The organism is Vibrio sp. Isolate34, assembly GCF_022397915.1.
Lineage (GTDB): Bacteria > Pseudomonadota > Gammaproteobacteria > Enterobacterales > Vibrionaceae > Vibrio.
On sequence record NZ_JAKEUO010000006.1, the window covers coordinates 114,014 to 171,684 of the forward strand.

54 protein-coding genes and 3 pseudogenes (2 of these 57 running past the window's edge) are annotated in these 57,671 nt (G+C 43.8%); 31 read left to right on the forward strand and 26 right to left on the reverse strand.

Annotated elements, in window-relative coordinates; genetic code table 11:
* A pseudogene (locus tag L1D22_RS08820) lies at positions 1-323 on the forward strand (GTP-binding protein); its annotated part reaches 304 nt to the left of the window's first position; the annotation flags it as partial.
* A 95-nt stretch (positions 324-418) separates the two neighbouring features.
* Here the strand turns inward: L1D22_RS08820 and L1D22_RS08825 are convergent.
* Complete coding sequence (locus L1D22_RS08825) at positions 419-1,291, reverse strand: aspartoacylase (protein ID WP_239829454.1); 873 nt, start codon at positions 1,289-1,291, stop codon at positions 419-421.
* A gap of 431 nt (positions 1,292-1,722) precedes the next feature.
* On the opposite strand from L1D22_RS08825, the gene cqsA reads away from it, so the two are divergent.
* Entirely contained in the window at positions 1,723-2,904 is a 1,182-nt protein-coding gene (gene cqsA / locus L1D22_RS08830; protein WP_239829455.1) for an alpha-hydroxyketone-type quorum-sensing autoinducer synthase, read from the forward strand.
* A 148-nt stretch (positions 2,905-3,052) separates the two neighbouring features.
* On the opposite strand, the gene L1D22_RS08835 is transcribed toward cqsA, so the two are convergent.
* The 3 genes from L1D22_RS08835 to L1D22_RS08845 form a co-directional block, all read right to left on the reverse strand.
* A complete protein-coding gene (locus tag L1D22_RS08835) occupies positions 3,053-5,101 on the reverse strand; it encodes a hybrid sensor histidine kinase/response regulator (protein WP_239829456.1) in 2,049 nt (682 codons plus the stop codon).
* Between the two features lie 333 nt (positions 5,102-5,434).
* Positions 5,435-6,250: a TauD/TfdA family dioxygenase gene (locus L1D22_RS08840; RefSeq protein ID WP_239829457.1), complete on the reverse strand. Its 816-nt coding sequence runs from the start codon at positions 6,248-6,250 to the stop codon at positions 5,435-5,437.
* 278 nt (positions 6,251-6,528) lie between these two features.
* Positions 6,529-7,431 carry a Vmh family MBL fold metallo-hydrolase gene (locus L1D22_RS08845; RefSeq protein WP_239829458.1) on the reverse strand — a complete coding sequence of 301 codons (903 nt, stop codon included), beginning with the start codon at positions 7,429-7,431 and terminating at the stop codon, positions 6,529-6,531.
* A gap of 177 nt (positions 7,432-7,608) precedes the next feature.
* On the opposite strand from L1D22_RS08845, the gene L1D22_RS08850 reads away from it, so the two are divergent.
* Together L1D22_RS08850 and L1D22_RS08855 are read left to right on the forward strand one after the other, a co-directional pair.
* A complete protein-coding gene (locus tag L1D22_RS08850) occupies positions 7,609-8,502 on the forward strand; it encodes a LysR family transcriptional regulator (RefSeq protein WP_239829459.1) in 894 nt (297 codons plus the stop codon).
* A 132-nt stretch (positions 8,503-8,634) separates the two neighbouring features.
* Positions 8,635-9,036, forward strand: coding sequence for an ACT domain-containing protein (locus L1D22_RS08855; protein WP_176681415.1), 402 nt, complete (start codon positions 8,635-8,637; stop codon positions 9,034-9,036).
* 102 nt (positions 9,037-9,138) lie between these two features.
* Here the strand turns inward: L1D22_RS08855 and L1D22_RS08860 are convergent, their stop codons facing one another.
* Positions 9,139-11,025, reverse strand: coding sequence for a methyl-accepting chemotaxis protein (locus L1D22_RS08860; RefSeq protein ID WP_239829460.1), 1,887 nt, complete (start codon positions 11,023-11,025; stop codon positions 9,139-9,141).
* A gap of 442 nt (positions 11,026-11,467) precedes the next feature.
* Between L1D22_RS08860 and L1D22_RS08865 the strand changes: the two genes are divergently transcribed.
* The 5 genes from L1D22_RS08865 (at position 11,468) to L1D22_RS08885 (ending at position 16,239) form a co-directional block, all read left to right on the forward strand.
* Positions 11,468-12,163, forward strand: a complete 696-nt coding sequence (locus L1D22_RS08865) for a VC0807 family protein (protein WP_239829461.1) — start codon at positions 11,468-11,470, stop codon at positions 12,161-12,163.
* A gap of 353 nt (positions 12,164-12,516) precedes the next feature.
* Positions 12,517-12,792 (forward strand): HU family DNA-binding protein, encoded by a 276-nt coding sequence (locus tag L1D22_RS08870; protein ID WP_017632873.1) that lies wholly within the window; start codon positions 12,517-12,519, stop codon positions 12,790-12,792.
* Positions 12,793-12,819: 27 nt separating this feature from the next.
* A complete protein-coding gene (locus L1D22_RS08875; RefSeq protein WP_017632874.1) occupies positions 12,820-12,966 on the forward strand; it encodes a hypothetical protein in 147 nt (48 codons plus the stop codon).
* A 333-nt stretch (positions 12,967-13,299) separates the two neighbouring features.
* Positions 13,300-14,202, forward strand: coding sequence for a VirK/YbjX family protein (locus L1D22_RS08880; RefSeq protein ID WP_239829462.1), 903 nt, complete (start codon positions 13,300-13,302; stop codon positions 14,200-14,202).
* Between the two features lie 333 nt (positions 14,203-14,535).
* A complete protein-coding gene (locus tag L1D22_RS08885; RefSeq protein WP_239829463.1) occupies positions 14,536-16,239 on the forward strand; it encodes an FAD-dependent oxidoreductase in 1,704 nt (567 codons plus the stop codon).
* 85 nt (positions 16,240-16,324) lie between these two features.
* On the opposite strand, the gene L1D22_RS08890 is transcribed toward L1D22_RS08885, so the two are convergent.
* The 4 genes from L1D22_RS08890 to L1D22_RS08905 all read right to left on the reverse strand — a co-directional run bounded on the left by L1D22_RS08890 (position 16,325) and on the right by L1D22_RS08905 (position 20,433).
* On the reverse strand, positions 16,325-17,005 hold the full coding sequence (locus tag L1D22_RS08890; RefSeq protein ID WP_239829464.1) for a Crp/Fnr family transcriptional regulator: 681 nt from the start codon (positions 17,003-17,005) through the stop codon (positions 16,325-16,327).
* Between the two features lie 128 nt (positions 17,006-17,133).
* On the reverse strand, positions 17,134-17,862 hold the full coding sequence (locus L1D22_RS08895; RefSeq protein WP_239829465.1) for a nucleoside phosphorylase: 729 nt from the start codon (positions 17,860-17,862) through the stop codon (positions 17,134-17,136).
* 8 nt (positions 17,863-17,870) lie between these two features.
* The gene (gene pnuC / locus L1D22_RS08900; protein WP_102535855.1) at positions 17,871-18,605 is read right to left on the reverse strand and encodes a nicotinamide riboside transporter PnuC; all 735 of its coding nucleotides are present in this window, start codon (positions 18,603-18,605) and stop codon (positions 17,871-17,873) included.
* Positions 18,606-18,882: 277 nt separating this feature from the next.
* Positions 18,883-20,433, reverse strand: a complete 1,551-nt coding sequence (locus L1D22_RS08905; RefSeq protein WP_239829466.1) for a PAS domain-containing methyl-accepting chemotaxis protein — start codon at positions 20,431-20,433, stop codon at positions 18,883-18,885.
* A 1,243-nt stretch (positions 20,434-21,676) separates the two neighbouring features.
* On the opposite strand from L1D22_RS08905, the gene L1D22_RS08910 reads away from it, so the two are divergent.
* Complete coding sequence (locus tag L1D22_RS08910; protein WP_239829468.1) at positions 21,677-21,892, forward strand: hypothetical protein; 216 nt, start codon at positions 21,677-21,679, stop codon at positions 21,890-21,892.
* Between the two features lie 28 nt (positions 21,893-21,920).
* On the opposite strand, the pseudogene L1D22_RS08915 reads toward L1D22_RS08910, so the two are convergent.
* Both L1D22_RS08915 and L1D22_RS08920 read right to left on the reverse strand, forming a co-directional pair.
* A pseudogene (locus L1D22_RS08915) lies at positions 21,921-22,076 on the reverse strand (ABC transporter substrate-binding protein); the annotation flags it as partial.
* Positions 22,077-22,083: 7 nt separating this feature from the next.
* Positions 22,084-22,569 (reverse strand): PaaI family thioesterase, encoded by a 486-nt coding sequence (locus L1D22_RS08920; RefSeq protein WP_239829469.1) that lies wholly within the window; start codon positions 22,567-22,569, stop codon positions 22,084-22,086.
* Positions 22,570-22,613: 44 nt separating this feature from the next.
* On the opposite strand from L1D22_RS08920, the gene L1D22_RS08925 reads away from it, so the two are divergent.
* Complete coding sequence (locus L1D22_RS08925) at positions 22,614-22,892, forward strand: DUF134 domain-containing protein (protein WP_017096978.1); 279 nt, start codon at positions 22,614-22,616, stop codon at positions 22,890-22,892.
* A 43-nt stretch (positions 22,893-22,935) separates the two neighbouring features.
* Here L1D22_RS08925 and nqrM read toward each other — a convergent pair whose 3' ends face one another.
* Positions 22,936-23,133, reverse strand: a complete 198-nt coding sequence (nqrM, locus tag L1D22_RS08930; protein ID WP_048658472.1) for a (Na+)-NQR maturation NqrM — start codon at positions 23,131-23,133, stop codon at positions 22,936-22,938.
* Positions 23,130-23,576, reverse strand: coding sequence for a NifB/NifX family molybdenum-iron cluster-binding protein (locus tag L1D22_RS08935; protein WP_239829470.1), 447 nt, complete (start codon positions 23,574-23,576; stop codon positions 23,130-23,132). Before L1D22_RS08935 ends, nqrM begins: the two co-directional genes overlap by 4 nt.
* A gap of 237 nt (positions 23,577-23,813) precedes the next feature.
* Between L1D22_RS08935 and L1D22_RS08940 the strand changes: the two genes are divergently transcribed.
* The 8 genes from L1D22_RS08940 to L1D22_RS08975 all read left to right on the forward strand — a co-directional run bounded on the left by L1D22_RS08940 (position 23,814) and on the right by L1D22_RS08975 (position 33,418).
* The gene (locus tag L1D22_RS08940) at positions 23,814-24,536 is read left to right on the forward strand and encodes a DUF1007 family protein (protein ID WP_239829471.1); all 723 of its coding nucleotides are present in this window, start codon (positions 23,814-23,816) and stop codon (positions 24,534-24,536) included.
* An 88-nt stretch (positions 24,537-24,624) separates the two neighbouring features.
* Positions 24,625-25,740, forward strand: a complete 1,116-nt coding sequence (locus L1D22_RS08945) for a nickel/cobalt transporter (RefSeq protein ID WP_239829472.1) — start codon at positions 24,625-24,627, stop codon at positions 25,738-25,740.
* A gap of 489 nt (positions 25,741-26,229) precedes the next feature.
* Complete coding sequence (locus tag L1D22_RS08950; protein WP_239829473.1) at positions 26,230-27,747, forward strand: alpha/beta hydrolase; 1,518 nt, start codon at positions 26,230-26,232, stop codon at positions 27,745-27,747.
* Positions 27,748-27,759: 12 nt separating this feature from the next.
* A complete protein-coding gene (locus L1D22_RS08955; protein ID WP_239829474.1) occupies positions 27,760-29,754 on the forward strand; it encodes a choice-of-anchor X domain-containing protein in 1,995 nt (664 codons plus the stop codon).
* Between the two features lie 335 nt (positions 29,755-30,089).
* The gene (locus L1D22_RS08960; protein ID WP_239829475.1) at positions 30,090-30,593 is read left to right on the forward strand and encodes a YcxB family protein; all 504 of its coding nucleotides are present in this window, start codon (positions 30,090-30,092) and stop codon (positions 30,591-30,593) included.
* An 86-nt stretch (positions 30,594-30,679) separates the two neighbouring features.
* Complete coding sequence (locus L1D22_RS08965) at positions 30,680-31,405, forward strand: metallophosphoesterase (RefSeq protein ID WP_239829476.1); 726 nt, start codon at positions 30,680-30,682, stop codon at positions 31,403-31,405.
* 166 nt (positions 31,406-31,571) lie between these two features.
* Positions 31,572-32,774: a YbfB/YjiJ family MFS transporter gene (locus tag L1D22_RS08970; RefSeq protein ID WP_239829477.1), complete on the forward strand. Its 1,203-nt coding sequence runs from the start codon at positions 31,572-31,574 to the stop codon at positions 32,772-32,774.
* Positions 32,775-32,788: 14 nt separating this feature from the next.
* Positions 32,789-33,418, forward strand: a complete 630-nt coding sequence (locus tag L1D22_RS08975; protein ID WP_239829478.1) for a glutathione S-transferase N-terminal domain-containing protein — start codon at positions 32,789-32,791, stop codon at positions 33,416-33,418.
* Positions 33,419-33,435: 17 nt separating this feature from the next.
* Here the strand turns inward: L1D22_RS08975 and L1D22_RS22300 are convergent, their stop codons facing one another.
* Positions 33,436-33,567: a hypothetical protein gene (locus tag L1D22_RS22300; protein ID WP_275665029.1), complete on the reverse strand. Its 132-nt coding sequence runs from the start codon at positions 33,565-33,567 to the stop codon at positions 33,436-33,438.
* Positions 33,568-33,823: 256 nt separating this feature from the next.
* Between L1D22_RS22300 and L1D22_RS08980 the strand changes: the two genes are divergently transcribed.
* The 5 genes and pseudogenes from L1D22_RS08980 (at position 33,824) to L1D22_RS09000 (ending at position 37,978) form a co-directional block, all read left to right on the forward strand.
* Positions 33,824-34,066 carry a hypothetical protein gene (locus L1D22_RS08980; RefSeq protein WP_239829480.1) on the forward strand — a complete coding sequence of 81 codons (243 nt, stop codon included), beginning with the start codon at positions 33,824-33,826 and terminating at the stop codon, positions 34,064-34,066.
* Positions 34,067-34,151: 85 nt separating this feature from the next.
* Positions 34,152-34,235: pseudogene (locus L1D22_RS08985) on the forward strand (Lrp/AsnC family transcriptional regulator); the annotation flags it as partial.
* Between the two features lie 927 nt (positions 34,236-35,162).
* On the forward strand, positions 35,163-36,071 hold the full coding sequence (locus L1D22_RS08990; protein WP_239829481.1) for a dienelactone hydrolase family protein: 909 nt from the start codon (positions 35,163-35,165) through the stop codon (positions 36,069-36,071).
* 203 nt (positions 36,072-36,274) lie between these two features.
* Positions 36,275-37,078 carry a MetQ/NlpA family ABC transporter substrate-binding protein gene (locus tag L1D22_RS08995; RefSeq protein WP_239829482.1) on the forward strand — a complete coding sequence of 268 codons (804 nt, stop codon included), beginning with the start codon at positions 36,275-36,277 and terminating at the stop codon, positions 37,076-37,078.
* A 219-nt stretch (positions 37,079-37,297) separates the two neighbouring features.
* A complete protein-coding gene (locus tag L1D22_RS09000; protein WP_239829483.1) occupies positions 37,298-37,978 on the forward strand; it encodes a haloacid dehalogenase type II in 681 nt (226 codons plus the stop codon).
* A 126-nt stretch (positions 37,979-38,104) separates the two neighbouring features.
* Here the strand turns inward: L1D22_RS09000 and L1D22_RS09005 are convergent, their stop codons facing one another.
* Complete coding sequence (locus tag L1D22_RS09005) at positions 38,105-38,443, reverse strand: cytosolic protein (RefSeq protein WP_239829484.1); 339 nt, start codon at positions 38,441-38,443, stop codon at positions 38,105-38,107.
* 171 nt (positions 38,444-38,614) lie between these two features.
* Here L1D22_RS09005 and folK point away from each other — a divergent pair, with 171 nt between their 5' ends.
* The 4 genes from folK to folM all read left to right on the forward strand — a co-directional run bounded on the left by folK (position 38,615) and on the right by folM (position 40,976).
* The gene (gene folK, locus L1D22_RS09010) at positions 38,615-39,112 is read left to right on the forward strand and encodes a 2-amino-4-hydroxy-6-hydroxymethyldihydropteridine diphosphokinase (protein ID WP_239829485.1); all 498 of its coding nucleotides are present in this window, start codon (positions 38,615-38,617) and stop codon (positions 39,110-39,112) included.
* 124 nt (positions 39,113-39,236) lie between these two features.
* Positions 39,237-39,614 carry a dihydroneopterin triphosphate 2'-epimerase gene (gene folX / locus L1D22_RS09015; RefSeq protein ID WP_017102704.1) on the forward strand — a complete coding sequence of 126 codons (378 nt, stop codon included), beginning with the start codon at positions 39,237-39,239 and terminating at the stop codon, positions 39,612-39,614.
* Between the two features lie 10 nt (positions 39,615-39,624).
* Positions 39,625-40,263, forward strand: a complete 639-nt coding sequence (gene folE / locus L1D22_RS09020) for a GTP cyclohydrolase I FolE (protein WP_239829486.1) — start codon at positions 39,625-39,627, stop codon at positions 40,261-40,263.
* Positions 40,260-40,976: a dihydromonapterin reductase gene (folM, locus tag L1D22_RS09025; RefSeq protein ID WP_239829487.1), complete on the forward strand. Its 717-nt coding sequence runs from the start codon at positions 40,260-40,262 to the stop codon at positions 40,974-40,976. Before folE ends, folM begins: the two co-directional genes overlap by 4 nt.
* A gap of 44 nt (positions 40,977-41,020) precedes the next feature.
* On the opposite strand, the gene L1D22_RS09030 is transcribed toward folM, so the two are convergent.
* On the reverse strand, positions 41,021-41,893 hold the full coding sequence (locus tag L1D22_RS09030) for a patatin-like phospholipase family protein (protein WP_239829488.1): 873 nt from the start codon (positions 41,891-41,893) through the stop codon (positions 41,021-41,023).
* A 324-nt stretch (positions 41,894-42,217) separates the two neighbouring features.
* Between L1D22_RS09030 and L1D22_RS09035 the strand changes: the two genes are divergently transcribed.
* Positions 42,218-43,726, forward strand: a complete 1,509-nt coding sequence (locus L1D22_RS09035) for a DUF3360 domain-containing protein (RefSeq protein WP_239829489.1) — start codon at positions 42,218-42,220, stop codon at positions 43,724-43,726.
* Positions 43,727-43,817: 91 nt separating this feature from the next.
* On the opposite strand, the gene L1D22_RS09040 is transcribed toward L1D22_RS09035, so the two are convergent.
* The 8 genes from L1D22_RS09040 to L1D22_RS09075 form a co-directional block, all read right to left on the reverse strand.
* A complete protein-coding gene (locus tag L1D22_RS09040) occupies positions 43,818-44,744 on the reverse strand; it encodes a hypothetical protein (RefSeq protein WP_239829490.1) in 927 nt (308 codons plus the stop codon).
* Positions 44,745-45,036: 292 nt separating this feature from the next.
* Positions 45,037-45,375 carry a cytosolic protein gene (locus tag L1D22_RS09045; protein ID WP_239829491.1) on the reverse strand — a complete coding sequence of 113 codons (339 nt, stop codon included), beginning with the start codon at positions 45,373-45,375 and terminating at the stop codon, positions 45,037-45,039.
* Positions 45,376-45,449: 74 nt separating this feature from the next.
* The gene (locus L1D22_RS09050) at positions 45,450-45,665 is read right to left on the reverse strand and encodes a hypothetical protein (RefSeq protein ID WP_239829492.1); all 216 of its coding nucleotides are present in this window, start codon (positions 45,663-45,665) and stop codon (positions 45,450-45,452) included.
* A gap of 118 nt (positions 45,666-45,783) precedes the next feature.
* On the reverse strand, positions 45,784-47,151 hold the full coding sequence (locus L1D22_RS09055; protein ID WP_239829493.1) for a hypothetical protein: 1,368 nt from the start codon (positions 47,149-47,151) through the stop codon (positions 45,784-45,786).
* A 2-nt stretch (positions 47,152-47,153) separates the two neighbouring features.
* The gene (locus tag L1D22_RS09060; protein WP_239829494.1) at positions 47,154-48,074 is read right to left on the reverse strand and encodes a DUF726 domain-containing protein; all 921 of its coding nucleotides are present in this window, start codon (positions 48,072-48,074) and stop codon (positions 47,154-47,156) included.
* 393 nt (positions 48,075-48,467) lie between these two features.
* Positions 48,468-50,891, reverse strand: a complete 2,424-nt coding sequence (pheT, locus tag L1D22_RS09065; RefSeq protein WP_239829495.1) for a phenylalanine--tRNA ligase subunit beta — start codon at positions 50,889-50,891, stop codon at positions 48,468-48,470.
* Positions 50,892-50,909: 18 nt separating this feature from the next.
* On the reverse strand, positions 50,910-51,893 hold the full coding sequence (gene pheS / locus L1D22_RS09070) for a phenylalanine--tRNA ligase subunit alpha (RefSeq protein ID WP_004734764.1): 984 nt from the start codon (positions 51,891-51,893) through the stop codon (positions 50,910-50,912).
* Between the two features lie 218 nt (positions 51,894-52,111).
* The gene (locus L1D22_RS09075) at positions 52,112-53,221 is read right to left on the reverse strand and encodes a GGDEF domain-containing protein (protein ID WP_239829496.1); all 1,110 of its coding nucleotides are present in this window, start codon (positions 53,219-53,221) and stop codon (positions 52,112-52,114) included.
* 470 nt (positions 53,222-53,691) lie between these two features.
* Between L1D22_RS09075 and L1D22_RS09080 the strand changes: the two genes are divergently transcribed.
* Positions 53,692-54,465, forward strand: coding sequence for a hypothetical protein (locus L1D22_RS09080; protein WP_239829497.1), 774 nt, complete (start codon positions 53,692-53,694; stop codon positions 54,463-54,465).
* Positions 54,386-55,168, forward strand: a complete 783-nt coding sequence (locus L1D22_RS09085) for a hypothetical protein (protein ID WP_239829498.1) — start codon at positions 54,386-54,388, stop codon at positions 55,166-55,168. The genes L1D22_RS09080 and L1D22_RS09085 overlap by 80 nt, the downstream gene beginning before the upstream one ends.
* Positions 55,169-55,320: 152 nt before the next feature.
* Here the strand turns inward: L1D22_RS09085 and L1D22_RS09090 are convergent, their stop codons facing one another.
* Both L1D22_RS09090 and hrpA read right to left on the reverse strand, forming a co-directional pair.
* The gene (locus L1D22_RS09090; RefSeq protein ID WP_239829499.1) at positions 55,321-55,815 is read right to left on the reverse strand and encodes an outer membrane beta-barrel protein; all 495 of its coding nucleotides are present in this window, start codon (positions 55,813-55,815) and stop codon (positions 55,321-55,323) included.
* Between the two features lie 143 nt (positions 55,816-55,958).
* Positions 55,959-57,671 carry the 3' portion of an ATP-dependent RNA helicase HrpA gene (gene hrpA / locus L1D22_RS09095; RefSeq protein WP_239829501.1) on the reverse strand. 2,349 nt of this gene lie beyond the right edge of the window, so only the last 1,713 of its 4,062 coding nucleotides appear in the window; its start codon lies off the right edge, out of view — the gene reads right to left on this strand; the stop codon is at positions 55,959-55,961.

The following is a 57,671-nucleotide window of genomic DNA, read 5'->3' on the forward strand; positions in this document are numbered from 1 at the left end:
AACCACTTGCTTCAGAATTACCGATGCCAGAGAGCGGTATGATAAAGGCGAGCAACCAAGGTGAAGGGTTTAAAAGTATTGGTTGGCGATTCGCGGCTGACAAACTGTTCGACCGTCAGCAATTGCTTAAGGTATTAGTCGGACTCAAAGCCGAACGAATGAAAGCGGTGTTCATCACTCAAAGCGGAATCTTTGGTTACAACCTAACGGAAGATGGCCTAACAGAGTGTGAGTTAGATGAGTGCAATGAAACCAGAATAGAAGTCATTGGTTATAGCATCGACAGCGACCTAGAAAACCAATTGTTGGCGTGTCAGATATAACCAGAACTGGTTAACTCTTCAGTCTCCTAAAATCAAAGCCCTATGAATTACTGCATTCATAGGGCTTTTTAATCAATCCATTATAGGTTCAAACGCTAGTTCACTGAGACCAAGCGTTTCTCGGCCAGTGCCATCGCAATGTTGGCTTTAGCATAAGCACTTTCATTAATGAAATGCGGATAGATATCTCGTTCGCGCTCCCAATAGATGTCATAGCCAAAGAAAGTTGCAAGTATTGGCTCCCCCTGCTTCACTACCTCGAAGTCTCGACCACAGATCGCTGGGTGCACAGTAGCAACGCGCATACCGTCTGGACCAAGCGGAACATTCACCTCTTCAACATAGAAAAAGGCATCGTAGTCTTCTAACGCTTGTACTTGCTTGAGGTTGTGCTTCTCCACGTAATCAAGAACCATGGTCAGCATCTGCTTCATCAGTTTGAGAGTATCGAACTTCAGTGAGCCATGCGCCTGAGCGCCAACTTCAATCATCACTCCACACTTCCCGACAGTACAAAGGTAAGGCTGCTCATCCCAAGGCTTTCTATCTTCAAACAGAATATTAGCTTCCGGCATTCGTTGTTTCACATACGCGCCCATTTTTTGATAGAAAGCATCATTGGAAAGCAAGATTAATGTAGCCCCCATATTGCTGGTTGTGTTGTGCAAATCCACAATCAGTTGTTGCTCTGTGCTTGCGTGTCTGTCTATAAACTGCCGCGCCACTGTGTACTCAGCTAAACCGGCAGTGTCGTCGTGGTTAGCATTAGAAAACTGACGGTTTAGGTCCGTATCAAGGTATCGCACGTTCTGCTCTACCGCTTTAGGGTTTGCGATAACTGAATTCGCAGAGAATGTCGAACGATCGGCGGCATACATGCGCTCTTTAATGAGTTTGTTTAGGTAGATTCCAGAAAGCTCGTTACCGTGTGTTCCGGCAACCAGTAAGACTTGATTGATGTTATCCATGTAATTGATTTCCAAGTATCGAAAGTGCAAGTCGCACTCGCATTGATGTTACGATATAACATAACAACAATGCGCCTATTTCTCCAGAAGACTTAACGAGCAAGCATCAGATAATTCCAAGGAACCACTTGAGCGACAGACAATACTTCGTCATACATAAAGTAACCAAACAATGTGGTTGGGTAGGCCTATTAACACAGTTTTGATTCTTAGCCCTTCATCGCTATTTGTTATAAAAGAGGCGCTTATTATTCTGATTAGAATTGGGTTAAAGCTCGTTACCGTAAGGAAATCCCTTCGCCTCAAAACCCTTAAATGCTGAGTTTGCAAGCACCCACAAAATTATGCAACTTGGCTAATGACACATCACTTTTTATCTTCAATATACAGCCGTCAGCGCTGGCGTTATCCTGTATTTGAAGAGAACTATTATGAGTGATAAAACCAAAAACAAACCATTACCTTCCTTTATTGAAGAACGCTTGAGCTTTTATATTCAAGACCTAATAACCCAGAACCAAAGCCAAAAACACTTGGTGTTGGGTAAACGTCCATCGCGCGACTCCGTTGTCATGCAGAGCAATGATTATTTGGCTTTGTCGCACAACAAAGCAATCCAACAAACTCACCAAGCGGCGATCAGCGACCACGACGACAATGTGGTGATGTCTGCGATTTTCTTACAAGATGCAGAGTCTAAACCAGCGTTTGAAACCGAACTCGCCAACTATGTTGGAATGGAAAGCTGCCTGCTTTCTCAGTCTGGTTGGGCAGCCAATATTGGGTTGCTTCAAACGATCTGTCCGCCAAGGACGCCTGTGTATATCGACTTCTTTGCACATATGTCGCTATGGGAAGGCATTCGCGCGGCGAGTGCGGCAGCTCATCCATTTATGCATAACAATATGAGTCACTTACGTAAACAACTGGAACGTCATGGTTCTGGTGTGATTGTGGTCGACTCGGTTTACAGCACCATCGGTACCATTGCCCCGCTCCGCGACATCTACGAAATGGCGCAAGAGTTTGATTGCGCTGTTATCGTCGATGAATCGCACTCCTTAGGGACACACGGTGAAAAAGGGGCAGGCTTAGTGCAAGCTCTAGGGCTCACTGACCAAGTCGACTTTATCACCGTCAGCCTAGCCAAAACCTTCGCTTATCGCGCAGGCGCAATCCTCGGTCCTAAACAGCTATCGGCAACCTTGCCGTTTGTCGCTTACCCTGCGATTTTTAGCTCAACCGTGTTGCCGCAAGAAGTGATTCGTTTAGAGAAAACATTGGAGGTGATTAAAGGTGCAGATGACAAACGAGAAGCCCTGTTTAAGCGAGCACAATCGCTTATTACGGGTCTAAAACGGATCGGCTTTAACATCCGTAGCGAATCTCAAATCGTTGCGCTGGAGTGCGGCAATGAGAGAAATACAGAGCGAGTACGCGATTTCCTTGAAGAGCGAGATGTGTTCGGCGCAGTGTTCTGCCGTCCAGCGACGGGTAAGAATAAGAACATCATCCGATTTTCAGTAAATGCAGACATGACTCCACGAGACATTGACCATGTACTCACGGTTTGTCATGACGCGTACCATCACCCAGAGTTAGAATTCGTATAACTCTGCCAAATCTATAACTAACACAAACGGCAGGACTGAATGGACGCTATCATGTCGCTAAACAAAAAGAGCCCAGCATTTTGCTGAGCTCTTTCTTGTGTCTTTGTTCGCTGACAAAATAGTCGTGTTCTTCAACCTATGGCATTCACTAAATCCAGTGAGCAATCTTATCGAACAGGCGGTTTTTATCTGCCGGTTTGACGATAAAATCTGACATGCCTGACGATTCCATTTTCTCTAAAGTGACGGGTGAGCTGTCGCCAGTGTGAGCAATGATTGGCACCGAAGAGTACGCTTTATTGGCACTTCGAATTCGTCGAGAAGCTTCCACACCATCCATGATGGGCATTTCGATATCCATGAGAATCAAGTCGATCTCGTCGCAATCCAACGCGTCTAACGCTTGTTGGCCATCTTCTTTCTGCACAACATCAAAACCCTGCTTTTCCAGTAACATCGCAGTAAAACGGCGCAAAGATTCGTTGTCATCCACCACCATAATCGTTCGCTTATTCGTGGCCTCTAGCGGTTTTGTAGGCGCCGCTGGTATCACGTAATTGGAATCGAAAAGTAAGCGGTCGATGGTCGCTTTAGTATTAAGCAGCCAAACTTGCGTTTCCACCCAAATAGGCTCGAAAGCAACGTTTCGGACACGCTTAATAGGATGATGCTCATACAAGTAAATGATTCGCGCTTCAGTGAACGAAAGCAGTGATTCAATCCTCTCTAGGCAACTGGCTCGTAAGTCCAAGCTCTCCATATCAACAAAGATCAGATCGAATTCGAACTGGTATTCCTTATTTTTTAGGGCGGATGCGACATCTAAGATGGCGAGGTCGAAACCCATAAAACGCGATATCTCGGTCATTTTACTGGTCAGAACCTTCTGGTCGCTTACCATCAACACAGTCTTGAGCTTAGTGAGCTCACTCTTGATCTCTTTCACTGTGTTTGAAGCCAAAAATGGGAACGTCATCGTAAACTGAGTCCATTGTTCCACTTCTGACTGACACTTAATCTCACCACCAAACGAACGCATCACCTTCTTACAAAATGGCAAACCCAGTCCGTAATTACCCGATTGGCCCGTGGTGTAAAAATCTTGGAAAATGCGTCGAATCACATCACTTGATATGCCAGAACCGTTATCCGTCACCATGATTTGATTGGTGACTTCATCACTGCACATCGTGACATGAATATGGAAATCTTCAGGGCTGCGATGGTGGAATGCGTTCTTGAACAGGTTGTACATGACGTACTTCAACAAGGTATCGCTGCCTAAGAAGTCAAAGCCGCTTTGTACGTCTAGAGAGATTGCCGATTTATCGGCTGCGCGTTTGTAGTTGAAGCTGGCAATCGAATCCTCAACAACCGCTTGCGCCGAATGCTTTTTAAAGGTCGATCGGGATACACGATTTTCATCAATTGACGTCAATAACAAATCAATCGTTTCGTTACCTGAGTGGATGATCTCCATCGCTTCATCACCCACTTCTCGCAACTGGATAACGTCTTCATTGCTCAGCGCATATTGCCCCTTGTGGTCACCACTTTTAGGGTTCGGCAGTATGGATTGCATGACATCAATAGACGTTAATAAACCACTTAAAGGGTTTCGCATCTCGTGAGCAATACCGGCACCAAAAGACTTCGCCAGTGATACCTTATTTTCATGTTCCACCTGATTACGGAAATAGAACAAGTTACCGAACAAGTAAATAAACAAGAAGATGGGCACATGTGTCCAGTCCATTGTAATTTCTAGGTAGAAACCTTGTGCCACCCAAGCACATAACGTCGCAATGCCGATTCCAGCAAAAGTTTGAGCGAACATGACCTTAGTGACGTGCACCAACAAAATATGCAGGAATATAGCTGACATAAAAGACATGACCCAAACGTTGGACCAATTGTTCATCAGCAGCATATAAAAGAAGAAACACGGCAAGCAGAGGGTTACCGCAACTTGATAATAAGCCGGAAGGTATTTGCGCCATTCAAATGGAACACGATTACGGAAAATAATGCCTAAGAACAGTACCGAACACGCTAGACGCAGCGGTAGGTTTTCATAAGGTTGAGGGAACAAAAATTCCCACACAACGTAGTAAATGGGAAAGCCGACAAAGCCCATCCAACCCACAAGGGTGAGATTAGGTTCTGCGTATTGATAAACTTTGCGAATAGCGTTCATACGAAATACTTTGTTCTCTAAGCCCTAACGTTTACTGGTTCTATGGTTTAATTCTTATACTTAGGCGCCGATTATATTACACATCCCCTGTCAGCAGTGAGGTTTCAATCAAATATATACACGCTTTTGCATTTAATCTGTTTAAACCCTGCAGCCAAATACATGAAGACCTCGTTAATACGAGGCCTAATAGTGATTTCATTTCTTGTTATCTGTGACACATAAAGCTAGCGTATCGGCAGGTAGATGTTAGTAAGTAAATCACATTAATCGATGAGTCAAAATATTTAGTCGCATTCAGCTTAGCCTGAATTTACCCTAAACTTACGTAAGCTAGGTCACCGTCACTCTGTGCATTTTCCTTGGCGTATCGCCGTAATCTATCACCGCGTAATGCTGCGTTACCCTGTTATCCCAGATCGCCATTGAGCCTTTGCCCCATTTGAAACGAGCTTGAAATTCAGGGCGGCGCGCTATTTCAAATAGCTGACTGAGTAAAGCGTCGCTCTCTTGTCGCTCAAGCTCATTGATGTAACGCGTAAACTGCTCATTGATATAGAGCGTTTCTTTACCTGTTTCTGGGTGAACTTGAACAACAGAGTGAACGACTGGCGGGTTTTCCCGAGCAGTTTTGATTAATGACTTATGCCACTCAAGCCCAATCTGATCCGAATCTATACCTTCAAACGCCACCAGCGAATGAGTGGCCGATAAGCCTCTCAGCTTTGCTTTCATATCTTCATCTAACGAATCAAATACAGCCGTCATCGAACACCAAATCGTGTCCCCTCCCACATTAGGCAGATGCTGAGCATGCAACAGAGAAGCTTTCGACGGTAATTCACGCCAAGTTAGGTCCGTATGCCAATAGCTTTCCATCGGGGCATTACCACGCGTTGTTTCTATCACACTCACCTGAGGTACATGCTCGACGCGAGGGAAAAACGGATGTGCCGGTTCGAGTTGCCCAAATCGTTGTGCAATCATCAAATGTTGTTCTGACGAAAGGGTTTGCTCATCCAGAAAAATCACTTGATGAGTTAGAAGCGCCTGATAAATCTCATCAAGTTCAGTCGCACTGCATGTAGCGAGTTCGATTCCATGGATACGAGCACCGATGTGAGGAGTAATGGGGTCTATTTTCAACATAAGCTCGCTTATTGATGATGTGACATTTTAAAGTCATTTTAGATACTGACTATTAAACCGGACAATGGCGAGTTTTCTTTCCACACGCTGCTAATACATAAAAAAAGAGCCCCTAAATAGGCGCTCTTTTTGTTTTTTGATACTTCCTGTATCCATAGACAAGTCCAATCTGTAGTACTTTCACCGAAAGCCAGATCATCGATATCTCCAGTTGTGTATCAATTTAAATCTAGCACATAATCTTCAAGCTTTTCTGAGACACAACCAAGATAACCAACTTAGTGCCATTCCATCTCACCACTTAACACTTTGGCACCCAGCTCTAGATCGCCTTCCGTCGCCTTAAATTGTGGGTATGTTTTCTTCATGTAATCACTGATATCAACAGACGTTGGCTTACTTGTACCTACCAGCGCATCTTCGATGTCAGCAACGTAATCCAATGTAAATTGAACGCCATTTGTACCCGTTGGCATTTCACCTAAGTAGTGACCTGGAATCACCACCTCAGGCTTAAGTGCTTTCATGCGCTCTAGTGATTGTGACCACTGGCTACGAATCTCTTTCGATGCGGTATCTGCCATCCATACATGCACGCCACTATAAACCGACACACCACCAAACACGGTTTTCTCAGACGGCACCCATAAGTAAGCTTGGTGTGTGTTGATTTCTCTCACCTCGATAGTTTCACCTTCAATACTTAGCGTGGTGTCGTTAAGAACGGTTGGCACAATGACTTTAGACGGCGCGTTGTCTTCTAAAATTGGCCCCCAATATTCGAGCTTGGCATCTTTAGTGCGCTTGATATGTGCAACAACCGCTTCACTAGCAACAATCTCGACGTTTGGAAATGCCGCCACAATCGGTTCTAAGCCAAAGTAGAAATCTGGGTCACCGCTGCTGATATAAATCATCGATAACTCTTTGCCAGTCGCTTTGATTTGCTCCACCAGCTTTTGCCCGTCTGCGACACTAAATTGTGCATCAAACAGAATCACTTCTTTCTCTCCCGAAACCAGCACAGAGGTTGCTGGGAATATCGCGTTTTCACCTGGATTGTAATGAGTGATGTTTAGCTCGGCAGCAGAGACAACACCCGATGTAGCTAGCACAGTTCCTAAACTCATTGTTCCTAAAAGCGCGGTTCTTGATAAAAGGTTTTTAGATAACTTATTCATAGTTTTATTCCATTATTCGGAGCTGAACGCCTGCCAACTCATTGAGTGTGCAAATATCTTATTTGATTGTAATTCGATGAAATAGACATCAAATTGACTTTCACTGTTGCGGTTTTCGGACATATACTCATTTTCTGGCAACGATTAGATTCAAAAAACATTTGGGTAATAAGAACAATGGATAAACTTGAGGCAATGAATGTCTTTGTCACCATCGTTGAGCGTGGCAGTTTGAGTGCAGCAGCCGAGCACCTTGAGCTTTCTCGAACCAAAGTCACGCGCTATTTGGGTGAACTCGAAAACTGGATGGACACTCGCCTACTTCATAGAACCACTCGAAGCTTGAGCTTAACAAGCGCGGGGAAAGAGACGCTTGAAGTCGCGAGAGAATTGCTTGCTCTTGAAGCATCGTTAGCAGGTATCAGAAATCAAAGCCGCGAGCATTTAAAAGGACAACTGCGTATTACCGCGAGTTATTCCATTGTCGACAGTTTCTTAATGGACGTGATCAGCCGCTTCATCGACAAATGGCCCGAGGTTTCGATTGATATCGTCTCTACCGATCAAACAGTCAACCTTGTTGAATCACGAATCGATTTGGCAATTCGTATCACTAACGAACTGACACCCAATATTGTCGCGAAGCAGCTTGGTGAATGTCGCTCAGTGATTTGCGCGTCGCCTCAATATCTCAAAGAGAAAGACACACCCAAAGAAGCGCAAGATTTAGCACACCACAACTGTTTGTCATTCAGTTACTTTGGTAAAACCGCATGGACGTTTAATGGCCCGAATGGATTGGAATCAGTGCCGATCAAAGGGAACATCAGTGCGAATACGTCTGAGGTTCTGCTTTCTGCCACACTCAAAGGCAACGGTATCTGCTTACTGCCGTTTCCTTCGGTGGAAGGCTTAATTGAAAACGGGCTATTGGTTCCTCTACTCTCTGAATGGAAACCGAAAACGCTGGGCGTGCACGCGGTTTATGGAACGCGTAAACAAGTCACACCGCTGTTAAGAGCCTTTATCGATCACCTATCTAACGAGATGGAACAATCGACAAGTTGGTAGGTAAACCTTGTCATTAACAAAGCTGATGTGGGATAAGGATTATTCATTTTACTTATCTTTCACTCGACTCTATCGTGGTTAGATTATCCAATCCGCATCAACGAGTGCGTTAATACTATTAGGGAAATATTTATGGCTGCCATTACCGATTTAGATGTTCTTCTCAAATCGATGTCACCAGAGCTCATCGAAGGTAATTATGTTTTCTGTACTGTCGACGGAGCGTTGGCAGACTATATTCAACTCGACCCAATCGCGACCTTTCGTGAAAAAGAAGGCTTAACCTTGGTGCTCGCAGAGGATGCCGCACGCCAAGCTCAACTCGATTTCGATGGTGTGTTTAGCTTGATTACTTTATCGGTACATTCAAGCCTTGAAGCGGTCGGGTTAACAGCCGCTTTTGCTACCAAGCTAGGTTCATACGGCATTAGCGCCAACGTAATTGCTGGCTATTACCATGACCACATATTCGTTCAGAAAGACAAAGCAGACGAAGCAATGAGCGCGCTTAGAGAGTTTTCAGAAGCGAGCTAACAAAAGTGCGTTCTTTGGACACAAAAAAAGCGACGTAATCTACGTCGCTTTGGCTTATTACTTAATGTTCATTCACCGATCAGGCATCAGAGAACAAGACCGTTAAGCAAGCTTAAAAGTCGCCACTTTGTCACTTAAACCAGCGGCTTGGCTCTTAAGTTCGTTCGACTCAGTTAAGCTGTCCTGTGCGCCCACAACTAGGTGGTCGGTAACATCTTTAATGGTCGTTACGTTCTGGGTAATTTCACCCGTCACATGTGTTTGCTCTTCAGCAGCCGTCGCGATTTGAGTCGCCATATCGCTAATCAAAGCAACTGCCGTATTGATCTCTTCAAGCGCATGCGAAGCTCTGTCGGCATCTTCTACTGAATGTATTGCCAGTTTAGAGCTGCTCTCCATAAGCTCAACGGCTTGGGTCGTTGTGCGCTGCAGGATATCGATCGTTGATTTGATCTCTTCCGTTGAAGAGTGAGTACGCTGTGAAAGCACACGCACTTCGTCAGCTACCACCGCAAAACCGCGACCTTGTTCACCCGCACGAGCTGCTTCAATCGCCGCATTTAACGCAAGTAAGTTAGTTTGCTCTGCAATGCCTTGGATTGTCGCTAATACCGTTGAGATCTCTTGAGCGTGCTTGTTAAGTTCGCTAATCACATTGCCCGCTTCGTTCACTTCATTGGCCAAGTTATTAATTGAGCCTTTAGTGTCGACAACCAGAGCGTGGCCACTATTGGTACTTGCCGCTGAGTCTTGTGCAGCTTTCGCGGTTTGCTCGGCATGTGATGCAATCTCTTGAGTTGCACAAGCCATCTCCGTTACCGCTGTCGCCACCATAGTGATTTCTTGTTGTTGATGATTAAGCTCATCCACAGAACGATTTGCACGCTGCGCACTTTGCTCCGACTGACTGTTTAGCTGCTCCGATTGTCCACGGATATGACCAATCAACTGCTGCAAACTGCCAACAAACGTATTGAAGTTCTGAGCAAGCTCCCCCACTTCATCTTGGTTATCAACATGAATACGTTGAGTTAAATCACCACTACCATTCGCGATTTGAGCCAATGCTTGAGATACATGATTAAGCGGACGGAATAGAATCGTACACAGTAGGTTGAACAAAACAGTACATACGATGACAACCAGTAATGTCACCAACACTTGGCCAATCACAGCATCAAATAGCGGTGCGACCAAAGAGTCATGGTTAACCACACTGATGGTAATCAGGTTTGTTCCATCAATCGCACGCGCATACAGAACATAGTCGCTGCCGTTTAAGTCGATAGAGGTATCTTTACCGCTCACCAACGCCTTTTGTACATCTGCAAAATCAAGCCCAAGTGAGCTGATATTCTTGTTCAACAGTTTGGTGTCAGCGTGCGTGTAAACCGTGCCCTTATTGGTCGCGATGAACATGTAACCTTCACCTGGAAGAATCACTTGCTCAAGGCTGTTAAGGATGTCGGTGATTTCTACATCCGCACCTAATACAACCTGCTGACCATGCAATTGCATGGCAGTACCCAGCGACACAACGTTAGCGCCCGTTGCCGCAGCCACCGTTGGGTTGTCCATGAATACTTTGCTTGGGTTTGCTACCGCATTGGTGTACCAACCCCATAGACGTGGATCATCATTGCCCGGCGGAAGTACTACTCCGTTCGCGTTCTTTTGTGAACCGTCAGGGAATGCTAAGAAGACATTATCAAAAGAGGCAGAATCACGAACCTGTTTTAAGTGAGTCACTAAGCTTTCTTGTTTGGATTCTTTCGAAAGAGAAGTAAGCGCACGCTCTTTGGATAAGATCCAATCCGATACATATTGGTTGTACGAAGCCGATGCGCCTTCTAAACGCTGTTCAACTTCAGTATCCAATCGTTGCAGTGAAGCACGAAAAGACAATGCCTCGACCAAAATTCCCCCCAGGATAATGGCCATACTGGCTGAAATCGCCAGTTTATTTTTAAGCGAGAGTTTCTTGAACATAGGAAACCTATAATTTGGAAGTAAAGAACCGTGGCGAACAAATTGGTTGCCAAAGCGGTTTGCAAGCGGAATATATTTTACGCTTTAAAATAAATTAAGAAACCGATGAGGAACTGAATTATTGATATATGTGAGTAAGTGCACGCATCGCCACCCATTAATTTAGGGACTGGTAAACTCTAAATTTTGAATGAATGTATTAAACAGAGTCAGTTGGTGGTGCCTTTTTTTGGGAAGAATAACGGCACAGGTTGATCAACCAAAGTCCAACGTTAACAGCAAACTCAGGATCACAAAGCCATAAATCAAATATCAAATAAGTTCAGAGGTGTCGTTGATGTCACATGTCGTTACACAGCATGAAGCCTTAAAGCTTTACATCTTGGGCGAGGTAAACAACAATCCCTGAGAATAAATCCATAACATAATGTATTTAGAAATTATGAGTAATACAGAAAACAAAAAATCGAGCCCTCTTTTCGAAGTCGTTTTTAACGTCTTTCTTCCTTCATTCATCCTAATGAAGTTCAGTGGAGAAGAGCATCTCGGAACTGGCTTAGCTCTGCTTGTCGCATTGGCCTTCCCTATCGCCTACGGTGGTATGGAGCTTATTCGCAACAAGAAATTTAACTTCATCGCCGCGCTTGGCTTTGTCAGCGTACTTTTAACGGGCGGCATTGGTTTCTTCGAATTGGACACACGTTGGTTAGCACTAAAAGAAGCACTAATCCCTGGCTTGATTGGCTTGGCGGTACTTGGCTCTACTTTTACTCGCTACCCGTTTATCCAAAAAGTGATCTTCACGCCTGCACTATTGAACATATCTTTGATTGAGGAGCGCCTAAGACAGTCTGGCAATCAAGCTAAGTTTGACCGTTGCCTAATGACATCAAACTACATGTTCGCTAGCACATTCGCTTTTTCATCAGCGATGAACTACTTCCTTGCAACTTGGATTGTAACCAGCCCCGCAGGCACAGCAGCTTTCAATGAAGAGCTTGGTAAACTGACGCTTTACAGCTACCCAGCGATCGCTATCCCAAGCCTGCTTATGATGCTCGGTATTTTCTACTACATCTGGCGTCAGGTTCGTGACATGACATCGCTAGAAACAGAGCAGATATTTATCACTAAGTAACTGTTACTGATTTCGTACAAAAACGCATACCAAAAGCCCAGCACATACGCTGGGCTTTTTTGTTTTTGCACTCTCACCAAGGCGCCTATTAGGCATTACCTTTGATTGATCAAATGAATCACATCTAAAATTCGAGCTCACTTTTCTCAAGTTTACGTGAGTAACTGACTTTAAATCCATAATAATCAATGAATTCCATTGATTGAACCGACAGATGCTTTTATAGTCGATTTTGTTGGTTACTTTACAAAGCCCTACCCAATCACTGACATTATTTCATTTGCGATTGATAAGATCACATCAGCTAGGTGCTAAAGGTAGACGCCAGCCGTACTCAATAAAGAATATAGATTATGAACAAGTCTCAATTAGTTGAACACATCGCGACTTCTGCAGACATCTCAAAAGACCAAGCAGGCTCAGCGCTAAATGCTCTCGTTGAAGGTATTTCTACAACGCTTGCGAACGGTGATGATGTGTCCATCCTTGGATTTGGCAGTTTCAAAGTGAACACTCGTGCTGCACGCACAGGTCGTAACCCAAGAACTGGAGAAGAGATTCAAATTTCTGCATCAAAGACGCCAGCATTTAAAGCAGGTAAAGCTTTAAAAGAGGCATGCAACCTTTAACACAGCAAAACAACAAGGAAAGTTACGATGACTACGCCAAAGGAAAAAGCGAAAACCAGTCGCAGTAAGAAAGCAGGCAAGTCAACGAAAGCACAAGCCGAAGGGCCGAAGGCTCGTCAACGCATTGAAGAGCTTCTCGAAGAACGCGAATTGGCGAAACTGTTAGAACTATAGTTTATATAAGAACTAAAGTTTAGGCTTGGGCAAAGTAATAGATTGTTAGCGTTCAAATGCCACTGCAACCCTGCGGTGGCATTGTTTATTTAGAATTAACCTACTCCTCCCCCCCATTATTCCTATCAATCCGATGTGATTATTAATAGAAGATTGAATAAGTTCTTAGCACTAAGTAACTGACTCAATTACATTGCTATACATACCCATACATACCCATACATACCCAAAAGACACTTTTCATTATCATCATCCCCCTTGTTATTTGTGAGAAGAAAGGAAGCGGTTCGCGGCACTGATGTGTTTGTGTTGTGCTTCTTTGTTGAGGTGATTATGAATGTAGTTCGCATGGGAATTGACGCTAATGTCCATAAGAATAAGGGAAAGTACAAAGCGATAATTAAGTTCGCTGCTCGTGCTCTGCTTTATTATTCAGATACTAAAAAAATGAATGAGAACTTCAGCTCAGCAGAGAGAAAGCTCTTATTCAAAAAGCAGCCAAATTTCCTATCTAAGTTTGTCACCCCTTACTTGTGTACTGACTTCAGTAAAAAAGAAAAAATCGACATACTATCAATGCACTATGATTGGTTCGAAGACAAGTTCACAACAGAAGCTCGCCATAAAATATATAACGAGAGGCTTAATCTTCTAGAGCTAGAAATCGGCGAGCAAACCTACTTGCTAAACCTGAGCTTTGAAAGAAATTCGAGAAAAGAAGGTGAGCTCACTCTCTCCCTTACTGATTCCATGTTGAACAAAATGTACACTATATCATTCTCTGTTTTTAACAATGATATCTACATAGGTGGCGTTCAAGGCGGAGCAAATGACAATGGGTTTAGCCGTTCATTCACAAAAGCATTTTATGGTTTAAGACCTAAGTCCTTCATGGTCGAAACCCTTCGATTAATGGCGACCAGTTTTGGCGTTAATCACATCTATGCAGTCAACGAAACGGGACATGTATACAACGCTTCGCGCTACGGGAAAAAAGGCAAAGAGATAAGTCTGAAATACAATAGCTTATGGGAAGAACACGAAGGTCAGCAACATAACAAATGTTTTTATGCTCTGCCTATCCAGTCAACAAGGAAAGATCTTGAAGCACTTAAGCGTCAGAAACGAAAGCTATATCGTGAGCGCTACGCTTGGTTAGATCTATATGAACAAGATCTTCATAACACAATTAGTCAGCACACCTCAGGTTCTGTTGAGCTAGCCAACGCAAGCTGAGCATATGCAACAAGGCTAACCAACGACTTCACTTTAAGCATACTCTCTCATGTACCTGTGCCTCTTAACTTGAGGCACTTTTAACATCGGTGGCCACTCTTTCAAAAATCATCATTCTAAATTTCCCTTCCCCTTAAAATGCAGCTCTCAACATTAAATTAGCAAACCCTAATAAATTAACATTAGACAATGCTAATGCTGGCTATTATAGTATCTAGGAATTTCGAAAACACTTAACCGTCGACGATTGGCAGTACTTGAACTGAATGAAGATATAGGCTCTATGCTCGGCGATTGGTAAAGTTAAACTTAGAGACAAGAATAGGTATACGAATGACTAAAATTGTAATTATCGGAGGCGTAGCTGGTGGTGCATCAGCGGCTGCACGAGCTCGTCGTCTTAGCGAAGAAGCAGAGATTATTATGTTCGAGCGTGGGCCATTTGTCTCTTTTGCCAATTGCGGATTACCATATCACATCGGGGGTGATATTCAGGACCGAAGTCAACTGCTCCTACAAACTCCCGAGAGCTTCTTAGCCCGATTTAACGTTGATGTTCGTGTTATGAATGAAGTCGTATCCATTGACCGACACAGCAAACAGGTTACGGTTAAGAATCTACTGGATGGTAGCGAGTATATACAAAGCTACGACTTCCTGTTACTCAGTCCTGGAGCTGGTCCTGTGGTTCCTCCAATCTCTGGTATTGATAACCCGCTGACCCACTCGCTGCGTAACATTCCTGATATGGATCGTATCCTTCAAACCATCCAGATGAACAAACCCGAGCACGCAACGGTTGTGGGTGGTGGTTTCATTGGCTTAGAAATGATGGAAGCCTTCCACCAGTTGGGAATCAAAACCACGCTGATTGAGATGGCGGATCAGGTGATGACACCTGTCGACCGTGAAATGGCGGGCTTTGCTCACGCTGAAATTCGCGAGAAAGGTATTGACCTTAAACTAGGCATTGCGCTCCAAGCTATCGAGTACGTGCCGAACGAGCATATAGCCAGCATCGGCTCTGGTGAAGATACCGAACACCAGCATATTGAAGGTGAACTCAACCTGACTCTCAGCAATGGTGAATCGCTAACCACTGATATCTTAATCATGGCTATTGGTGTGCGCCCAGAGACTAAGTTGGCAAAAGAAGCAGGACTTCAAATAGGTGAACTAGGTGGTATCTACACCAATGAAATGATGCAGACCAGCGATCCTAACATCTACGCTGTGGGTGATGCGGTCGAAGAAAAAGATTTTGTCACAGGTGCACAAACTTTGGTGCCGCTTGCAGGCCCTGCTAACCGTCAAGGTCGTATGGCTGCCGACAACATGCTCGGACGCAATGAAACCTATCAAGGTACACAAGGCACCGCTATTTGTAAGATTTTCGACCTAGCCGTTGCTTCAACAGGGAAAAACGAAAAACAGTTGAAGCGTGAGGGCGTGGACTATGAAAAAGTCTATGTGCATACTGCCAGCCACGCGAGCTACTACCCAGGCGCTGAGATTGTATCGTTCAAAATGTTGTTCGATCCAAAAACAGGCAAAATCTTTGGTGCGCAAGCAGTGGGCAAAGATGGTGTCGATAAACGAATTGATGTGATGGCGGTTGCCCAGCGAGCAGGTATGACGGTCGAGCAGCTTCAACACTTAGAGCTCACTTACGCTCCGCCATATGGCAGTGCAAAAGATGTGATCAACCAAGCTGCATTTGTGGCGAACAACATCATTAAGGGCGACGCCACTCCGATTCACTTTGATGAAATGGACTCACTGACCGACGAGCAAGTCCTGCTAGATGTACGTAACCCTGGCGAACTCGAAAATGTTGGCTTTATCAAAGATGCGATCAACATTCCTGTTGACCAATTACGCCACCGTATGGATGAATTGCCAAAAGACAAAGAGATCGTTATTTACTGTCAAGTCGGGTTACGCGGTAATGTTGCGTATCGTCAACTGGTGAACAATGGCTTTAAGGCCCGCAACTTAATCGGCGGTTTTAGAACCTTCATGTACGCACAAGCTTAATAACAATCGGTTATCATTTACTCGTTATTGATAGCCATTAAAGAACATTAGAGCTTGGTATTATTAGAGGTGCCAAGCTCTTTTGCTATTCGTACGAGTCAATAAAGGCTTGAAGTGCTTGCTGGTCGATAATTTCCAACCCTTGCTGCCCTTTTTTGATGAAGCCTTTATCGAGTAAGTCTTTGACAGCTCTGCGGTATACTCTGCTCGATGTGCCGAAACGTTCAGCTTCTTGGTTCACTTTATCGAAGCCGCCTAACACAGTATTAGTTTGGCTTTGCACCAACAAATCATAGGCGATATTGTAGGTAATCGAGTGTAAAAGGCGATTGGTGTAAATGCCCATCGAGTCTTGGTAATCTTCGGCCAGTGCTGAGGCGAAAAAGAACATCATCTCCGGACTTTCATGTAGCGCTTCTGATAGTTTCTGGATACAAATAACATCGACCTGCATATGTTCATCTGCCACTACATTCCATTGGCAAGGCGTTTGAGTGAAGAACTCCATCTCGCCAAAGATATGATAGTCGCAATTCACCTCCCCCAGTTGAAAGCGTCGCCCGTTAGCCGCAGAGATACTCATAGAGACTTTTCCAACAGGTACAACATAGAGATGCTGAAGCTGTTCACCTTGGCGCAAGATTTCATCATTCTTATTAAAATAGCGCGAGCTAACTTGGTGTTGGTAGATGAGAGCTTTAAATTCTGAGCTTTTCTGTTCTAGGTAATTTTTAAAACGTCCGCTTGAGTATGGTGCGATCTTCATACTGACTGTCTCTCATTGCATGAACTGCTGTTGATGTTATTAGCGATTGTAGCGGCTTAAACCAAAGGAGAGAACAATAAAAAAAGCGACGGTCACCCATCGCTTTTATCGTCCGTTTGTTCAGGCTTTTACTGAGCGAACAACGCTTCCAACGCCGCTAATGATGCAAGTCGTTCACCTTCCATCATCACTTTTGCTTCATCGACATACTGCCCAACACCGTCTTTTACATCTTGTTCGTACAAGACAACATTGTTCAAGATAGAAGCGACGTTAACCCCTCTCAAGCGCCCAACAGTAAACAGTGCCGATGTTTCCATGTCCGCGCCTAAAATACCTTTGCCGTTCCAGTACTGACAAATCGCCTGTTCGTCATCCGTATAAAAGCTGTCGTGTGAGCGCACAGCTCCTAAATAATAAGGAGTTGATTGCTGCTGCAAGAACCTATCTAACTCTTTAAGCAGAGTAAAACTCGCATAAGCCGGATACGACGGTTTAACGTAAGCTGCAGAGCCACCCTCATCGCGCACCGCACCTTCTGCGACAATCAATTCACCAAGTCCTATGTGAGATTGCATCGCACCCGCAGAGCCGACTCGGACGATATGGGTTACACCACAAAACTTAAGCTCTTCGACTGCAATAATCATCGAAGGTGCACCAATGCCCGTGCTGCAAACCGATATCGCTTTACCTTGATAGGTACCCGTGAAAATTCGATATTCACGGTTTTCAGAGACCAGTTCAGCATGTTCAAGCAAGTTAGCGATGCGATTCGCTCTATCTGGCTCACCACAAACAACGACCAACGGAGCAATTTGCGTTTCATCAACGCCAATATGAGGTTGCTTTGCCATCTTAACTCCTAAGAAGCCGTAGCTTGAGTCAATGATTTATCACTGTTGCGTTTAGCTGTGCGAGCCCACTCACGAGTACCGTTCGCCGCAATAAACATCAAAATAGCGTATTGAACAGACATGGCGTAAACGCCCTGCGTCGCATAAATACCAACACTGATAATATTAATCACAATCCAAAGTATCCAGTTTTCTACATACTTACGCGTCATAAGAACTTGAGCAACAATAGATAGAATGGTCATGGTCGCATCCCAGAATGGGAACGCATCCGGTTCAAGCACTGGCTCCGCTAAATCCGCACCAAATAGGTTCAGGCTATCAACCGCGATGTGTGCTAGCGCAAAGAAGAATGGGTCGATATACATAGTTAACAAAGCAATCGAAATCGCACACGCTGCAGCCGTTGCTACGAGCTTATTTTGGCTCAACCAACGAACTTCTAGTGTTTCACCTTGCTCATTCGGTCGTGTCCATGCGTACCAGCCGTAAATGTTAGCGCAGAAGAAAAAGAGTTGAAGAAGTAACAGTCCGTATAACTGAATTTGGAAAAAGATAACCGCAAATAAGGTGACATTCAGTAATCCGAACAGATAGTTAATGGTTTTCTCTTGGCTCGCAAACCAAATGCAAAGCAGGCCAAACACAGTGCCGAATGCTTCGATCCAGCTCATTGCATAGCCATCCCCTATTGGGATATTGACTAGAGTATTGTTGATATCAAGTAGGGCGAATAGATCCATAGGGATGTCCTTTATTATTTGTTTTTAGTAGCACCTATCTTATTGCGCTGACAGAAACAAACAGGAGGACATTTGTCCCCCTAAGATTGCATGCGATCATAAATCAGAATAATAAACAAAGAAAAACAAATCTCTCATCATCAAGATCGCTCCCTTTTAGCTGTCTATTTGCGTAGCTATTCATTTAAACGAGCATCTTCGAAAAGCAACCCTAATTACCTACTCTAAGCTTGAAGAATGTATAACCAAAACCAGCTAACCACTTGCTCAATTAAGTTTAAAATCGAGCCACTCCTTTTCTTAGCTCATTCAAACTAAGTACACTTTGCTCATACTGCTTTTTACTGTCTTCCATAAGGTCGTGAGAAGCTTCAGCTTTACTGTGTATGGAAAGAATATTCTGGTTAATCTCCTCTGAGACATTAACTTGCTCTTCAATAGCGACCGCGATTTGATTATTCCTATCAACCACTCCTTGAACCTTTTCACTCAATAATGTGAGGCTTTCTAGAGTCGATTGAATCGTCGTTTGAGTGCGTTTCGCTTTTTCAGTACCGTTTTGAACAGCCGTTACTGACTGACCACTGCCTGTGCATAGCTTTTCGATAACCGCTTGAATCTCTGTTGTTGCTTCTTGTGTTTTCTGAGCAAGCACTCTTACTTCATCTGCCACAACCGAAAACCCTCTTCCTGAATCACCAGCTCGTGCGGCTTCTATCGCAGCATTCAGTGCTAATAGGTTGGTTTGATCGGCAATCGCGTTGATCATCTCGATGACGGAGCTTATTTGTTGTGTCTCCCTCTCCACAGATAGCGATATTGTCGATATGTTGTCTAATTCATTGGTGAGCTCAACGAAGTTCTCTTCGACTTGATTTAGCTCGTTCTGACAAGATAAAAGCTCCTGTTGAGTGCTAAAGGTAGAATCGAGAGTTCCTTGCGCATTTTGAGAAATTTCACTTGAAGCCGCCTGCATTTCGTTGATGGCGGTTGCTGCCATATCGATTTCTGTTTTTTGATTTTCAAGGTTTTCAGACACGGTTGCGTTCGATTCAGCGGTTTTATTCGCCTGCTTTAGGGTCATTTCACATGAATCACTCACCGAAATTCGAATTCTGCCTAATAACGCTTTGGCATATTGTTTCCGAACTTTCATTCCCAGAGCAATTTCGGAGATATCGTCCACCTTGCCAAAATAAATATGTTCCATTAAAGGGTTGTTGAATTCATATTTTGCTATTTTACAAATGCTCTCCAAGCGACGCGTAAGGATATAAATTGATATCGAACTACCAATAAAAATTAACAACAAAATTTGCGGTAAGGTTACGAATTGATTAACGTGAAGCGCATAAACGAGCCCGATTAACAATATTGAAATGAACGTCTGACGTTGCCAAAGTCTTGTTTTCGGTAACATGAGCTTGAATGGTGTTTTTCCTCTATTTAAAGTTCCATACGCTTTTTCTGCTCGTTCAACGTATTCTCTTTTGGGTTTAAACCGAACAGACTGGTACTCGACAATTTCGTTATCTTCTTTTAACGGAGAAGCAAAAGCATCAACCCAATAATAACCACCACCTTTTCGTTGATTTTTCACCATACCCATCCAGTTACTTCCTGACTGAATATGGCCCCATAGGTCTTTAAATGCGGCTTTAGGCATATCACTATGACGAACTACGTTGTGATATTCACCTACGAGCTCTCCTTCTTGATAACCTGCTACTTCATTAAAATGGGGACTTGCATACTTGATTTTACTGGAAGGGTCTGTCACTGAAATTAGATTGTACGACTCTGGGTAATCATACTCTTGCTCTGTCATAATATTTCCCTATTTAAACTTGATAACAATCAACTTGTTGTGTGGGTCATCCATGCCACACCGCGCTGAAAAGGAAGACACTTGATCCTTTTCTCATTCAAAAACCAACCATTAGCCATTGATTCAATTGGATTTTAATGTAAGTAAAACGAACATCAGATCTACCCAATGGTTAGATAAACAAATCCAAGAGCAAGCACAATGCACAAGTGCAGTCAATTTCATATCAACATAAAATAATACTAGCTTATGAGAAATAAAGAGGGAGAAATCAACATTAAAAGCATTAAGGCTATAGCGTATTTATCTAAGAACCCCTTTACATTCAAACTTTATAACCAAAAACTAATACACTTATATAATTAAACCCTAATATATCGTTGAAATAAAAATATTCCTTTGTAAGCTAGCCCTCTATTCTCACATGCACTGGTCAATCACCCTTTCAGGTTCACCGAAAAAAGTTCTTCATACCTTCACAATAGTTGGTTTGTTTTTTGCTATTAATTGATGGTTTTCAAGATAGGGAAAATACAAAGCACAATATAGTAGATGTTCAGATTTTATTATGATTAAGTAGTATAGAAACACGTGATTTATACGAAAAAATATTCTTTCACTTTCCTTGATAATGACGGGAACCTGTTCTTTAATATGCATCTGCAACCATATTGTATTTAGGAAAGCTTATGAATGTATTAGACAAGGATTGCTTATTACAGTTAGTCATTGATAATTTTCAAGAAGATGTCGCAAAATCCGTTGATTTCAACACGGGAGAAGTTGGTATTAAGTATACCTGCCTTGAACATAACCTTGTATTTTGCATGGCCTTATCGGTAGTCGAAAAGATATATCCGACACGGTAAGATCCGAATAATCTGAGCTCGTTAAGCAATATTATCTTTGAAGTTGATAATTCTAAATGAGTTGTAAATTTCAAAGATAATAACTTGACCAATACTCAGCGTACGGCTACGTTAGTAATAAACCAATACATTGACATAACTATTGTAGATTCCTTAACTCCTTTAATGGTCCCGTGCTCAAACTGCATCTGACAGAACAACCCTCTCCCAAAAACGAAATTTTAGCTTACTGGCTTTAGACTGATATCGCGTTGACGCTGGCGCTTGAGAAGCGCATGCTTTTATTTCCAAGCAGAACCGCTCTTGGTCGTCTTAATAACCTAACTCGACGATAACTTGTTCTGTGTAACCCAACTCATTGAAAGGCTGGTCACATGAATAAAGTTATTATGTTAGTTATGGGGCTGCTTTTTACCAGCCGATTGTTCGCCAGTATCGCCCCTCATGTTAAGCAGTTAGAGCATGACGCGCCTATCCTACTTCGCTCAGCGTTGATCGTTTTTGTTGCCGCTTATGTCGTTTGGACCGGTGTTAAACATTTCAAAAAGCGCAAAGTTTCAGCGTTGGAATCAGAGCAGACTGATAGCTAATACCTTACGCTTTGTGTCGCTGTCTCTGTTAATTATCCGCAAAATATTCGACTAAGATTTTACGCCACTTCCTAGACTCCCTAATTTGCAGCAGTGCGCGGTTTATCTCTTCTTCGTACGGGTTATTTTCCGTGATGATGAAACCGTAGTTCGACTTTTATAGCTGATAAAGCAACACCGCCATACCAAGCTTAAGTTTGATAGTTAGAAACTGACATAAACTGGCTTTGTGCCGATGAACACAGTTTCCCATTCTGAGTAATTTTGCTCTCTAAGAAGTGAATATTGCGTCTACTTTTGACCCATTGAGCGCGAACTTCTAACTCTTGACCAATGGCTATTGGATGATGAAAGCGAGACGTTAAACTCACCGTCATCGCATTGATACTGTTTCGGAACAAACAGTGCAGCATCGCGCTGTCGTGTAACGTTGTGACAATACCGCCCTGCATGATGCCATCGTAGCCCTCGACTTTATCTGTTGGTACAATCTTGGCGAAAGCTTCATACTTAATTAAAGTTTCACACTTGGCTTTAGCTTCATATTTAGCTAGAGCTTCATTATTGGTCAAAGCTTCATGTGCGCCAACGGCTTCAAAACAAATGGGGCTGTCTGCGAAAAAACCTTGGCTGCACACTTGGCAACGGCGATGATTGTGAGGAGTGAAAACCTTCATACTTAACCTTATTCCTTTTTACCCTTAGATTCCCAGAGATTGATATGGCTCGACCAAAAAAACATCGCCAGTTATGTACCCGCGCGGCTTACTCTTGCTTCAAGCCCAATGGTGTTCCTATGGATGAGCTTCATAAAGAAGAACTGCTGTTAGAAGAATTGGAAGCCTTGCGCTTAGCGGATCAAGAAGGCCTGAGCCAACTTGAAGCCGCCGAGCAAATGCAGGTGTCACGCCAAACGTTCGGCAACATCATTAAACGTGCACGAACCAAAGTCGCTAAGTGCATCGTCAACGGCCATGCATTAGTGATTCAAGGCTCATAGTCCGAAGCTTTAACTTTGCTTGTCGAGCTACTCTTAAAAAACATTAATGTGATGGCTCCGTAATCTGATACAGCTTTCTGCTTTGCCCTTCGCATACATCCTTGCAATTGCATTCTCGCTCAATGTCTAACTGCGCGAGCCCTCCGCAACTGCCTTTGATTGGCTTGCGTGAAAAAATTACGCCAATCGCCATTAATGCAACAACTCCAACAAAAGCCATTAGTGTGAGTAAGAAAGTCATTTACGGATACCTCGAATAACACTGAACCTGCTCAACTTGGGCGTGAGGATCGACGCTTTGTTCTTGTGTCCTTTTTCGCCGCACGTTCTATGACCGCACCCGCCATTTCGCGGCTCTCGACCATAATCAAGATCGGTCACTTCTTGCAGATTGTTGAAGTCCAAAGTCGCCACTTCCGCCTTACCTTTAGACGAAAAAACACGAATATCGTTGTTGAACAAGTGCGCCAACATCTTCTTCCCAATGTGTCGAACCACCACCGCCTGCACATCGTAAGACTTAACGACAGACATCCATTGCTTCTTTTTGTTGCACGGGCTGTCAGACTCAACCAAAGGGATAAGATGCTTGATTTGCTGTCGCTCATCGACAATGGCTATCTCAGGAGAACGAGCAAAGTGATTGCCGACGTTAAGGTCGCGGCAAGGTACTGCGTATAACATGGTAACTTCCTGTTATTGATGATCAGGAGTTCAGAATACGCCTCATTATTGGCATATGCCAATAACTATCGTGTGAAAAATTAGATTTACCGTTTGTAGAGTTCTTAGTGGCAATGAGAGCATCAAACAGACAGTCATGGATTGAGACAATTTAGAAGTAAACAAACTTACATTTTGAAGTGAACAATGGCACAAGTTGTTATAATATAACATTAAACTAAATAACCATTCGTTCTCATGAAACAGCTATTTGTTCTAACCAACGCATTCAATCACCTCTCTTCGCGCTATGTAAGCCGTTTTTCAGCGGGCTTACGTTCTATTAAGCGCTTGCCTCTTTGGTTGGCATTATTCTCTTTTGCTCCGAGTCTATCTGCTCACCCGCATTCTTGGATTGAAATGAAAACCCATATCGAGGGCGAAAACGGCATGATCACCGGCCTTTCAATGGAATGGTCTTTTGACGCAATGACATCTATGTACATGTTAGACGGGGAAGATGTCTCGCCAGAGAAAGAAGTCGAGACATACAAAAACCTTGCAGCATCCGTCATCGAAAACATGATGTACGAGCACTACTTCACCTACTTCTATGACGGTGAAGAGCCAATCAAATATCAAGTGGCTGAACATGCCAAATTTGAGCGTGACAAAGCCAAGATGGTGCTCACTTTTGACCTGCCACTTTCAAAACCAAAACACGTAACTCGAGACTCGCTTCGCGTGCTGATTTTTGATCCGAGTTATTTCGTCGATATGTCGTGGATCTCAAATAACGATGTGACTTTATCGTCTTCACTCGCGAGACAATGCCAGTTGGAGATCATTGAACCAAACCCGACACCTGAACAAATGAGCTATGCGATGTCTTTACCTGCCGATGCGGATCCAGACAACATGTTAGGCCAACTGTTTACTCAATCGGTTGAGCTTCATTGTGCTGCGGTTCCAGCATCTTAATCATTGCGGCTCGTTTCAGTCAGTAAATGTCTTAACTCATTAAACCTCTCACTCAATGAGAAAGGTCTCTGATACAGGTTCTTGTTAAATGCAGAAAAATCAAATCAAAACAAATTACTACCTCATTGGTATTGGCGCTTTATTGCTGGTTGCTGTCGGCGCATACCAATTGTGGTCTATGTGGCCATCATTGGTTATCTCTAGTATCCAATGGCAAAGAGAAGTTAACTCAGAACTTGCTGACCTACTCTATGAAGCCAAGTCTAACCCTTGGGGCGCAGGCAGCTACCTCATCGGATTCAGCTTCGTCTACGGCGTGCTTCACTCTTTAGGCCCAGGCCACGGCAAGGTTATCGTGTCTACTTACTTAGCGACTCACCCTACTAAGGCGAAAGCGAGTCTCGTGCTCACAGTTGTCTCTGCGTTTTTACAAGCTCTAGTTGCTATCTTACTGGTAAGTGCATTGCTATGGGGCTTTAGCGCGTCAATGCGAGTGGTGAATGACAAGGCTAATATGTTTGTCTCGTTAAGCTTTGCGTTAGTCGCGGTAGTGGGTGCTTTGATCTGTTGGAAAGCTCTGAAAAACATCTATACAACGATGCGTAAGCCAAAGTTGAAAGTGAAAGCCATCACCACATTAGCGGCTGATACGTCTTCGCCAATGTCTGCTCGATCTTCGATTTCAGACCAATCACCAATGGCACTTAGCTCATCAGTATCTGCTGGTTCAATAATGCTGAACCCATCTAGCGCATTACAATCTGCAGAGCACTCTCACGCAGATCATTCTCATGCCGACTGTGGATGCGGCCACCAGCATGTTGCCGATGCAGACGCGATAAACAAAGCTTCAACGCTCCGTGAATACGCAGGAATCATCGTTACTATTGGAGTCAGGCCATGTACAGGTGCCATTATGGTTCTGTTGTTCGCGAATATGGTCGGACTATATTGGATGGGCGTGTTGAGTGCCTTCGCCATGGCAGTAGGTACCGCGTTCACGACCTCTTCGATTGCAATAATGACACTAACAGGCAAGAACTTGGTAAAACGCTATTTGGCAGCAGGTAACAAGAATAACAGTGCGTCACTAAAAGCCGCAGGTCATTATTTACAGCTATTTGGTGGTGTTTTACTCGTATTAATTGGCTTGTTGCTAATGAGTGGACAAGACAGCGGTATGTCGCCTGTGTTTACGATGTAAGCGCACAATATAATAACAAACCTCAGTTTGTTACAACCTTTGCTATTTATACTAACGGACACTAGCCCTTACCTCTCAACCTGAATTAACCACTACACAATTTCTACTAACCTAACTTTGCACAGTCCGTTAGGTTAGTAATCAACCATTCAGAACATCACACCAAATAACAATCTGTAACAAAGCCACATCAAACTGTTACTTTCCTATTCTTAGCTACGTTTCCATAAACTAACTTAGATTGTTCTAACAATCCCAAAACACTATCCCTACCTTTTAAAAATACGGACACAGCTTCCCTCAATCCAGAAACTGCGATCGTACTCTTCCCATTTTGCAAAAAAATAGAGCAGCAGTTTTATCAATTGAGTAACCAGTCGAAATTATATGCAGTAAATTTCACACCAGAAGCTAAACCTTTACCTTACTACTACATATAAAGTTTTCTTCACCCAAATTCTTGGATAACCCATACTCAAAGGTAAACAAATGAAGCTATACATTCCGAGCACCGCGCTCAGTGTTTTGTTACTTTCTCCGAGTTTCGCGAGTGCCGAAGATATACCTGATTCACACGAATTACGTACTTTTTCAATGCATTCACAAAGTTCTGGGATAGCCCCACCGCAAGAAGAACTCGGTGTTTATGTCGTCAACTCAGGTCCAGGTATTGATACCGGTTGTACCTACGCTTCTGGCGGACCTCTACTTATCTCTTTGCCTGTTCCTATTGTTGTCAACCCCAACGTTTTACAAAGCAACGGTAGAATTAACCCAAGTAAACTGGTCGATATGCAACAAAAAGGCGTTATCGGGTCTAACGCAAGGATCAGCATGCCGGTTTTCGACATAGACTCCAATGCCAACGTAAGCAATATTACGCCAGAAATAGATATAGTATCTTTTAACGGAAAATCTTTAGGCTCACTGCAAGGTGCTGACAGCCGTTGGACGGATACTAACCTTCAAGTTGATATTAGCGATATCAAGTTCGGTCAAACCAACGAAATTCGCGTCGATATTGATACTGGTAATACAGGAGACAACTGGTGTATGTCTGTCGATTGGGTTTCAATCGAGTTTGATGTTGCCGTTCCAGTTGTTCTTGCTCATGGCATTGCTGCACAATCAAATACTTGGGATGATGATACGGCTCCAGGCGTACTTTCTACACTCGATGAGTATGGTATTCTCTATACTCGTTTCTCTGCTGACAAAAATGGAACCACGGCGACCAATGCAAATATCTTGAACAACAAGATTCAGGGTTTTCTCGATGAGTTGAAATCCGATAAAGTTCATGTCATTGCTCACAGTAAAGGCGGACTAGACACACAAAACCTCAAAGCACTTAGTCCTTCATTTGAAATAACCTCCCTTTCTACTTTCTCCACACCTCATCTTGGCAGTGTCGCTGCAGATTTGTCGGTGATAAAAATGGACCACTACGCTGATACCTACAGTAACGTCAGTACTGATCCAAATAATTACGCTGGCAAATACATGCAACTCCCAAATATACCTTTTGCGGGTCCCCAAATGCCCGGAATCCGCGATCTAACAACAGATACCGCATCGAACGCGCTCCAAATGCGTACTCGAGGCAACATTAGAAATACATTTTCTATTGGTGCAAATGCCGACCTCAACCAAGACGGTGTTATTGAGAAAGAACCCGATATCGTTGGTCTATTCCCATGGGGATCTCGTTGGGCGGGCGTTACCGCTTGGCAAGCACTGAGAAGCTTTAGTTCTGCGGCCTACCTCGATACTCAAACTCAGTCGGTCACAATGCCAAGTGTGTATGGACCACAAACTCATCCAATCACAATAGTCAGTTACCAAGCCATTCAAACAGTACCGCAAGAAAATGATGTCGTTGTGACCTTGGCAAGCGCTAACCCAAGTTTTGCCAATGCGTTGGGTAACGTATTAAATAACCACTCAACAATGAAAACGGGACAAAACGTTGAACGTTTTCTACAACAAATTATTTCAATGCGCTAAGGAGTGGCCACTATGAAATTCATCAAGCAATTAGTGATGGTGTTCAGTCTTATCTGTACCTTCATCCCAACGGCTATCGCCAGTAACGCAATCCCCGTTGGGATGAGTACAAGCACGACACTATCTCAGCCAGTGACTAGTGCCAATAACGAAGTCACAATGTTGTTTAACATCGACGAAGCGGAAGCCCTAAAAGCAGAAATCATCGTGCCGTTGGATGATGCAACCGTATATTTATTTAGCCCTAACGGGCAAGTCGTAACATCATCCAATGATGTGCAAGCGAACATCCTCTCAGGTGGCACACAAAGTCCGCCGCTACCGGGCAGCTATGTATTTTTACCGGAAGTAACTAACCCTGAACCTGGAGAATGGAAGATCGTCGTTGATTTTCCAAACCCAAGTTACAACACGGTAATCATTGCTCAGGTTGCTATCCAATCACCTATTGCGTTTGGCATGGCGATAGCCGCTAACCAATTTGTGGTCGGTGAACCAGTTCCTGTCTCTGCATTACTGACAAACAAGGGAGATCCGGTTAAAGGTGCCCAAACCAACGCAGTGATCACTGATGAAACTGGAGTAGAAACACGCCTAACGCTTAAAGATGAGGGGGCTAATTTCGATGCTGTCGCTGAAGATGGTGTCTATAGCAATATTTTTGTTCCACCCGCTGAAGGGGAGTACCTAGTTGAAGGCACAACGTCTTTTGAGGTATATGGAACAACCATCGCTCGCCAGACAAGCAAAAAAATCCACGTACTACCCGCTGACATTGAATTTATCAATCACTCACTCGCTCCAGTTTTCTCGTCTGAAGGCTGTGTTATTGCCTTAGAGCAGCGCTTGGAACTTGATGTTAACTCCGCTGGTGACTTTGCCATTCATGGTTACCTCAGCGATGGAATTGATGAGCTTAACACGAGCAAACGTCTGCAACTCAAACCTGCGAAGCAAATCGTCACTCTGCAATACTCAACGGAAGATATTTTTGCCGCGTTTGATTCTGCGTCTACTTTGATCTCCAATCCGACGATCATCTACGCAATCACTCAAGATAACATACGAATTTCAGCCCCTCGAATTCAGTTTGAAGAAATGATTGAGTTGGGGTCTTTTGAACGTTGCCGTGACCCGATTGAAATTACGGGGGATTTAGTCACCACACCGAGCATGTCACAAGATGGAACTTACATAGATTCGCTGAATTTTGAGTTTCCGCTCCATGTTACGCGCAGTGGAACTTACACAGGTTCAGTAAATATCGTTGGTGCTGCTGGAGAGTATTTAGAGCTAGTGAGTTTTCAAAAACCCCTCGAGGCGGGCGTAAACACCGTCAAGTTTACAGTTCCTGGTGATACGTTTAAGCAAGCAGATGGTCCTTATGAACTGACCGCACTACTAGTCTATAATGGCGCTGACTCCTATCGACAAGGGTTACTCGGTCAAACGCCACCATACCAAGCCTCTGATTTCAGTCCACCAGTAAATGTGACCATATCCTCTAACCTGTTCGGTTTAGAAAGAGAAAACTGGCAGACCACTCCGGCTTCACAAATCACGCAACATCGTGTTGGCGGCTACCTAAGGGCAGGGTCTTCAATCCCATACGACTACGAGACGCTAGCGAGTTTTGATTTAAGTGGGGTTAGAGGAAAAATTAAACAGGCAACTCTCAATGTCGAATTCGGTGAATCAACCCTTCAATTTCCATTCAACAATGTAACCGCGCATATCATTAATCAAACTTGGTCTCCAAACACACTGGATTACGACACGTTCTGTGAGTCTTTTACAATATGTGCAGCGTGGAGTAATCCGCTAAATACATTCAACAACGTAGAAGCAGGTCAAACGCTTAAGTTTACCAACTCTAAACTATTAGAAGCGTTAAATGAGAAGAGAGTATCTGGGCTGAACAAACTAGATATTGCTCTTACCTCTGCTCCTTATGAAAGAAGTTTTTTCATTAACGTTAAGCAGGTGTCGTTATTCATCGAGTACTGACCCCTTGACTGAAATAGAATAAGGTCATGCCCGAGGTATCGCTTCGGCATGAGATCGAAGTTTTATCCCAAAAGGGCAATAGCCTAAACAACAAAGAGACGCCACGGGTCTATCCGTTCCATAACCAATTTTTTAGTTGATCTTAGGGATGCCCCCTAAGATAGTCATGTGGCTATGGTTAGAATGGACCCGATAAGTATCATCGATTTACAAAACAAAGCCCAAAACCGCTAAAGAAAAGCATCGAGAAGCGATACAATGTTCAAGTTGCGACAGCGCAGTATGGATACCATCCATAGAGAGCCCATTTATAGAGAACCTTAAAGTAGCCACACATGTCTAAAGAACCCGGTTTCACCACAGAATACACCCTCGACAAGACGTTTTTTGCAGAGTGTTATGATCAAACTAGCCTTCCGACTCAGTTTCCAAAAGCCTATTTAAAGGGAATATTGTTTCTTATTTTTGGTGTGGTTCTACTAGAGTTTGAACTATTACCAAATGGCTACGTTGGTTGGTTCTTCATTGTTTTGAGTGTGATTGAAGCATTCAGTGTGTACTGCAAAAGAACCTGGTGGTTGTGGAGACAAAAAATCAGCTCAGGCGCTGGCAGCAAAATTGTCTTTCAAGGTGATGTTAACGGAGTGAGTTACAAAAACCACAAAGCGACCAACACTATCGCTTGGACTGACATAGACCAACTTGAGCAGACTGATCTCGGCTTTATCCTTCATATTGGTAAACAGCGCCAATATGTGAGTAAATCTTGTTTAACTGATGAAGCCATTGCCTTCATGATTGAACAACACGAAGCTTCCAACGCTCCTAAAACACCCTAAGCAAACTAACACCAATAAATGCCTGCTGATCTAGCAGGCATTTTTCTATCACCTATGAAAGTGAATGGAATAACCGGACAACATCGATGACTACCGTATACCAAATCAGTGATTGCCACCTTTCAGATGAATCCAGCTATGAAAACCTGCGTAAAGCCTTGGAACACGTCGCTAACGATCCAACCTGTGAGACCATTTTTCTGACCGGTGATATTTGTTGTAATCCCAAACTGGGTGACTACATTCGATTGGAAGCGTTCATTAGGCAACACATTAACGCCAAGCCTATTAACGCGATTGCGGGCAACCATGACGACTCTCGCTTAATGCGTACTGAGCTAAAAGGCTCGACGATTTTCGTCACCGATAAAACGATTATCAATGGACGAGAGTTTGTATTTCTGGACTCTAGCGACAAGCCGCTTGATAGCCGTCATCCATTAGGTTCAGGGCGCATTAATAACCGTGGAATAGCTCGTCTAAAACAGCAACTAAGAAAGGCCGATGATCCCATCGTTGTTGTTCACCACCCTATCATTCCCGTCGGTTCTGAGTGGATGAAAGCGATCCGTTTGGAAAACGATGCCGAGGTAATGAAGGTGCTACGCAAGTATCGCGTGCGTGACGTTATTTGTGGTCACGGCCATGATGGAATAACTGCCACAAAACAAGGAATAACCCAATATATGGCACCTTCAACCGCCTATGGGTTTGACCACTCTATCAATGAATACAATCGCAGCGAAAAGGTAGGATTGAGTCGAGTTCGTTTGTCGGCTAATTCAATCGATTATCAGGCTGTGTATTTTTAACATTGAACTGAGTTCAAAAGAATGGACCCCAATGTAAATGATGAATCCAACATTTACAGAGAATATAAATCACCATCAAACTCCAGACATTAGAGTAAAAACTCATTTGAGAGCATTCAAACTAAAATGTTAGCGTGATGTTACAAACACAAACATCGGGCGCGACATGCAGCAAATAAAACTCTTAAACCGCGCTACCTTTGCAGGATTTGCAGCAACATTAGTTGGGAATGGCATTGGCCGCTTTGCCTACATAGCCTTGATGCCAGTGCTCATACAGAGCGGATGGTTCTCAAGTGAAGATGCCTCAACCCTTGGCGCTGCAACGCTGATCGGCTATATATTTGGAGCTCCCACTTCAAGCTTTCTACAGCGATACTATTCAACCGGTACACTCATACGTGCCTCTCTGTTATTGAGCAGCTTTAGTTATCTTGGTTGCGCCTTAAAGTCTGCCCCCTTCGAATGGTTTTTAACACTGAGAACCATTGCAGGAATGTCCGGAGCCATTCTTATGGTGCTCGCTCCCCCGATGATCGCTAGCCTTCACCCAAAAGAGATGAAAGCGAGAATCAGTGGCGTCGTATTTTCAGGGATTGGGCTTGGTGCCATGATCTCAGGAACGATCATACCTCTTCTGATCTATCAAAGTGTGGAAAGCGCATGGTTAGGGATGGGAGCCATCGCTTTTCTAGCAACTGTTCTGACATGGAAAACATGGAGTCTTGAGGCTAAACAGAGTCATTGTGCTATGAGCCCAGCTTCGTTTAAGGACTTATCTAAGCGTAAACGTACGAGTATTCGATTTGTACTTTTAGCCTATACCTTTAGCGCAATTGGTTACTTACCTCATACTCTTTTTTGGGTCGACTATATTGTTCGTGAGTTAGGGATGAGTTTTACAAGTGGCGGCTTTTATTGGGCCGTATTTGGCATCGGGGCAGCGATTGGACCGATAGTGACAGGTGTATTGGGTGATAAGGTTGGGCTCAAAAAAGCGCTATTAGCTGCCTTTATTTGTAAGGCGACTGGCGTTGCACTTCCGTTAATGCATACAGGTGAAGTTTCACTTTTTGTTTCGTCGCTACTCGTCGGTATGTTCACTCCGGGTATCGTAACACTCGTATCAACTTACACCTTAGAACTCGTTGGCACTCAACTCCACACAAAATCTTGGGGAACAATGACAATGGCTTTTGCCGTTTCGCAAGGCACCGTTGGCTTTGTTATGGCTCATTACGCCCCGCAACTCACCAGCTATAACGTCCTATTTATGCTCAGTGCGAGTGCGCTCATTTTATCAATACTCTGCATCGCATTTACATCAACCAAACAGCAGGGATTAAACACTGCTCAAATAAGTTCGTAGCAAAGGAATCGCTCATGAAACTGTATTTAAATGATACCTCGCCATTCTCACGAGCGGTGTTGGCCACTGCCTACCTGTGTAATGCACCCATTGAACTTGAATGGGTTGATCCATGGCAGACACCCCAAGCATTAGTCACAATCAATCCATTTAGCACTATACCGGTTCTTGAAACCAATGATGGTTTTGCACTCACCGAAAGCTTAACTATCTGCGATTTCCTATTACAGGCTTATCCGACAAAGATACTCACAACAGCCAATACGAGTGATGCTAAACGCATGTCGTTATTAGGAATGAGTAAGACTCTCATGGAAGTAGCATTTCGCTGCGCTGCATTGAGCTGCTTTGAAGCTGAACAAAATGTGCTGACAGTTAGAGGAAAGGGAGGTATTCAAAAGAGTGTTCAATCACTTATCAAGCAACTGAATAACACCCATGATTTACTTCAGCCAGATTTCTCAACGTTATATCTACACGTTGCATTAGATTACGTTCTGTTTAGGCACGCCAGTTTGCTCTCGACTAAGGAAGTTGACACCCTCTCCACCGCCTTACAAAACTCCCCTTTCAAAGAAACATTGGCAACGTTAAGCCTTGATTCACTCTCCAATCAACCAAGCTATTGCGAGCTATGCCAATAGAAGAGTGTTACAGCGCTTCAATTTATCAATCTGTGATTGAAACCAGCACATACAGCGACTGGTGCCGTTTCCTGAACGGGCGCAGGGGCAGCAATTGAGTAAGCTGCTGTCATAGCTAAAGAAGCGGCAATCAGTGTTTTCTTGAACATAAAATACTCTCTTAGTTAGTAGTGGTGCTCTGAAATCTGACGCCATATTACCCACCAGTAGTAAGCGTTAATTGCCATTTGATGACACGCGATCACGTTCAGTTAAGCAAAAGTATTGAGATTGACTTCTTGGTATCTGATTACTGAATTTACACTAGCTTCTTATGGTTAAAATGCCGTATGGTACAAACAATCAATTATAAAGACTCACGACCTTTGCCACAGAGACTCTCCATTTAAAACGAAAAGAATGACTATGAATTTTGATATCAACGCACTGAAACATCACCAACTGGTCGAAGATGGTCAACTTGAGGGGTGTTACATTCATCAGCCTGTGCAAGGCAGCCAACCCGATGACAAAGCCGTTTTAGCAGAGCGTCAAGCGCTGGAAAGCCGAGGATATAAGGTGGTTCAGGTTAAAGCGAAAGGCGGAACAACTACGTTTGCCGAGGCTATGCTAGAGCTTGCGAAGAAGACAGGCCACCAGCCCAAATAGTAAGCAACTTGGTAAAACAATATTGTCATCGAGAAAGCACCCTACCGACTATTAAATCAGCAGGGTGCTTTTTGATGACAGGCAATCACGCCTACCTAATATTGCGTCTATAGAATCCAGCTTCGTCTTTGGTCAGGAAAAAACAAAGACTAAGCAGCCAGTAAGGTAGATGTATGTCGCTACTGGGTCCAGAATCTTGATGGCTTGAATTTTTACGTGACACTTTCTAGTTCAGAAATGCTCTAGTGCTGGCGTACCTGAACATAAATTGATCTGCATAAGCATATGGTTTGTTACTCGTCGGCATAACCGTGTTACGAGGAGCAAGTCGATCTTTTCTCGTAATATCAATCATCATTAGCTCCCTTGGCATTAGCTTCTTTCTTTATAGCGCCATAATCGCGCCTTCTGTTACTTCTAGGATCGAAGCTCGAAGTATTCTCGTTGTGACGATATGTATCTTAGCCCTCTGTACAAACTATTCAGGGGAAAAGTACGATAACAGAGAAGCAAAATGTCTGTTGAACCTGACCCTGTTCATCAACATTCTCTATATGGCAATTAGGGGCATACTTGCTCATACCAAAGGAACGAATTCAAACTATTACCTGATATCAGATATTCATAAATTGTCTTTCGTTATCATAACAATCACAACTATTAGCCTCGCATTTTCAGTGTTTTGGATCTTAACTGATCGTTTATTGAAGCAAACCTATCGCTTATCGATTACTGACGAACAAACAGGCCTTTATAACCATAGAGGTCTAGCTGAGCTGATACCCAAGCTTGTTCAACCAGGCCGAGAGAGTGACATTTCTGTACTGATGGCCGACCTAGATCATTTCAAAAAACCAATAATCAAAAACGCACTACTTCACTGACTTAATCACTTACATCAACCTTGTATTGATTGATTCAGTAAAACAAACCTAAGACATGGGAATTGATTCCGAAGTGGTCATTTTATCGGACTGTCATCTAATTTTTGTACTTTGATATAACAAATAGCTTAAAAAATATTGAGCGATCGTTCAAATATATTGGAATTTCCACTATAGTTGATTGATCAAACAACTCACAACAAGGAAAAGTTATGAATCAAAGTACCGAATCTCAATCAGATCCAACTCGATCTATCCCTCAAGAAGCATTTGATTGGTACGACGAATATGCGCACGGTCTGATTGATCGCAGAGAGTTTATGGCTCGTCTATCCGGGCTAGCTGTACTTGGCTTAACTATGACGACGCTAACTTCTGCACTGATCCCTAATTATGCGCAGGCAGAGCAAGTCTCTTTCAATGACCCTTCCATCAAAGCAACCTACGAGAAGTTTCCTTCGCCTAAGGGACACGGAGAAGGCTATGGCTACTTGGTGGTACCCAAAGAGCTAGAGAGTAATGCGCCTGTTGTCTTGGTTATTCATGAAAATAGAGGCTTGAATCCATACGTAAAGGATGTGGCAAGACGACTCGCGGCCGCTGGGTTTATTGCGTTTGCACCTGATGCACTCTATTCGCTTGGCGGGTATCCAGGTAATGATGATGAAGGTAGAGCAATGCAAAAATCATTATCCAGAGAGAAAATCGAAGAAGACTTTATCGCTGCTGCAAACTTCTTGAAGTCTCATGAAAAAAGTAACGGAAAACTAGGCGCTGTAGGATTTTGCTTCGGTGGCTATATCGTGAATATGTTGGCGGCGGTAATGCCTGAGCAACTGGATGCGGGCGTTCCATTTTACGGCACTCCTGCCGCACCTGATTTAAGAAAGAATGTTAAAGGGCCATTACTGCTCCAATTCGCTGGAATCGATAAACGTGTGAATGCAACTTGGCCAGACTATGAAGCTGAACTCAAAGAGATTGGGGCAGACTACACAGCTTACATCTATGACGGTGTGAATCATGGCTTCCATAACGATTCAACAGGTCGATATGCTAAAGAGGAAGCGGAGTTAGCATGGGCACGTACGCTTGAGTTCTTTAATCAAAAGCTTTCTTGATAGGCAAGGTTACCGAACCTGTTTTCTTTAAATTTCAGGTTACTACCCTATACCTAACTCAACGAAACCCCAAAGGCCTCATACGTGTGAGGCCTTTGTTTCCTCTATCTAACTTTGCTTCTAACAAACCTATTGACCCGACTTTATAAATAGATAATATAGACATCCAGACACCTAAACGTCTTTTAATTAATGGAGTTATCATGAACCGCTGCAAAAAAATCACAGCATCCCTGTTTGCATTAGCATTCGTATTCGGCGTGACAGGATGTGGAAAACAAGACGAGGCTGTCATCAAGATTGGGGCGACAGTTGGCCCACATGCACAAGTTGTACAGGCAGTCGCTAAAGAAGCAGCGAAGCAAGGGATAAACATTGAACTCGTCGAATTCTCAGACTACATCACCCCTAACGCAGCACTCGACGATGGAAGTATCCAACTAAACAGTTACCAGCATCAGCCATTTCTCGATAACTTTAATGCCAATCACGATAGCCAGTTAGTTTCTATCGGACGTTCTATTTTGATGCGTATGGGCGTTTACTCGAACAAGTACACTTCGCTTGACTCTATCCCAGATAACGCACGAATCGCGATTCCAAACGACCCAACGAATGGTGGGCGCGGACTACTGCTACTTGAAGATGCAGGGCTGATTTCATTAAAAGACAACGTTGGTTTCAATGCTTCATTAAACGATATTGTTAACAACCCTAAGAACATTCGATTTGTTGAAGTGGATGCCGCGCAGCTACCCCGCTCTCTTGACGATGTAGACGCAGCTGCAATCACCATGAACTATGTCATGTCGGCTGGACTCGATCCTAAGAAACAAGGCATTTACTTAGAGAAAAAAGACGCACCTTTAGCTGTGATGGTTGTGGCAGCGCGAGAAGAAGACAAAAACAATGAAACGTATAAAAAGATCATCTCAATTTATCACTCACAAGAGATCAATGACTTTTTAAACAGCACTTTCAAAGGCACTATCGAAGCTGCAAATTAAGCTAAATAAGCTAAATAAGCTAAATAAATTATCCCAGATTTGGCGTTGCCTCTACTTGTTAAGCAACGCCAGATTTGAGTGACGTGTTCATAGATGACTCATTCCAATCCTCATTTCTAGTTAGAGAACAAAGCTTAAGTTACTTAAATCGAGGTTGAAAACGGGGCCATCGGAGCGGATTATGTAAGTACGAAATTCAATTCGATCTGGGTTCTTGGCATGAAAAAAGAAGTGATACTGTTTGATATAAACGAAACGGTTTTAAATTTGGAGTCATTACAACCCAAATTTAAAGCGGCATTTGGCAGTGAGGATGCACTGTCGCTTTGGTTCTCAAAGCTTTTACACTCTTCAACGATTTGCATCGCAACAAACGTAAAGTCTACTTTTTCTGAACTAGCGAATTCAGCGCTCGACGCAATTGCACAACGGTACAAGTGTGATTTATCGGCGGAAAGTAAAGATGCCTTGTTAACTTCTTTTGCCAACCTACCACCGCACACTGATATCAAAGCATCTCTGCTTGAATTGCGTAACAACGGCTTTAAAACCGTCGCTTTTTCCAACTCATCCCTCGACCTCATCACTGCTCAAATCAAGAATTCGGGCTTAGAAGATGACTTTGACACCGTCATTTCCGTTGAAGAAACAGGCAGTTTCAAACCAAATTCAGATGTGTATAGATTTGCAGCAGAAACGTTAAAAGAGCCTGTCGAAAACCTTCGTCTTGTGGCTACTCACGATTGGGACACTCATGGTGCGTTATCTGCTGGCTTACAAGCAGCCTATATAGACCGCACTGGAATTGAGTATCATTCCCTGTATTTGAAGCCTGAAATTAGCTCCAGAACGATGGATGGTGTGGTGGAACAAATCATTAAGCACAATTTAGAAAAGTAACACCTCAAGAGACTTTTCTCCTGACTCGCTACAAACAAAAAGGCCTCGCACACGCGAGGCCTTAGTTTTATCTACAGAGCAGTTTATCTATAACTAATTAGCCCATCTAAACCCACTGAATCACATTCAGTCCATTCGGGTAATGAAGGTTTGTTCGTCATCGACAAAAGCCACGTAGTCGCCGTGATAGATAAACACTCGGCCACGCCCTTCAACGATACACGCAAGCTGTGGGTTCAAATCTTCTTCAAGATCTTTGCTTTGATACGTGCCGGTATCGGTGATCACACCGCGAAGTGTCGGCAAAAACCCATAGCTACGCTTAGCTTGATCAATCAAGCTCAATTCACTGGCGGTCGAGAAGTAAGATGGAATTGGACCAGCATCTTCGATAAACATCGGTTTTAGTTCTTCAAAAGCTGTAATCACCAGCCAGTCGATGCCGTTAACTTGATGGATAAACATAGTTCATAAATACCTAGATTCTCGATAATTCTAATGCGGGGATTCTATCACTATCAGAAGCGATTTGCGGCAGAACCACATTTTCTTTTATCTTCCTGTTTTTAAGAGGATGCATAGCTGATCTTCATCGCAACTTGGACGTATAGGCTCCTTAAACAAGAAGGAAGTACTATGGCCAACGTCTATGTCAGCATCGGAAGCAACATTAACCGCGAACACCACGTCACACAGTCTCTCAAAGCATTGAATGACCGCTTTGCTCCCCTGCACATATCTAACTTCTACGATTGCGAGCCTGTGGGCTTTGAAGGAGATAACTTCCTTAACTTAGTCGTTGGGTTCGAATGTGACCTCTCTGTCGCAGAGTTGGTTAAAGTTCTACACCAAATCGAGTCAGAGAACGATCGCAAGCGTCAGACTAAAGCCTACGCTTCACGCACTATGGACATCGACATCCTTCTTTACGGTAATAAAGTGGGCATTATTGACGGTGTAGAGCTACCTAGAGGCGAAATCACCGAATACGCTTTTGTGCTCAGGCCGTTAGTTGATATTGCCGCGCAAGAACGTCACCCCACCTTAAATAGCTCGTTTCAGCAACTCTGGGAAAGCTTCGACCAGTTGAGTCAGAAAACCGAGCCCATCTCTTTTGAGCTCAGTTTCACTTAGCACGTACATGACTGAAAAAGAACGACTAAAAAAGAACAACTGAAATCTTAATCGCGTGACTTTACTGATCTTTTCTTAAAACAAGCACGTAACTGACTTCACTTTCTAAGGAATGGACACTGTTATGAATCACAACGCCATCATCACCATTACAAACCTGAGACTAAGAACCTTCATCGGTTTCAACGAAGAAGAAAAGTCTAAGCAGCAAGACATCGTTATCAATGCAGAGATCCACTACCCCGCTAACAACCTTTGTCTCTCTGATGATGTAGACAACGCGCTCAACTACAAAAACATCTGTAAGAAGATCATTCAACACGTCGAATCCGGAAGGTTTCTGCTTTTGGAAAAACTAACCAGCGACGTACTTGGCATCTGTATCGACCATCCATGGGTGAAATACGCTCAAGTGAGAATTGATAAGCCTCATGCGCTACGTTTTGCCGACTCTGTTTCGCTCACTCTGAGTTATGAAGCAGACAACGACAATAATTCATAAGGAGAGAGTCATGCTGAATATAGAAGCCGAAAAAGTAAGAGAAGCTTTGCTCGCAAAAGGACTTGAAACCCCAATGACAGCGAGTGAAATGAACCCCGACCAAAAGTACAACCGCATCAAAGGGCTTTTAACGGAAGTGGTGAGTACGCTGGGACTGGATTTAACCGATGATAGCCTTGCCGAAACACCTCATCGTATTGCAAAAATGTACGTTCACGAGATCTTTTCAGGGCTCGATTACGATAACTTCCCAAAAATCAGTGTTATAGACAACAAAATGTCCGTTGATGAAATGGTTAAGGTATCAGACATCAACTTAACATCGACGTGCGAACATCACTTCATTACCATCGATGGTTTAGCGGAAGTGGCCTATATTCCTGAAAACAAGATTCTTGGGCTGTCTAAAATCAACCGTATTGTTCGATTCTTTGCTCAGCGTCCTCAGGTACAAGAACGTCTTACCCAGCAGATCTTAGTTGCGATTCAAACTCTCGTTGAAACAGAAAACGTGGCCGTGACGATTAAAGCAACCCACTATTGCGTTAAATCCAGAGGCGTCATGGATGCAAACTCTGAAACCTCAACAACCGCGCTTGGTGGTATTTTCAAAACTAACCCTCAAACCAGAGCTGAGTTTTTACGATGAGTGAAACGATACTAATAACCGGCGTGGGGAAGCGACTCGGCTTCGCACTGGCGCAGCAACTTTTAGCGGATGGATACAACGTGGTTGGCACCTACCGCAACAACTATCCTCAACTGAAATTGTTGCGCGATAGTGGAGCCGATTTGCAGCAAGTCGACTTTTATCAACAAAGCAGCCTAGACGAATTTCTTCATTATGTTGGTCAAGAATATAAGACACTCAGAGCCATCATACATAACGCATCCGACTGGAAACCTGAGAGCAAGAAAGATCCCAGTGAGAATGCATCACAAGTCATGCACCAGATGATGACGATTCACGCTACCGTGCCTTATCTGTTCAATTTAACACTCAAAGATCAACTGATGTCTGGCGATCAAACTTCAGACATCATTCACATCAGTGATTACGTTGCGGAAAAAGGCAGTAAAAAACACATAGCTTACGCGGCCAGTAAAGCTGCACTTAACAACCTGACGTTGTCGTTTTCAGCAATGTTGGCTCCCAAGGTTAAAGTAAATACCCTCTCTCCAGCCATGATTAAGTTTAATGACCATGACGATGAGGCATACAAAACCAAAGCGCTGCAGAAAGCTCTTATTCCCGCAGAAGCGGGCTTTGAGGAAATAATAGAGGGCATCAAGTTTATGTTGACCAGTCACTACATGACAGGAAGAACCTTGCACCTTGATGGCGGCAGGCATTTGAAGTGAAGCCCTTGCATTATCTGCTATCTAAAACGGCTGTAACCTGCCCATTAAAGACGGTTGCCCAGTTTAGCCTGTGCCAAATGGTAGCCTCTATCTATCATCTCTTGCGAGCGATAAAACTCTAAGGTGCCACAGGCATTACGTGGGATCTCAAGCGTGATATCGGCGGGGTAAGCGGCCAACTTTTGGCGAGCAATCGTCGATTGCATCGCATCAAATGCTTGGTTGGCAATATCGTAAAAAGCAAAGTTGAAGGTCATTTTGCTTTTTACACTGCTACCGAGGTTATCGATAAAATGCACAACCTTCTCATGCAGCTTGCTCTCTTTTGTCGGCAGGGAAACCGGCATCACTTCCTGTTTAACCATTTCAGGTTCACCCCCTAAGTTCACAGCCAGTGTAAAGTCTGTATTATCACCAAAGGTAGGCGCAATCGGTACGGGATTGAGAACGCCGCCATCAATGAGCACTTCTCCATTGATAACGTGAGGAGTCAAAAACAGCGGCAAAGAGATAGAGGCACGAATAGCATCAAACAGAGATCCTGATTGCAACCAAACCTCTTTTTCATCGGCGACGTTAGCCGCAACTGCGGTATAAGGGATAGGTAGATCTTCAATTGAAGTCTCGCCGATCAGCCCACGCAGCGTGTCGATGATCTTGTCCCCTTTGAACATACCACTCGACTGCCATGAAAAGTCCAACAACATCGCCATATCACCTTGGTCGATACTGGTGACCCACTCTTCAAATTCATCCAACTTGCCCGCGGCGTAAACTCCGCCGATAAGCGCACCAATTGAACAGCCAGAGATGGATTTTATCTCATAACCATGCTCAATCAGCCAACGGATGATTCCAACATGAACCAAGCCTCTCGCGCCGCCACTACCCAGTACCAATGAGATCGTTTTTGCCATCGTACTCATCCTTTAATTCATTAGTTCTTTAGTTCTTTAGTTCTTTCAGCAAAATCATATCACTTCGTGTAGCCATGAATAGAGGTCACTGGTCTATAAATAAACTAAGTCACACTATTTATAGCTTCTCATATTAGCCCTCTAACTCTACGACTAATGTCTAACTACCTGAGACTATTTGTTTTTTTTGGTTTGGTATAAGGTACTAACAACTAAATGTTAATGAATTTTTAATGATAAGTTGACGCATTGTTTGCACTTCTGCGTGAGTCAACAACGTTTGTTGGAATAACACACCTCAGAGTGTGAACGAAAGGAATCAACATGAGCAGTACTTTAGAGTCCGTACATCTACAAGCAGATAAGCCTCAAGCCAATGAGGATGAACTCACTTATGAACAACAACACAAACCAAGATCAGAATTTGATTCCCGCGACCAATATTTAGAACATGAATTACAAATCATGGCGCCTAAACGCTGGCGTCCAAATTTACCGTTTAAAGATTATCGATTCGAGATAGAAGACACCATCCCAGCGATGGCCGCGACCATTGGTAAAGTTGTTATGGTGGGCGCGATTGCTGCTACCTTTGCGGGGGCTCTCGGATTAGATGAAGACTTCATTCTAGAAAACGTTCGTTATGAACTCCTCATCGCCTCTGTTTTCATTATTATTTTCTCTGGTTTTCTATTGCCGACCGCGAACCTCGCAGGTACACACGGCCCACTCATTCCTTTAATTCCCATTGTGGTTGCAGCAGGCGGACACCCTATGGCCTTTGGCTTGTTGATTGGTGCTTTTGGCCTCATCTTAGCCATCAGTAAAGGTGGCAGCATGTTAGCTAACCTCACCAGTAAAGGCGTGTGTGGCGGCTTATTGCTCTACCTTGGCTTTGTTGGAACCGCCTCTCAAGTGAAAAAGCTGTTCGCTTGGGCTGAAGGAATCGGCATGAGCCACATCGCTTTTGTGGTGATCTTTTGCACCATTATCTTGTACGCGCTATTGGAACACTTCCGTAAGCGCTGGTTAGCGGTACCTCTTAGCTGCTTACTGGGTGGTACGATTGCATTTGCCATGGGAGCGCCATTTGCTTTCCACACTGAGCCAGGCTTACCTAACATGAACCCTATGTATTGGTGGGGAGAAGATACAGGTTGGATGCTAGGCCTACCGACGATTGAACACTTCATGGTGGTATTGCCGTTTGCGATTCTGGCCGTGGCGATGTGGTCACCCGATTTCTTAGGACACCAAGTATTCCAAAAAATCAGCTATCCAGAACGTACCGAAAAAGTACACATGAACATTGACGACACCATGACCACGGCATCAATTCGTCAAACCTTCGGCTCTCTGCTTGGCGGTACTAACTTTACGTCTTCATGGGGTACTTATATCGTACCGGCGGCGATTGCTAAGCGCCCTATCCCTGCTGGCGCTTTGCTCACAGCTCTGTTCTGTATCATCGCCGCAGTTTGGGGCTACCCGATGGATCTCGCTATTTGGCAACCTGTACTTTGTGTTGCGCTGATTGTTGGGGTATTTGTTCCATTGCTAGAAGCTGGCATGGAAATGACACGTGAAGGGAAAACCACCCAATCGGCAGCGATTGTTGTATTTTCATCGGCGCTAGTGAACCCAGCATTTGGTTGGTCTCTCACCATGCTGTTAGACAACTTAGGCTTAGTCGGTTGTAAAGAACGCAGCGGCGAACTGAGTAAAATGAGCCGTTGGGTGTTGCCTGGCATCATGTTTATTGTACTAAGTGGCGTAATGGCGCTGGTTGGTCTTCTACCGGGAGTTCCAGCGATTATCCCAAGTTTTCGCTAAGCTCGAATAGCATTTAATTTGAAAGAACAAGGCCTCGTACACGCGAGGTCTTCATGTATTTGTTATTCAACTAAGTATTGTTAAGAACCAATCAACTCAAGAGCCATTCATCCAGTACTGCAATGAATTCGGGGTGGATAAGATAGCCTATTGACGCGTGCGGGTTACTTTTCCCGTTGCGGATGTTGAGGTTATAAATTGGGTAGATGTCTTTCATTCCGCCGGGTACTAACCCCAGCTCAAGCATCTCTTGATAATCGTTTTTGATTCTACTGTCGTGAGAGATAAAATCATCTTCTGCCGATAGGTTTATCCACCGTTGAATGTTTAAAGGGTACTTCTTCTCACCTTTTAGGCGGCTGCCTTTAAGCCTATCTTTCACGTTTTCATCACCCAGCGGTGAACCGAGCGTAACTAATAGGTCTACCTTCTTGTCGGCGCCATAATCGTGCCTGTATTCTCCGTAGTGAGATAACTTCCATAACACGTCATAACTGATCATCGAACCAAGGCTGTGCGATACGATCATTACGTCATCTTGATTATCAAGCGCTTCCTTCAGTTCGAGCATTAATCTATGCCGAACATCGCTACCAAAGTAGGTATCTTCATTCCAATAGTGCGCCATATCCGGTGCGACCATTGTAATGAGTGTTTCTGCTGCACCCATCCGCCCCAATATCGCAGAAAAGGTATCAGCTAAGGACTCTTTTAGAAAGCCCATTTTAGATACTTCGCTATACGTTGTTTCGTCGAACTGGTTGGTTTGGTACGCTTTGAGATCGGATAGGGCTTGTTGTCGACTTACAGGGTCTTCCGCAGGTTCTCTTAACAATGAGTTTGAAAGCTCACCGTAATAGACAAACCGTTTATCGACATTTCTAAAAGCTTGCAATGAACCTGACTCCCCATAGTCTCTCAACAAGCCATGTTCTATCGCATCGTACCAGAGTGCTTGAAGTGGCGCTTTGTCCGGTTTTTGAGCGCGACCATGAATGAAAATGATTTTCTTAGCCATAACAGGCATCCTAAGTTACGGGGTTAAAGTGATTATCTTCAATAACCAACACCCGCTGGGTACGTTCAGCTTTGGTCAATATAAACAAAGCTAATTACCTAAGAGTGAGTGGTTGATGAATCATTTATATAACTATGAGACACCCGTTTTAGGACGGTTAATGGATGAAAGATTCCGTCATGACTCGCAAATTGATATCAATGTACCGAGAAAACCTCCGCTCACAAAAAAGCCTCGCAAACGCGAGGCCTTGGTTTCTATTTAGAGCTTCAACTGCCCTACTTCACTGGCTTTAATCCATTCGAGTGATGAAGGTTTGCTCATCATCGACAAAAGCCACGTAGTCGCCGTGATAGATGAACACGCGGCCACGCCCTTCAACAATACAAGCGAGCTGCGGGTTCAAGTCTTCTTCAAGATCTTTACTTTGGTAGGTGCCAGTATCAGTGATCACGCCGCGGAGCGTAGGCAAAAAACCATAGCTGCGCTTGGCTTGGTCAATTAGGCTCAATTCACTGTTGATAGAGAAGTACGATGGGATTGGGCCAGCATCTTCGATAAACATCGGTTTCAGTTCATCAAAGGCAGTAATCACCAGCCAGTCGATGCCGTTTACATGATGGATAAACATAGTGGTTCTCGATATTTCTAATGCGGGGATTCTATCACTATCGAGCAGTGAGCGTGGGAGAAATTGAGAGGCTATTAGCAAGAGCTGACTTGGTTTAACTTCCTGTGTGAGCTCCAGCCACGTATGACAATAAGCGCCGCATACCAACTCCCACTCTTGCCATACGCAATTTGCTCACCATCGTGAGATATCGCAATACCATACTTAACTGTTGAATCATTAGCCATGGCATTAAAGCTACCAAGCGCCATGAATACCAAGAATGTGATGTTTGGAATTAAACGTTTCATAGTGTGAAGTTGTAGACGGGTCAAATGGAAGGTAACAAGTAGAGCTAGGTTGATTATCTCCGCTGTGTTTTGCCAAAAGTTGCCGATGTTCCACCTGAATATTGGCAACTTTTATAATCTAAATATCAATCTTATGCGCATAAGGGCAAGCTTGGGCTTTGGCTCTGAGTATCATCGTTCGATAAGCTGAATCATCTTTTCCTAAGAAATGAAGCGCTTGTTCATACTCAACTGAGAGAACCTTTAGAGAAGCTAATTTCTTTAGATAAACCAAAGCGGATGCATTAGACTTCATTTTTAACTGATAATGTAACGCAACATCGTGAATTAGTTTTGGTTTATTAGAAGCTAATATTGCTGATTTAATCTTTTGACGTTGTTCATAATTAAGCTCTGAAGAGTAAGTAAAAAGCAATGTAACACCGGAGTCTAAATTACCGTTATCGAACTCTCTTTTTAATCTGTCTATGGGAGACTCAGGCACAACGTTAGACTTTTCTGTTTTTTCTATTGCATGAGATAGCTGTGAAGATAGAGCGGTACAGCTCAATATTTCAATCGCAATATCTTTGAGGGGGATTTCTATGTCGAGGTCTACCCCTTGTTTTTTAACGAACTTTCTTAATACCATGCGAATTGCTTCTGCTCTTGAAAGATCCATTGAGTCTTGCAAAATCTCAATGGTATCTGCACTATGCTGATACTTATCTGCTATTTGGTACAGGGCACTAAATGTTGCTACTGAGATATTATCACTAACAAACTTAGCTGATACTTCTTCGGTATTAAGCGGCAGTAATTGTTCAAAATCTTTAAAGCCTTTGCTTTCTATCTCATCAACTAGCATATCGATAAACTTGCCCGTTGATAGCTTTTCCTTCCAGGGTAAACCCGCTTCTTTTAGCCCTTTTTGTAAAAACTTAATCTCTTGTAGGTTCCATTCATTCCCTTTGATTTTTATGAAGTCTTGGATCACTTTAAGTGTTCTTAAGCCTGTAGGATAACGTTCATCATAGTCATAGGTTTCTAGTGTCAGTAACCAAGAATGGATACGAGAGTTTACTTCTAAAACCCCTACTCGCTCTTCCATCTCAAGAAACCTTTCACGCACTCGTTCGGCCATCAAGGTTATTTGACGTTGAGTCTCTTCGTTTTTAGCTACGAGGGTGCTGAGGTTATTTTGAACACCTATAATTGCTTCTGCTGTTAAGAGGTTCTGTTGCTGTAAATCAAGTAAACGTTGTTGAGTTAATTTTTGCAGATCTAGCAGCTGTTGGTTTGTCTCAATTTGGGTTTCTTTGTCTGAACCTGTAATACGTTCTAGTACTCGACTAAAAAAAGGTTTGCCTTTGACATCATTAATATTTTCTTCTGTGGCCTGCATCAGACGAGTCATGTCATAAGCCAGTTGCTCTGTCTGAGCTGGGAATTGCTTAGCCCATTGTAAAAGCTCGGTGATTGGTCTTTCTTGAAGTTCAGTTGTCATCATTAAATCTTATTAATTGCATCGAGTGAATGTTGTTGTTCTGCGTCTAAGGTGTTTAGTTGCTGCGTAAAATTCTGGTTATTGTTTAAGGCTTTATTCTGTAGCTTACTCAGCTCGACTTTATTTATAATAAACTGTTGAGTTAAGGCTTGAAGCTCTTGGACTTCAGAGAATTTCCAAGCAAGAAAGTTCCCAACCGTTCTATTCTTATAAGCGGTATGACCAGAAACATATTCAGATGTATTGAAGTTATATAGATGCGGGTGAGTCGCTTTAATCCTATTTAAACCTATTGGCCGATTTGTAAATAGCGTTCCTACTTTGTATAAGAATTTGAGCACACTGTCATTGTGGCTGTAGTTATTACATATCCAAAGGTCTTTATTACGTTGTAAGATCTTTTGCCATTCACCCGTATGAGTAATTGCACCACCAAACAATATTGCTGACTCTATAGCTCCGTAACGAGATAGGTCGTCTAAAGCATAGTAACTTACACGAGCTCCCAAAGAATGCCCCATCAAAACGAACTTTTCTTGAGATTGGTTAATATGATTCGCTAAGAATTGACCTGCCTTTTCTGCGTTTTTTAAAGACTTCCGCCATCGACCGGCTACCCGGTCAATGACAACAGAAACGCCTAAACCAAGTGGGTTCGACCTCAGAAGACTTGCAGCTACCCCAGGTTTCATTGCTGATTCATCATCAAAAAGCATATTCTTTAGATTTCCAGCAGGCCAACTAAAATGAACAACTTTATTGTTTGGATACAAAACATCAATAATAGAGAGCCAATCCTCTACGTCACTTGCTGACTCCGACATAAAACCATTGATAACACAAATTATGGGTTCAATACCTTCGCGGATAGTGGTGAAGGAGTAAACCTGGCCCACTTCTAAAGGTAGCACTTCACTTGGCATAAGAAATTATCATATTGACGATGTAAGAGAATATTAGCATAACATAGGAAAAGCATATAACATCAATAATAACAAGTAGTTGTAGTTATTATTGAATATCTATCAAGTTTCTGTCGCGATTAATTGCTCAGTCTCACACACACTTTGTCCTAGACACTAGCCCAACGAACAACTTTATAGGAACCAAGTAGAACTTTAATATGTCTGAAAATATTAAATGTCTCGGATCGACCTAGTGCAAAAGGGCAAGGTTTAAGACTTAATGGTTAACTAAAAACGTACATATCCAACACTGCTAGCAAAAATAACAAAAGGCTCGTTAAATTACAGTTAACCTATAAACAAAAAGGCCTCGCAATGCGAGGCCTTTGGTTTTCTATCTTTCAGAAGAGATTAGTCGCGAAGTGCTGCGCCGAATTTCTCTGAGATTGAAGCTACGATAGCATCTACTGAACCAGCGATGTCTGCATCTTCTAGTGTGCGCTCTACAGACTGTAGAGTCAGTGCGATAGCTAGGCTCTTCTTACCTTCTTCTACGCCCTTACCTACGTAAACGTCGAACAGTTTCGCGTCTGTTAGGAATTCGCCACCAGCTGCGATACACGCTTCTACGATGTCGCCAGAAGCAACTGCTTCGTCAACAACAACAGCGATATCACGACGATTTGCAGGGAACTTAGATACTGCTACTGCTTCTGGAAGCACGCGAGTGTTGATAGCTGCCCATTCGATTTCGAATACGATAGTACGGCCGTTAAGACCAAACTTACGCTCTAGTTCTGGGTGAACAGTACCAATGATACCCACTTCTTTGCCGTTAGCCATAATCACAGCTGATTGACCCGGGTGAAGTGCTGGGTTGCGCTCTTTTGCTTCAGAAGAAAGGGCTTTGAAGCTGTATGCGATTTCGTTTGCTGAAAGCTCAAGAACGGCTTCTAGGTCACCTTTAAGATCGAAGAAATCTACAGTGTTAGTTGCAATGTCCCAGTGCTCTTCGCCACGAGTACCAGAGATAACGCCCGCAAGCATCATTTCTTGGCGCATGCCGTTTTCAGCAGTTGCTTCAGGGATGAAACGTAGGCCTGATTCGAATAGACGAACGCGAGACTGTTGACGCTTCTGGTTGTGAACAACTGTGTTTAGTAGACCTTGGATTAGGCCAAGACGCATTGCTGACATGTCCGCAGAGATTGGGAATGGCAGGATTAGCGGCTCAACACCAGGTACAACAAGTTTTTGCTGTTCTGGTTCTACGAAGCTGTATGTGATTGCTTCGTGGTAACCACGGTCTACAAGAAGGTCACGAACGCGCTTAAGCGGTTGGTTAGCTTCTTTGTGGTCATTCATTTTAAGTGCCGCTTTAGGCGCTTGGTTTGGAATGTTATCGTAACCGTAGATACGACCTACTTCTTCAATTAGGTCTTGCTCGATTGCGATATCAAAACGCCAAGATGGAGACGTTGCCGTCCAGCCTGCGTCCGTAGTCTCTACTTCACAACCTAGGCGAGTAAGAATTTCCACTACGTCTGTAGATGGGATTTCGTGACCTAGTAGGCTGTCTAGCTTAGCGCGACGTAGAGCAACTACGTTTGCTTTAGGAAGATCAGCTTCAGATTCGCTGCCGTTTACTGGCGCAACTTCACCACCGCAGATTTCAACTAGAAGCTGTGTTGCACGCTCCATTGCTGCTGCTTGTAGCGTTGAATCAACACCACGTTCGAAACGTAGAGAAGAATCAGTATGAAGGCCGTAAGCACGTGCGCGACCACGGATGTGATCCGGTGCGAAGAATGCAGCTTCAAGAAGTACGTCTGTTGTTTCAGTAGTAACACCTGAATCTTGACCGCCAAAGATACCAGCGATGGCTAGTGCTTTGTTGTGGTCTGCGATAACAAGTGTGTTGCTGTTTAGTTCAGCTTCGTTGCCATCTAGAAGTGTTAGCTTTTCGCCCTGCTCTGCTAGACGAACCACGATACCGCCTTCGATCTTAGCTAGATCAAATGCGTGCATTGGTTGGCCTTGCTCTAGCATCACGTAGTTTGTGATGTCTACAACTGGGTCGATTGAACGGATACCACAACGGCGCAGTTTTTCTTGCATCCAGATTGGAGTGTCCGCTTTCACGTTTACGTTCTTAACCACACGGCCAAGGTAACGTGGACAAGCATCAGCTGCTTTGATTTCAACAGATACTGTGTCTTCAATACTTGTTGCAACAGTTTCAACTGCTGGCTCTGTAACGTCTGCGCGGTTTAGTACGCCAACTTCACGAGCAAGGCCACGGATGCTGAAGCAGTCTGCGCGGTTTGCTGTTAGGTCTACGTCGATAGTTACGTCGTTAAGCTCTAGAAGCTCACGTACGTCCATACCTAGCGTTGTGCCTTCAGGCAGCTCAAGGATGCCGTCTGACTCTACGTCGATACCTAGCTCAGAGAAAGAACAAAGCATGCCGTTCGATGGAACACCACGTAGTTTTGCTTTCTTGATTTTGAAGTCACCAGGAAGTACTGCACCAACTGTTGCTACTGCTACCGTTAGGCCAAGACGACAGTTAGATGCACCACATACTATGTCTAAAAGCTCTTTATTACCGTCTGCATCAACAGCGCCAATATCAATTTTTGTAACTTGTAGTTTGTCTGCGTCTGGGTGCTGACCGCACTCAACCACTTTACCTACTTTAACGCCGGTGAATTCACCAGCAACAGGTTCTACATCGTCAACTTCCAAACCAGCCATAGTGATTTGGTGAGCTAGCTCTTCGCTGTTAATTGCAGGTTTAACCCACTCGCGTAGCCAAGATTCACTGAATTTCATAGTTTTGACTGCCCCGGATTACTTGAATTGTTTAAGGAAACGAAGGTCGTTCTCGAAGAACGCACGAAGGTCATTTACGCCGTAACGAAGCATCGTTAGACGCTCTACACCCATACCGAATGCAAAACCAGAGTATTTCTCAGGGTCGATGCCAACAGAGCGAAGTACGTTAGGGTGAACCATGCCACAGCCTAGAACTTCTAGCCATTTGCCATCTTTACGTTTCACGTCAACTTCAGCTGAAGGCTCTGTGAACGGGAAGAATGAAGGACGGAAACGCACTTCAACTTCTTCTTCAAAGAAGTTACAAAGGAAATCGTTAAGAATACCTTTAAGTTGTGCGAAGTTTACGTTCTCATCAACTAACATACCTTCCACTTGGTGGAACATTGGCGTGTGAGTTTGATCGTAGTCGTTACGGTAAACACGACCCGGAGCAATGAAGCGGAATGGCGGTTTGCCGTTTTCCATCGTACGGATTTGAACACCAGAAGTGTGCGTACGTAGCATTAGATCAGGGTTGAAGAAGAAAGTATCGTGATCAGTACGAGCTGGGTGATCGTCTGCGATGTTTAGTGCATCAAAGTTGTGGAATGCATCTTCGATCTCAGGGCCAGACTCAGTGCTAAAGCCAAGCTCACCAAAGAACTGTTCGATACGCTCAACTGTGCGAGTCACTGGGTGAAGACCACCGTTCTCAATGCGACGACCTGGTAGGCTCACATCGATAGTTTCTTCAGCTAGTTTCGCTTCAAGCTCTGCACGTTGTAGTGCGTCTTTGCGAGCTGCGATCGCTTGTTGAACAGCACCTTTCGCTTTGTTGATCTCTTGACCAGCAGTGCGACGCTCTTCAGGTGGAAGTTTACCTAGGCTTTGTAGTTGAAGAGTTAGTTCACCCTTCTTACCTAAATACTGAACTCGCACTTCATCAAGTGCGACTAACGAATCTGCTGTATCAATAGCAGTCGTTGCATTAGCAATGATCTCTTCTAGATGTTGCATCATTTCCTCATCTACCAGTTGGTAGTGTCCGTATCGGATGATTAGTTTTTTTAGATAGCTACACATAGTAATCAAACACGCATCCAATGCCAAATTGAATCGCTAAAAGAACAAGTTATTGACTAAAAACACGGCAAATTTAACAGGATATTAATGAGGAGTAAGAAGAAGTGGAACAATTACAGGTTCCACTTCTTAATTTGGAAATGACCTGAAGGCTAGATCTGAATCGAACAAACGCTGTTCTTCCCTGCGTTTTTCGCTAAATAAACGGACTCATCAGCCGCTTTAATCAATTCATTCATGGTGTCGAATTCTTGGGTCATTTCAGCCACACCGACACTGATGCTGCCAATCCAAGCTTGGTTGCCGGTTTCGACCTCTAATTCAGACACTTTCTGTCGCGTCGTTTCTGCGATGTGCATGCCTCCATTAAGATCGGTATCCGGACAAATCACCAAGAACTCATCGCCTCCTAATCGACACACAATGTCATCGTTGCGAAACCTGTTTTTCAGCTCGTTCGCAAGGGTTTTTAACACCAAGTCACCAGCATCATGTCCACAAGTGTCATTAATGCGCTTGAAGTGGTCGGCATCGATCATAATGCACACCAAAGGCATGCCAAGTTCTTTCGATTCTTGCCAATGCAAAGCTAACTGTTTAAAAGCGCAACGGCGGTTAGGTAATTTCGTGAGTGAATCGGTTAACGAGAGTTCTTCGAGCTTCTTGTTCGCTCGTTTCAATTCTGCGGTACGTTCCTCGACTTTGTCTTCGAGTACCTGATTGAAACGTAACAACTGTTTGTTTCGTTCAGAGACTTGTTCGAATAAGCCTTTGAGAGCGGCTAATAAAGGGATGGTTGAAGAGTCTTGCTGCTTTTCTTCTGCTTCAAAGGCTTGTTGAGGTGTTGCGCCCTCTTCTATCGCGGCCACTTGTCGCGCCATGTTTTGGTCGATGCCAAGGATGTGATAAGCAAGCCAATGGATGAGGAAGTCCAGTAACTGACGTGCTGACGCTTGATCTTCTTCCAAGATGAAGGCTTGCATGCTGTAGATGTCTTGCATAAACACACGATGCACTTTGATGTGTTCTTCTATGTGTAAGTCATAAACGCCACGCTCTCTCATCAAAGACTCTTCTTCTTTAAAGTGAAATTCAGCATAGCGTGTGAGGTCGAGTAAAGCAGCGCTCATGTCGTCGATAGAGATCGTATTCTCCGACAACAGGTTTCCGTAATGGTTGATAAAACCGACAAGGTATTGATGCTGTTCATCGACAACACCAATGCCTGTCTCAAAGTTTGTATCCCAATTAAATGAGTTCATAAATCCCTTAGGGTCGATACCGCCAGCACAATTTACATGCATATTCGGTGGCTATAGATATTCGAAAAATATAACCATTCTACCTGTGGGTCTATTTCATTGTTTGATCCGTTTTATAAAAAGGCGACTTTGAACATTCTAAATATAAGTCATCTTAAATTTGAGACGTCCCCTTAACGAGAGCGCCCATCGAACTCCATCAACTGTTATTTAGCCCTGCCTTTCTACTGTTATGTGTAAAATGGTTGTCTAAATCTACTTTCTAGCACGGTAAGTTGCGATGGGTAGTTACCCGACGATTCCAAACACGAACCGCGAGAATGAGTTAGTGCAGGCTTACTTTTTGGGGCAGACCTCTCCTTATGGTCAATATTTGGCTTACTAATGCCGTTTTCTGTTAAGTTGCTATAAATTAGGTAAGGGGTGACTTACAATAGTGCCAACGACTTACCTTTTTTGAGAACACGATATTGAGCGCCAAATATTCTTATTTAGCTTGGCAAGTGAATACTTCTAGCCCAGCAGAAAAGCTTGTTTTATTGATGCTTGCAGACGGTGCTGACGAATTCGGCTACACCAATGTGTGCCTACAAACAGCAGGTCAACTTTGTGCTCTCTCTACGTTTGGTTTAGCTGACTGTCTTAAGTGTTTAGTCGACCAAGGTTTTCTCGATAAAGTGAAAGTAGATTATCGAGATCAGAAAGAGATCCACGTTTTTAAAATGCTCATTGAGCAAGAGCAAGCTGCGGCTAAGGTTGAAGCTCAACCGACCAATAGTATTCCGGTCTACTCTACTGCACCTGCACCTGCACCTGCCCCCAAGTTTCAGCCAGCTCCAGCACCGATGCAAAACATGCAGCAAGCCCCTCGTCCACAAGGCCGAGGCTCAATGAACAGCAATACCGTTTCTACTCATGATCTCAATGAAGAAGAGATACCATCATGGGCAGAACGAGCGTTTAAATTCTCCGGTTTGACCGGTGACCATAGTTTAGTATGGAAGAAATTTGTCCTCTGGTATAAAGCCAAAGCCAATGAATTAATGCCATTATCTCGGATTGAATCCAAGCTGCAGTACTGGCTAGTTAACGAGAAGCAAAATGAAAGACAACAACAGCAGAAGACCTCTCAATATTCAGGAAATGCAGGACAAGCTCAAGGAAATGGGTATCGACAAAAGCTTAGCCCATCTGAACGCTTCAGGCAGCAGCTCATTCAAAAAGGCAAAAAGCCAACCTTCTGAGCCAGCTTCACCTGTTGTTCCGGAAGTGCTGCCTAAAGATCCCGTAGCACCTGACGTTATTGAAGCGCAGAACACTGAAGTAGCGACACCAAACGCTGCTAGCGCTGGTGCGTCTCAGCAAGTACCTGTTGTTGATCAAGATCCAGCAGAACTTGAGCTAACGGACTGGTGTATCCATGTGTTCGGCTCTTTCTTAAGCGTGTACGAAACACAGTGGGAATACCAATACGGTAGTGAGCCAAGTGGTAAGTTCATTGAGTTTGCTAACTCTGTTGATTCTGACGGACTTAACCGCGTGCTCATGCACTGCCACGAGCGTATTCAGCTTGGCAATAGCTGGCCGCCACAAATGGGTGAGCTTTGGATCTTAAAGGATTCTTTGACGGAAGAAGAACTGCTAGATAGCCGTATACGAGTGTTGTCTCGCACTGCCGTGAACAAGATTGAAAAGTGGCTAATTCAAAACAAGCTGTACGATTTGAAGCGCACCGCGGAGAACAAGCTCGATGGCCTGTTCAAGAAGTATTACTTAGAAGCGAAACGTTTAGATGAGAAAGGCATGCTTGAAACTGAGTTACCAGAATTCCTTCTTGCCGCTAACTCAGTGAAAAACTTGAACGATTTAAAACGTGAAGAGTACGAAAGCCAACATGGCAAAGCACTGAACCCGCGTATCCAACAGATTCTAAACAGTAAAAAGTAACCGTCCATTGTGATCTGTTATAAGAGAACAGATTAACGACAACACGCTTAACCGATACAAAAATGCCAGCTCTTAAGCTGGCATTTTTTATGAATTCTTACGAACTCTTTAGCGACTAACCGAACGTTATTTACGATCGCCTTACTGATTAATTACAGTAGGTGGATAGTTGCGTTTAGCGTGAATACGCCTGAGTCGTCATCTTTCATTTTGAAGTTTTGGTAGCTAGCGCCTACAGATAGTGGACCAAAGATGAAGTATTCAGCGCCTACAGCGTACATTACGTCTACATCGTCTTGCTTGAAGTTATCGCCTTTCACTTCGTAAGAGTGAAGACCACCCTTCGCGTATACGTGTAGAGGACCGAAGTCGATGCTTGGTTTGATCGCTAGGTAAGCCGTGCTCACGTCAACACCTTGCTTAGCACGGTTACCGTAGCTAACGTTGTCGAAAGAACCTAAATCCCAGTAACCCGCTTCAACACCGATAATTGGAAGGATGCCTGTACCCACGTGGATGCCAACTGCGTTTTCATCTTCGCCTGCGAATGAGTTTTGACCACCCATTACGCCGCCGTACAACCAAGAATCAGCCATTGCTGTTGAAGATGCACCTAGCAGTGCTAGTGCCAATAACGTTTTTTTCATATTCGACCTTTTTCGTCCTAGTGGCAGGCCTTGAGTGGTAATAAATTGCCACCAAGTCGCCCTGTATGTAATAACTATTCAATTAGTAATGCAACATGCAAGATTTATACCCAAACCTTGTCATTGCTTCTAGCATTATTCCTTTAGCAAGCATCAATCGCGTTTTTAACGCGCTTATCTGACACCGGATAAGGCGTACCGAGCTGCTGTGCGAAGAAGCTTACACGAAGCTCCTCTATCATCCAACGCACCTCTTTTACGTTTTCTGGAACCGCGATCCCTTTTGGAACCTTATTCAGCAGCTCTTTGTAATCATTCATTACTGACTCAACTTTGATCATGTGTAAACGATCTTTGTTCGGGTCAATAGGCAGCTTCTCCATGCGACGTTCTATCGCCTTCATATAGCGTAGAATATCCGGCAAGCGTTTCCATCCACATTCTGTGGCAAAACCCTTAAAAATCAAACCTTCTACTTGAGCCTTTATGTCAGAAAGTGCGAATGCCATAGAAAGATCAACACGCCCTTTCAGCTTCTTACTGATGCTGAATGCCGTGGTCAGGATGGTTTCAACCTGTTGAGCAATCTCAACAACGGTGTCACCTAGCTCTGCACGCACGTGTTCTTTCAGTGCTTCAAACTGCTCTGGCTCCCAAACCAAACCACCCTTCTCTTCAATCAGCTTGTCAATACCACAAGCGATACAGTCATCGATAAGATCGAGAACCTGTCCGTATGGGTTGAAGTACAAGCCAAGTTTCGATTTGTTCGGCAAGTTAGAGTGCAAGTATTTGATCGGCGATGGCACGTTCAACAAGATTAAACGACGCTGACCCGATTTCATTGCCGAGATCTGCTCTTGCTCAGTTTCGAACAGTTTGATCTCTACGCTGTCTTTGGTATCCACCAGCGCTGGGAAGGCTTTCACATCGTAGCCACCGCGCTTCTGCTGGTAGACTTTTGGTAACTCACCAAAGCTCCACGTATGCAGGTTTTGCTGCTCGATATCGTCATCCGCAACTTTAGAAAGTGTTTCTTGAACCTTGTCTTTCAGGCTCTCTTTAAGCTCATGCAGGTCTTTCTGTTCTTTCAGCTTACGCTTGCGATGATCCACGGCACGGAATGTTACCTTTAAGTGCTCTGGAATCTGGTCTAACTTCCAGTCATCACGTACTACTTCTACACCTGTCATGCGGCGCAGCTCTTTCTCAAGAGAATCCAACAGCGGCGCTTCTAACGGTGTAACACGAGCCAAGAACGCATCTGCGTAGTTTGGCGCAGGTACAAAGTTACGGCGTAGCGTTTTAGGTAGCGACTTGATTAGGCTAATCACTAATTCCTGACGTAAGCCTGGGATCTGCCAATCAAAACCGTTTTGGTCAATTTGGTTCAAGATAGGCAGCGGAATGTGTACCGTTACACCATCGTTGTCGTCGCCCGGCTCAAATTGGTAGCTCAGCTTCAGCTTGATACCATTTTGATGCCAGAAGTTCGGATAATCCAAATCAGTAACGTGGCTAGCATCGCCTCGGAACAGCATCGACTTTTCAAAGTTAAGCAGCTCAGGTGTTTTCTGGCTGGTCTTCTTCCACCATGTATCGAAGTGACGGCCTGAAACCGCTTCTTCACCCACACGCTGGTCATAGAAATCGAACAGCTCATCATCGTCGATCAAGATGTCACGACGACGAGACTTGTGCTCAAGCTCTTCCACTTCTTGCAGTAGCTTGCGGTTTTGCTTGAAGAAGGTGTGCTTGGTTTCCCACTCGCCTTCTACCAATGCACTGCGTACAAACAATTCACGGCTGATAGTTGGGTCAATCGCTCCGTAGTTCACAAGACGTTTAGGGACAAT

Bases quoted from the DNA above. Each gene is read 5' to 3' on its own strand.
- L1D22_RS08840 (WP_239829457.1), bottom strand. From the start codon at position 6,250: ATGTTGAAAATAGACCCCATTACTCCTCACATCGGTGCTCGTATCCAT.
- pheT (WP_239829495.1), bottom strand. From the start codon at position 50,891: ATGAAATTCAGTGAATCTTGGCTACGCGAGTGGGTTAAACCTGCAATT.
- L1D22_RS08960 (WP_239829475.1), top strand. From the start codon at position 30,090: ATGTCTAAAGAACCCGGTTTCACCACAGAATACACCCTCGACAAGACG.
- cqsA (WP_239829455.1), top strand. From the start codon at position 1,723: ATGAGTGATAAAACCAAAAACAAACCATTACCTTCCTTTATTGAAGAA.
- L1D22_RS08855 (WP_176681415.1), top strand. From the start codon at position 8,635: ATGGCTGCCATTACCGATTTAGATGTTCTTCTCAAATCGATGTCACCA.
- L1D22_RS08850 (WP_239829459.1), top strand. From the start codon at position 7,609: ATGGATAAACTTGAGGCAATGAATGTCTTTGTCACCATCGTTGAGCGT.
- L1D22_RS09030 (WP_239829488.1), bottom strand. From the start codon at position 41,893: ATGGCAAAAACGATCTCATTGGTACTGGGTAGTGGCGGCGCGAGAGGC.
- L1D22_RS08995 (WP_239829482.1), top strand. From the start codon at position 36,275: ATGAACCGCTGCAAAAAAATCACAGCATCCCTGTTTGCATTAGCATTC.
- L1D22_RS09085 (WP_239829498.1), top strand. From the start codon at position 54,386: ATGGGTATCGACAAAAGCTTAGCCCATCTGAACGCTTCAGGCAGCAGC.
- L1D22_RS08880 (WP_239829462.1), top strand. From the start codon at position 13,300: ATGAATGTAGTTCGCATGGGAATTGACGCTAATGTCCATAAGAATAAG.
- folE (WP_239829486.1), top strand. From the start codon at position 39,625: ATGCTGAATATAGAAGCCGAAAAAGTAAGAGAAGCTTTGCTCGCAAAA.
- L1D22_RS09050 (WP_239829492.1), bottom strand. From the start codon at position 45,665: ATGAAACGTTTAATTCCAAACATCACATTCTTGGTATTCATGGCGCTT.
- folX (WP_017102704.1), top strand. From the start codon at position 39,237: ATGAATCACAACGCCATCATCACCATTACAAACCTGAGACTAAGAACC.
- pnuC (WP_102535855.1), bottom strand. From the start codon at position 18,605: ATGGATCTATTCGCCCTACTTGATATCAACAATACTCTAGTCAATATC.
- L1D22_RS08865 (WP_239829461.1), top strand. From the start codon at position 11,468: ATGAGTAATACAGAAAACAAAAAATCGAGCCCTCTTTTCGAAGTCGTT.
- L1D22_RS08895 (WP_239829465.1), bottom strand. From the start codon at position 17,862: ATGGCAAAGCAACCTCATATTGGCGTTGATGAAACGCAAATTGCTCCG.
- L1D22_RS09035 (WP_239829489.1), top strand. From the start codon at position 42,218: ATGAGCAGTACTTTAGAGTCCGTACATCTACAAGCAGATAAGCCTCAA.
- L1D22_RS09055 (WP_239829493.1), bottom strand. From the start codon at position 47,151: ATGACAACTGAACTTCAAGAAAGACCAATCACCGAGCTTTTACAATGG.
- L1D22_RS22300 (WP_275665029.1), bottom strand. From the start codon at position 33,567: ATGTTCAAGAAAACACTGATTGCCGCTTCTTTAGCTATGACAGCAGCT.
- L1D22_RS08870 (WP_017632873.1), top strand. From the start codon at position 12,517: ATGAACAAGTCTCAATTAGTTGAACACATCGCGACTTCTGCAGACATC.
- L1D22_RS09075 (WP_239829496.1), bottom strand. From the start codon at position 53,221: ATGAACTCATTTAATTGGGATACAAACTTTGAGACAGGCATTGGTGTT.
- L1D22_RS08925 (WP_017096978.1), top strand. From the start codon at position 22,614: ATGGCTCGACCAAAAAAACATCGCCAGTTATGTACCCGCGCGGCTTAC.
- folK (WP_239829485.1), top strand. From the start codon at position 38,615: ATGGCCAACGTCTATGTCAGCATCGGAAGCAACATTAACCGCGAACAC.
- L1D22_RS08975 (WP_239829478.1), top strand. From the start codon at position 32,789: ATGAAACTGTATTTAAATGATACCTCGCCATTCTCACGAGCGGTGTTG.
- L1D22_RS09040 (WP_239829490.1), bottom strand. From the start codon at position 44,744: ATGGCTAAGAAAATCATTTTCATTCATGGTCGCGCTCAAAAACCGGAC.
- L1D22_RS08910 (WP_239829468.1), top strand. From the start codon at position 21,677: ATGAATAAAGTTATTATGTTAGTTATGGGGCTGCTTTTTACCAGCCGA.
- L1D22_RS09045 (WP_239829491.1), bottom strand. From the start codon at position 45,375: ATGTTTATCCATCATGTAAACGGCATCGACTGGCTGGTGATTACTGCC.
- L1D22_RS08835 (WP_239829456.1), bottom strand. From the start codon at position 5,101: ATGAACGCTATTCGCAAAGTTTATCAATACGCAGAACCTAATCTCACC.
- L1D22_RS08890 (WP_239829464.1), bottom strand. From the start codon at position 17,005: ATGAAGATCGCACCATACTCAAGCGGACGTTTTAAAAATTACCTAGAA.
- pheS (WP_004734764.1), bottom strand. From the start codon at position 51,893: ATGCAACATCTAGAAGAGATCATTGCTAATGCAACGACTGCTATTGAT.
- L1D22_RS08990 (WP_239829481.1), top strand. From the start codon at position 35,163: ATGAATCAAAGTACCGAATCTCAATCAGATCCAACTCGATCTATCCCT.
- nqrM (WP_048658472.1), bottom strand. From the start codon at position 23,133: ATGACTTTCTTACTCACACTAATGGCTTTTGTTGGAGTTGTTGCATTA.
- folM (WP_239829487.1), top strand. From the start codon at position 40,260: ATGAGTGAAACGATACTAATAACCGGCGTGGGGAAGCGACTCGGCTTC.
- L1D22_RS08955 (WP_239829474.1), top strand. From the start codon at position 27,760: ATGAAATTCATCAAGCAATTAGTGATGGTGTTCAGTCTTATCTGTACC.
- L1D22_RS08875 (WP_017632874.1), top strand. From the start codon at position 12,820: ATGACTACGCCAAAGGAAAAAGCGAAAACCAGTCGCAGTAAGAAAGCA.
- L1D22_RS08905 (WP_239829466.1), bottom strand. From the start codon at position 20,433: ATGACAGAGCAAGAGTATGATTACCCAGAGTCGTACAATCTAATTTCA.
- L1D22_RS09060 (WP_239829494.1), bottom strand. From the start codon at position 48,074: ATGCCAAGTGAAGTGCTACCTTTAGAAGTGGGCCAGGTTTACTCCTTC.
- L1D22_RS08885 (WP_239829463.1), top strand. From the start codon at position 14,536: ATGACTAAAATTGTAATTATCGGAGGCGTAGCTGGTGGTGCATCAGCG.
- L1D22_RS08980 (WP_239829480.1), top strand. From the start codon at position 33,824: ATGAATTTTGATATCAACGCACTGAAACATCACCAACTGGTCGAAGAT.
- L1D22_RS08940 (WP_239829471.1), top strand. From the start codon at position 23,814: ATGAAACAGCTATTTGTTCTAACCAACGCATTCAATCACCTCTCTTCG.
- L1D22_RS08845 (WP_239829458.1), bottom strand. From the start codon at position 7,431: ATGAATAAGTTATCTAAAAACCTTTTATCAAGAACCGCGCTTTTAGGA.
- L1D22_RS08970 (WP_239829477.1), top strand. From the start codon at position 31,572: ATGCAGCAAATAAAACTCTTAAACCGCGCTACCTTTGCAGGATTTGCA.
- L1D22_RS08920 (WP_239829469.1), bottom strand. From the start codon at position 22,569: ATGAAGGTTTTCACTCCTCACAATCATCGCCGTTGCCAAGTGTGCAGC.
- L1D22_RS08950 (WP_239829473.1), top strand. From the start codon at position 26,230: ATGAAGCTATACATTCCGAGCACCGCGCTCAGTGTTTTGTTACTTTCT.
- L1D22_RS08825 (WP_239829454.1), bottom strand. From the start codon at position 1,291: ATGGATAACATCAATCAAGTCTTACTGGTTGCCGGAACACACGGTAAC.
- L1D22_RS08945 (WP_239829472.1), top strand. From the start codon at position 24,625: ATGCAGAAAAATCAAATCAAAACAAATTACTACCTCATTGGTATTGGC.
- L1D22_RS08860 (WP_239829460.1), bottom strand. From the start codon at position 11,025: ATGTTCAAGAAACTCTCGCTTAAAAATAAACTGGCGATTTCAGCCAGT.
- L1D22_RS08965 (WP_239829476.1), top strand. From the start codon at position 30,680: ATGACTACCGTATACCAAATCAGTGATTGCCACCTTTCAGATGAATCC.
- L1D22_RS09000 (WP_239829483.1), top strand. From the start codon at position 37,298: ATGAAAAAAGAAGTGATACTGTTTGATATAAACGAAACGGTTTTAAAT.
- L1D22_RS09090 (WP_239829499.1), bottom strand. From the start codon at position 55,815: ATGAAAAAAACGTTATTGGCACTAGCACTGCTAGGTGCATCTTCAACA.
- L1D22_RS09005 (WP_239829484.1), bottom strand. From the start codon at position 38,443: ATGTTTATCCATCAAGTTAACGGCATCGACTGGCTGGTGATTACAGCT.
- L1D22_RS08935 (WP_239829470.1), bottom strand. From the start codon at position 23,576: ATGTTATACGCAGTACCTTGCCGCGACCTTAACGTCGGCAATCACTTT.